We start from the raw sequence: 56,216 nt of genomic DNA on the forward strand, positions 1-56,216 counted from the left end.
GACCGCGCGGGATACGACATCCTCGTCGTCGAGGACGATCCGCGCGTTTTGGCGGCAACGATGGGGGCGCTGGAGGAACTCGGCCACCGCACGGTGTCGTGCAGCGATCCGCTTGCCGCCCCGGAACTGCTCGCGCGCAACCCCCACGTCGAGTTGGTGATCTCCGATGTCCTCATGCCGCGCCAGACCGGACCGGAAATGGTGGCAGGCTTCGCACAGGCGTTCCCGCACGTCGCGGTCCTGTTCGTCACTGGTTTCGCGGGAGAGGCCAATGCTGCCGAGTTCGGGGAGCATCACGTCCTGCGCAAGCCGTTCACGCTCGCCGGGCTGGAACGCGCCATCGCCGCGTCGATGCTGCGGAGCGCCCCGCCGCCGGAACAGATCGCCGCAGAGTGACCCGCTTCTAACCGAAGCCAGCCAGATACCCGGATTTTCCCCCTGACAGGCTGGCGCTGCTGCGCCTATACCCGCGCCATCTTGCTGACCGAGCCTCCCCTCCGATGAAATCGATCGATCGCTACATGGCGCGCCTGATCGCGGTGCCGCTGTTCGCGACGCTGACGATTGCGTCGATGCTGCTGGTCCTCGATCGCATCGGCCGGCTGTTCGACTTCGTCGCGACCCAGGGTGGGCCGATCGGCGTCGTCTGGCGGATGCTCGCGAACCTGCTGCCGGAGTATCTGGGCCTCGGCATTCCGATCGGCCTGATGCTCGGCATCCTGCTCGCGTTCCGGCGGCTGTCCTCCACGTCGGAGCTCGACGTGATGCGCGGTGTCGGGATGAGCTACACCCGGCTGCTGCGCGTGCCGTACATGTTCGCGATCCTGCTGGCCGCGATCAATCTGGCGATCGTCGGCTATGTCCAGCCGATCGCCCGCTATTATTACGAAGGATTGCGGTTCGAGCTGCGCACCGGCGCGCTGGGCGCGTCGATCAAGGTCGGCGAGTTCACCCACCTCGGCGATCGGATGACGATGCGGATCGAGGAAAGCCGCGACAAGGGGCGCGACCTGAGCGGCATCTTCGTCCATGTCCAGACGCCGAAGAACGACTGGATCGGCGTGACCGCGGAGCATGGCCGCTTCATGGCAACCGACGATCCGAACGTCATCATCTTCCGGCTGACCAACGGCACGCTCGTCCACAACCGGCCCGAGTTCAAGGTGCCGCGGGTGCTGACCTTCTCCGCCCACGATCTGCCGATCAACCTGCCAAAGTTCGAGAATTTCCGGCAGCGCGGCGGCCGCAACCTGGAATTCACGCTGCCCGAACTGGCCAAGCTGGGGAAGGCTACGACCAATCAGGGATTGCGCGCGTCGAGCCGGGCGGAATTCCACTTCCGACTGGTCGAGGTCGCGACGATGTTCCTGCTGCCGTTGCTCGCGTTGGCGCTGGCGATCCCGCCGAAACGGTCGTCGTCCTCGCTCGGGGTATTCCTGTCGATCGTGATGATCGTAACCTATCACAAGGTGAACCAATATGCGTCGGACATCGGCGCGCTGGGCCGGGTCGATCCGGTGATCGCCCTTTGGGGACCGTTCCTCGTGTTCGCGGGGCTGGTATTCTGGATGTACTACCAGATCGCCTATGTCCCCGGCGGGCAGCCGATCGGCGCACTGGAACGCGGTTTCGGCAAGCTCGGCAAGGCGATCCTGCGCCGACTGCCCGGTCGCCGGCGTGAGGAGATGCCGGCGTGAAGGCGATGAGTTTTTTCCCGTCACGCACCGTGTCCTGGTACATGGCGCGTCTGTTCCTCGTCCGCACCTTCGCGATCATGGCCGCCATCGTCCTGATCCTGCAAGCGCTCGACCTGCTGTCGGAAACCGGCAACATCTTGGAGGTGCCGGGCAACGGGCAGGCGCAGGTGTGGACCTATGTCTCGCTGCGCGCGCCGCAGATCATCGCCTTCGTCCTGCCGTTTTCGGTGCTGCTCGGTACGATCCTGACGCTGGCGACCATGAACCAGAACAGCGAGATCATCGCGCTGAAAGCCGCCGGTCTGTCCGCGCATCAGGTGCTGGCCCCGCTGCTGCTCGCCAGCTTCGGGGTCGCGATCATCTCGTTCGCCTTCAACGACCGTATCGCCAGCCGCGCCACCGCCACGCTCAACCAATGGCAGAAGGTCAATTACGGACCGATGCCAATCGATCGCGGCGACCGATCGAACGTGTGGGTGCGCGACGGCGACGACTTGATCGAGGTCGAGCAGACGCAGGGGCGCGGTGCGAATACCGTATTGCGCAACGTCACGCTGTACGATCGCGCCGGCGGCAATCTGGCGGCGATCGTCCGCGCGCCGATCGGGCGGTTCCAGCCCGGTGGCGGCTGGCGGATCGGCCCGGCGCTCCGCTTCGACGTGGCCTCGGGGCAGCAGGTCCGTATCCCTTCGATCGTCGTCGGTCGCGACGCCCGCCCGGATCAGTTCACGCTGGCAACGGTCGATCCCGATGGGCTGTCGCTGGGGGCGTTGAAGGCCGCGATCGAGGATTTGTCCGGCGCCGGTAGACCTACCAAGGCGCTGGAGGGATCGCTCTGGCATAAATTGTCGGGGCCGTTGTCGGCGGTGCTGATGCCGCTGCTCGGCGGCGTCGCGGCGTTCGGCGTAGCGCGATCGGGCAAGCTGTTCGTGCGCGCCGTCATCGGCATGGCGCTGGGCTTCACCTATTTCATCGCCGACAAGTTCGCGCTGGCGATGGGCAACCTCGGTGCCTATCCGCCGTTCCTGGCGGCCTGGGCACCTTTCCTCCTGTTCCTGCTGATCGGCGAAGCGGTCTTGTTCCGCACCGAGGAATAGGTGTTAACCACGACGTCCTAGATCGATGGCTCCCGTCCGTCTGCCGGAGCCCGCACCATGCGCCTGTCGTCGATCTCCAGCCTGTCAATCGTTGCGCCGTCCCCGTCGCTGCCGAGTTCCGCCGGAGCTTTCGCGCTACCGCACGATAAGCCTGCGGCGTCTGGTACAAAGGCGTCCGCACCTCGGACCGTCGATGCCTCGGCACCGCCGATGCCGTCCGACAAACTGCGCGACGCGCTCACGGCGTTCGAGAAGGAAGCGAGGATGACGCCCGCCGAGCGCGCGCGCCGGGACGTCCTGGAGGACATGGAACTCACCGAGGACGCCTTGAAAGCCATGCCGGCCGAGAAGCGGAATGTGATCGAAGACGCTATCGCGAAGGAAGTCGCCAAGCGGCTGGCGTTGGCCAGAACCTTGGCGACAAGCCACGCGGGCTAGCAGCCGGTCAGCGACGCCCCATCGTCGATCGCCCGATCTTCCACACCAGTCCCGGCAAGCCCGGATAGCTGGCCTTGTGGTAAGGCGATTCCGCTTCCAGAATCGCCGTCAGCCGGCGGTGCGCCTCGCCCAGCGCGTGGTAGGGCACGCTCGGCAGGAGGTGATGCAGCGCGTGATAGCGGAGGCCGACCGGTGCCCAGAGGGCCGGCAGCAGCGACGGCGGCGGCACGTTGACGGTGTCGAGATACTGGGCGGTAACGCTCATCGGCTCGCCCTCATTCTCCCACAGATGCGCGACCAGGGTACGCACCTGATTGATCACAGCGACCGCCGAGGCGATCAGCATTGCGATGCCGAACGCGCGCAGCGGGATGACGCCCGTCGCGACCATCGCCACCAGCGCGATCGCCCAAATGCTCGCCGCCGCCTCGATCCGGTTCCAGTAGATAGCGGCGGCACCTTCCGGCGCGCGACGGCGGAACTGCGGATTGATCGCCAACGCCGAATAACGCTCGACGATCGCCCGACGCAGCGACGGGACCACCACCGACAGCGGCGACAGGATCGCATAACGGAACAGCAGCGCGACCGGCGCCAGCGCCGACACAACGATGAACAGCGGCAGCGTCCACGGTTTCATCAAAGCCAGCGGCAGATACTCCGGGTCCTCGACCGTGCCATAGCGGGTCTTGGCGTGGTGCAGATTGTGCACGCCTTCATACATGAAGGACGGGATCAGCATCGGGATGCCGACCAGCAGGTTCCAGCCCAGCCGGAAATGCGGCACACTACCATGCTTCATGTGGCTGACTTCGTGGATGAAGCTCATCGCCCGGTACAGGCCCAGCATGGCGACGATCCCCGCCACCACGACAACGGACGCCGACAACGTGGTCACCGCCACGGCAAGCGCTCCGTAACCCACCACCGCGGACGCGATCAGGTCCGCCCAGTAAATGGCGGGCTTCGGCTGCGACAATTCACGCGTCAGGTCCGCCGCAGCGCGCAGCATCGCCTTGTCGTCGGCGATCCTCCTCGTGCCCGCGACAGGCGCCGTTGCGGTGCGATCCAGGGTCATGCTCGTCATCAGGGTATCCATCACACCGAAATAGTGGCGACAGGATGACCTTTACAGGTCGCGCACACCGAAAGCCCTGACGGAAACTTCACTCGCCATGATCGGATGCGCCGGTTAAACGATCGAACATGAGTGATACCGTCATCCGCCCGATCGACAGCAAGCGGGATCGCAAGGCATTCGTGGACCTGCCGTTCCGCCTCTACGCGAACGATCCGCACTGGGTGCCGCCGCTGAAGAACGAGGCGCTTGGCCTCATCACACCGGCGAACAACGGATGGTTCAGCCACGCCAAGGCGCAGCTTTTCCTCGCCGAACGCAGTGGCCAGATCGTCGGCCGCATCTCCGCGCACATCGACACGCTGGCGCTGACGATGGACCCTGCTCAGGGGTTCGGCCCCGGCGTCGGACAATGGGGGCTGATGGAGGCGGAGGATGATAGCGTGTTCCGGGCGCTGCTCGCCAGTGCGGAACAATGGCTGCGCGATCAGGGTATGACGCGGGCGCTGGGCCCGATCTCGATGTCGATCTGGGAAGAGCCGGGTCTGTTGATCGAGGGCTATGATCACGATCCGACGATCATGATGGGCCATGCCAAGCCCGAATATCGCGGCTGGATCGAGGCGGCGGGCTATGCACCCGTCAAGCAGTTGCTGACCTACGACCTCGACATCACGAAAGAATTTCCGCCGATCGTCCAGCGGATCATCAAGTCGGGCGAGAAGAACGAGCGCATCCGCATCCGTGAGGTCGACAAGGCGAAGTTCGACGAGGAAGCCGCGACGATCCTGGCGATCCTGAACGACGCATGGTCCGACAATTGGGGTTTCGTGCCGTTGACGCCGCCCGAGATCAAGGATGTCGGCGTCAAATTAAAGCCGATCGTGTTCAACGACCTGATCCGCATCGCCGAACTCGACGGACGACCAGTCGCGTTCATGATCACGCTTCCCGACCTGAACGAGGCGATCAAGCCGCTCAACGGATCGCTGCTGCCGTTCGGCTGGGCCAAGCTGCTGCTGTGGTTGCGCAAGCCGCAGGTCCGCACGATGCGCGTGCCGTTGATGGGTGTGGTGAAGGAGCTGCAGGCGTCACGGATGGCGAGCCAGCTCGCTTTCATGATGATCGAGTACATCCGCCGCGCCTCGATCAAGCATTACGGCGCAAGCCGGGGCGAGATCGGCTGGATCCTCGACGACAATCAGGGGATGCGGTCGATCGCGACGACGATCAACTGCGAGATCAACAAGGTGTATCAGGTCTACGAACGGACGCTGTAGCGGCCGCCCCGCGTCCGGGGTTGCCGCCACTGCGTTTCAGCAGGACGATCAGATCGCGGGGTCGAGGCCCAGGCGGTTCCAGGCCTGACGGCTGCGGCAGACCTTCCGCACGGAGCCGCGGGCGGTGACATCGTCGAGGAAGCAATAGGTCGTTCCCTTCGTCACGGGACGCTCGGGAGCGCGCAGTGCCGTGTGCAGCATCTGCTGGTTCATCGTGGCACCCCAGGCCGATGCGGCGGGGAAGGGCTGTGCGGTCATCGTGGCGGCGGCGGAAGCGAGAATGGCGATCAGCATGGCGGTGTTTCCCTCTTGCGAGCCGGTCCATTCCGGCTTCATGAGGTCCACTGCATTAGCCGTGCCAAACACGAATCCACGCAATTCAGCCGTTGTTGCGTGCTGCGGACTTCCAGGCGCCGCCGATCTGCGATGTTTCTCACCAACTGTTGGCGCAGAACGTCTGTAGACCTAAAAGAGTGCGGCGATCCCCGCGTATAACCGGACGTCAGGCGCGGCGTGGTTCAACCCACCGACCGCTTCCGCAAAGAAGGCCCGGCGCGGGGCGACCGTCCACAAGCAACCCAATCCGGCCACCGCCTGCGTCGTCGCGCCGGAGGGATCGTCGTCACGCATCACCTGCGCCTCGATCGTCGTGGAGAAGGCGTCGCTGATCTCGATCGCCACTGCGGCGACCATGCTGCCCTGAAAATGTCGGCCATGACCATCCTCGTCGACGGCCGCGTCGAGTTCACCGGTCGTGCCGATGTTGATTGTGTCCGTCAGGTCGTAGGTGACGGGTAGAACCACGCCCGCGGCCCAGTCCCCCGCCCCGACCGGCGAACGACCGACCGGAAGCGTAACCGAAGGCTGGATGCCGAAGGACAGGCCCTTGCCGTCGGGATTGCGCAGGTTCTGGCGAACGCCCAACGTTACGTCGCCGACCCTCGCCTGCTTCTCGACCAAGCCCGTCGCCCGGTCGCGAGTGCGGACATGACCATAAGGCGTCCATTCGAGCTGCACCTCGGTCGACGGGCCGACGCCGGCGCGGACGAGTACGTCGCCCGCCAACACCGTGTCGATCCGCTGATCCGCGTTGCGCTCCAGTTGCCAGTCGCCCAGCGTCGCCTCGACATGGACGCGACCCGGCTCCGTCGTGCAGGCCGAACTTTCGAGCGAGGGACTGTTCGGGCAAAAGCGCGGCTCGTCCTGTGCCCAAGCCACCGCGGGAGCCATCATCAGCGCGGCAGCGGCCAGCCGCTTCATCGCAACGTCACGAAGGTCGGCGCGTGATCGCTCGCCTTTTCCCGCCCACGATACGCCTTGTCGACGCCAGCCCCGACCAATCGATCCGCGGCCTGCGGACTCAGCAGCAGATGGTCGATCCGGAACCCCGCATCGCGTTGCCACGCACCCGCCTGATAATCCCAGAATGTCCACACGCCACCCTTGGGCTCGCGCGTGCGCAGCGCATCGGTCCAGCCCTGCGCCAATAAACGGCGATAGGCGGCGCGGCTCTCCGGCTGCATCAACGCATCCTCCTGCATCGCGCGCACCGAATAGGTATCGTCGTCGTTGGGGATGACGTTGTAATCGCCCGCCAGCACCGCCGGGCGCTCCTCCGCAAGGATCGCCGCCGCGCGCTGGGCGAGTCGCTCCATCCAGCGCAGCTTGTAATCGAACTTCGGACCGGGCCGGGGATTGCCGTTAGGAAGATACAGCGACGCGACGATCAGGTCGTGAACCTCGCACTCCAGATAGCGGCTATGCTCGTCCTCCGGCTCGCCCTCCAGCCCGCGCTGCCGCTCGACCGGTGTCGTCCCCTTGGCAAGCACGGCGACGCCGTTCCACGCCTTTTGGCCGTGCCAAAGCGCACCGTAGCCGGCGTCCTCGATCTCCTTCAGCGGGAACGTCTCGTCGCTCGATTTGAGTTCCTGAAGGCAAACGATGTCGGGCTGGTCTTCGGTCAGATACTCGACGACGCGGGGCAGCCGAGCCTTGATGCCGTTGACGTTGTAGGTGACGATCTTCAAGTGCGTCAGATCGCGAAACTGGTGCCGCAGCCGCAGCCCGATGCCGCCTGCGGGTTCTCGACCCGGAACGCCGCACCGCCAAGCGATTCCACGTAATCGACCGAGCAACCGCGCACGAGGTCGAGGCTGATATCGTCCACGACCAAGCGGACGCCGTCGGTTTCCGCGACGGTGTCGCTCTCTTCCGGTGCATCGGCGAGGCCGAACTTGTACTGGAACCCCGAACAGCCGCCGCCATCGACGGACAGGCGCAGCACCGCCGGCTTATTCTGACGTTGTGCGATCGCCGCCACCCGCGCCGCGGCTGCGGGGGTCAGCGCGATATCGACGGGAGCAACGTCGACAGTAGAGGGGTCGGAAGCGAGAGTGGCCATGCGCGACAGATAGGCTTCGGTCGACGCTGCGGCAACCGGTCAGTCTTGAGCGGCAGGTCCGTCGACCGACACCGGAATCTGATGAACGCTGCGATCCTGCGACGCGAGCAGATAGTCGGCGGTGGTCAGGAAGGGGATCGGGTTCACGGCGTGGCCGTCGATGCGAACCTCGTAATGGAGGTGCGGGCCGGTCGAACGGCCGGTCGAGCCCATCAGCGCGATCAGCTGGCCGCGCTGGACGCGGGTACCATCGCTGACGAGGATCTTCGACAAATGGCCGTAGCGGGTCGCGATGCCCTTGCCGTGATTGATTTCGACCATGTTGCCGTAGCCGCCGAGTCGCTCGGCATGGGCAATGATGCCATCGGCGGTGGCGTAGATCGGCGTGCCGACCGGACCGGGAATGTCGACGCCGGCATGCATCGCCGCCGAGCCGCGGAACGGGTCCGAGCGGATACCGAAATTGCTGGTGAACTGAAGCTTCGTGACGGGCTGCACCGAGGGGATCGCAATCGCGCCCTGTCCGCCGGTCGTCGCTGTATCGAGCTTCTTCCAGGTCTGGAACAGCGTGCGGAACTGCTGGTCGGCCTTCAGGTCGGCGGTCGTCTCCGCGCTGTTGGCGGGGATATACTCGCCACCAACGGCGGGTGCCTGCGCGACCGTCTTGGTCTGGGCGGCGATCGGAGAAGCCAGGATCATCGCGGCGGCAGCGGCAGCGACAGAGAAGCGAATGTTGGTCATCAAGCCCCAAAAATCAGCGCCGTCCCGCATCGCCGCGGGCGGCTCGTCCATCTCAATCCTGATCCGCAGCCCCACCGCGCTTCAGTCTTGAGCGTGTGTGGCCGGATTGGTCAGACAGATGCAAGAGGCGCGTAGAAGTCCCGCGTCAGACCGGCAGAGGCGCGCGCCGAGTCGTTGAACGGCGGCTTAAGCGGGCCGCGGAAATGCCGCCGGACCAGCATTTGCCACTGTGGCGCGGGCTGAATTCCAGCATTCGCGCAGATATAGCCGAACCATTTTGCGCCGAATCCGACGTGCCTGATCTCGTCGGTGTAGATGCGATGCAGGATGCGGCCGCTCTTCGCATCGCCCGCCGCGTCGAACCGCGCGACCGTCTCCGGCGTGACGTCCAGCCCGCGCGCCTCCAACACCATCGGCACCACCGCCAGCCGGGCCGCGGCATCGTGCGCCGTCTCCGCCGCCGCTTCCCACAGCCCGGCATGCGCCGGCAGATCGCCGTAGAACGAGCCCAGCTGCTTCAGCCGCCGGTCGAGCATCGCGAAATGCATCGCCTCGTCCGCCCCCACCGAAAGCCAATCGTCGACGAAGCTGCGCGGGAACTGACCGCCGAACCGTCCCGCGACGTCGAATGCCAGATCGATCGCCGAGAACTCGATATGCGCCAGAGCGTGGAGCAGTGCGAGCCGGCCCCGCTCCGATCCTCCCCGCCCCCGCTTGGGCATGCGATGGGGTGGCAACAGCTCGGGCAGTGCAGGCCGCGCCGGGGCCTCGGGCATCGCCGTGTCGAACCGATGATCGAGCGCCCCGCGCCGCCATGCGCGCGCCACCGACCGCGCCGTACGAACTTTCTCGAGCGGCTCCGCGGCGAGGAGCACATCGCGGCAGGCGTCGGCAACGCTGTTCATTACAGCGCGCGGGCGGCCTCCAAGACCGCCTCGACATGACCGGGTACGCGCACCTTGCGCCAGTCGCGCACCAGCGAGCCATCGGCGGCGAACAGGAACGTCGCCCGCTCGATGCCCATATACGTCTTGCCGTATAGCTTCTTCTCACCCCACACGCCGAATGCCTCGCAGACGCTGCCGTCCTCGTCGCTGGCGAGTTCGACCGCCAGCGCGTGCTTGGCGCTAAACTTCACGTGGCTGGCGGTGCTATCCTTCGACACACCGATGACGCGCACTCCTGCCGCCGCGAAGTCGGGTGCGACGGCGGTGAAATCCTGCGCCTCGCGCGTGCATCCGGACGTGTCGTCCTTGGGGTAGAAGTACACGACCAGCGGCGTGCCGACCGCCGCGAGATCGATCGGGCCAGCCGGTCCGGTGACGGTCACCGCAGGTATCCTGTCCATCATGCCACTCCGTTCCACAATCGCCCGACCTCCTGCCGGGCATGATCGAGGCTGGCAACCACCGCCTCCCAACCGGGCAGCCGCAACGCCGCTGCGACCAGCGCTCGCGTCGCCTCTGCCGGGGGCTCGGCATCGGGCGCGACGAGGCGCATCGTCACCAGCAGGCGCGCGAGCAGGTCGTAGGATGCGCGCGTCTCCGGCGGCACCAGCCCTGCCGCCGCGAGTGCGTCGATCGCCCGACCCAGATGCGGGTCGAACGCGGTGCGGTGCGTAAGCTGCAGAACGTGGACGGCGAACTCCAGATCGACCAGCCCCCCGGGCAGCAGCTTGGCGTCGAGGGGGCCCTTGGCGGGTTTATGCTTCGCCATTTCGGCCCGCATCGATCGCGCCTCGTCGGCCACATCGCGAACCGGTCGATCACCCGCAAGAACGTTGGCAACGATCGCGGACACCCCCGCGCGTGCCTCCGATGAACCGAACACGACCCGCGCCCGCGCAAGCGCCATATGCTCCCACGTCCACGCCTCCTCGCGCTGGTAGCGTGCGAAGCTGTCGACGGTCACGACCAACGGCCCCTGCGCGCCCGATGGCCGCAGGCGCGTATCGACCTCGTAGAGTGGCCCCGCCGCCGTCGCGACCGACAACGCTGCCGTCACGCGGCTAGCCAGCCGCGTGTAATAGAGCGTCGCGCCCAGCGGCTTGGCACCGTCGGACTCGGCTGCGAAATCGCCGGTGAACAGATAGACGAGGTCGAGGTCCGACGCATGCGTCAGCGCCTGGCCACCGAGCCGGCCCAATGCGAGGATCACGAACTCGCTATCCGGGACGCAGCCGTGCGCGTGACGGAACTCCGCCAGCGCAGCCTCTGCCAGCACCGCCACCGCCGCCTCCGCCACCCGCGCATAGCCGGCGGCGACGGCGAGCGGATCGGACGCGCCGAGCACGATCTGCGCGCCCAGTGCGAACCGCGCCTCTCCCACGACGCGGCGGACATGATCCAGCCGCGCCTGATAGTCCGCGACATCCCCGCCGCGCATCCGATCTGCCAACTGGTCGACGGTGCCGACCTCTTCCAGCGCGGAGGCGTCGATCAGGCCGTCGATCAGCGCCGGTTGCCGCGCGAGCTCGTCGGCCAGCGGGGCGGCATGCGCGAGGATCGTCGCGAGTTGTTCCGCCAGCCCGGGCCGCGCCTCCAGCAGACGGAAGACGTTGATTGCGCTCGGCATCCTCTCCAGCACGCCATCGAGCCGGGTCAGCGCGCGCATCGGCTCGGGCGCGCGGCCCAACGCCTCGACCAGCACCGGCAGCACCGCCTCCAGCGCGTCGCGCGCCGCCGCGCTGCGCAATGCCGCATAGGTGCCGGCGCGCCATGTACCGATTCGCTGTGCCGCCGTGTCCGGCTCGGCGAACCCCGCCGCCGCCAGTTCGTCGGCAAGCATCACGGGGTCGCGCGACACGCCTGCCCGCTTGTCGTCATCGAGCGCGTCGTAGACACGCCCGACCCGTTCGGTCGGCTCGCGCAGCAACGCGATCAGCGCCTCGCCGTTTTCCAGCCCGTGCAGTCCCGCCACCGCGTCCAGCGCGGCACCGGTCGGCAGCGCATGAGTCTGGCGATCGTCGATCATCTGCACGCGGTGCTCGATCGTCCGCAGCAGCGTGTACGCGTTCGCCAACCCCCTGGCGTCGTCCACGTCGATCCACCCCGCGATGGCGAGTTCCTCCAGCGCGTTGCGGGTAGCGGGCGCCCGCAACGCGCGATCGCGGCCGCCGTGGATCAGTTGGTGGATCTGGGCATAGAATTCGACCTCCCGAATGCCGCCGCGCCCGCGCTTGAGGTCGTAGCCGGGTCCGAGCCGCTGACCCTGCGCGTGGTGGTCGCGAATGCGGCGCGAGAGGTCGCGGATTTCGCCGACCGCCCCGAAATCGAGCGTCCGCCGCCACACGAACGGCCGCACCGCATCAAGGAAGCGCTGCCCCAAGGCGAGGTCCCCGGCCGCCGCGCGTGCACGGATGAAGGCGGCGCGCTCCCACGCCAGCGCCTGACTTTCGTAATAGGCGATGGCTCCGTTCACCGGCAGCGCGATCGGCGTCGCTTCCGGCGAGGGCCGCAGGCGCAGGTCGACGCGCAGGACATAGCCGTCGCCGTCGCGCGCCTGCAGCAGTTCGACCGCCCGCTTGGCGATGCGGACCGCGGCCTCTTCCGGCTCCTCGCGGACGCGGCGCGGCAGGGTTTGCGGGTCGAAGATCAGGATCGGATCGATATCCGACGAATAGTTGAGCTCACGCGAGCCTTGTTTGCCGAGCGCGATCGCCGCGAAGCCGCGCGGCTCTTCGCCGGGATAGCGTTCGGCGATCGCCGCGCGGATCGCCTCGTCCAGCGCGCGATCGGCGAAGTCGGTCAGCGCGGAGGTGACCTGCGTCAGGTCGAGCCAACCGGCGAGGTCACCCAGCGCCACGCTCAGCGCAATGGCTCGCCGCTCCAGCCGCAACCGGCGCGCCACCGGCATGTCTTCATCGGATTGCGCCGGAAGGGACAGCGTGCCCGCCGCGGCCGCTGCGACGATCACAGGCTCGCGTCGCATCAACAGAGATAGAAAAGGGGAGAAGCGCTCTGCCCGCGCCATCGCGTCGATCAGCGCGCTGGGATCGCCCGAGGGCGTCATGTGCTTGAACCGCAACGAAACACGATCTGTCTCGTTGAGCAATTCATGACCTGGGCATCCATCCTGACGATCGACGACGGCGACGGCCAGATCGTCCGGGCCCCGCGCGCGACGGATGCCATCGGCATGGCGATGCGCGATGCGTATGGCAATCTGGGCAGCCTACCGGACGACATGCGGCGCCTTCTCCAGCGGCTCGATCAATCCAGCGCTAAAACCGCCTGACACCGGAGCCAGAAGCGGTTCAGCGCCCCCGGCTGAGATGTTCGACATCACCCATGATCGAATCCAGCGCCGTGATGCTGGTGTCGGTCTCGTGCTCGCTCCGAGCGGGCAGCGATCCATCACTCAACAACGTCTCCAGCGCGACCCGACCACGTGCGACGCGGCTCTTGATCGTACCGACGGCAACCTGGCAGATCTCCGCTGCTTCCTCGTAGGCAAACCCGCCGGCACCGACCAGAATCAACGCCTCGCGCTGCGGCTGCGGCAGGTGCATCAGCGCGCGCTGCATATCGCCGAGCTCGACGTGTCGTTCCTGACTGGCAGGTGCCGCCAGAATGCGGTCGGCGACCAGATCGTCCCACTCACCCTTGAACCGGGCGCGACGCATCTGCGACAGATACAGGTTACGCAGGATGATGAAGGTCCACGCACGCATATTGGTGCCGGCCTGAAACCGCTTGCGCGCCGCCCACGCCTTCAGGAGCGTTTCCTGCACGAGGTCGTCCGCCAGATCGCGACTGCCGGACAGGGACCGGCCGAACGCACGCAGATGCGGGATTACCTGACCCAGCTGCTGCTTGAACTCGGGATCTGAGAGCGAGACATGTTCTACGACGGGAGCTTCCTGCTCCTCATCATCCTCGTCACGCAGCATCGGCTGGGTCATTCATGTCCGATCGCAATAGCCGGCGCAGCCTGCGCCCTTTCCCGAAGATAGGCGACGACCCGGTCCTTTGCCAGTCGCGCCATCCGAAAACCACCAGTTCCTAGTCGGTTCGTCTAGCGGAAGACGATCACCGCGAAGATCACGATGACCAGGACCAACGAGATCGGGAGGATGTACCGGGTCATGTGCGGGGTCGCCCCCGCGCGCGCTTCCTCGGTCGTGACGTGGATGGGTTCGTTCGGGTCAGCCATGACGCGTCAATGCTCCAAAGTCGTTTTGGGTCCGTAATGCCCGCGAGATTGCTGACGCAAATCCCGCGGGCGACGGCGTCATTCGGACGGGACGGTCGTCTGGTCGAAGAACAGCGCCTGGCTGATCGCCGCCTTCACGGTCGACCGCTGGAACGGCTTGGTGATGAGGAACGTCGGCTCAGGCCGCTCGCCGGTCAGCAGACGCTCCGGGAAAGCGGTAATGAAGATCACGGGCACCTCGAACTCGGCCAGGATGTCCTTGACCGCGTCGATGCCCGAACTGTCGTCGGCAAGCTGGATGTCGGCGAGGACGAGGCCCGGACGATCCTCCATGGCCAGTCCGACCGCCTCGTCGCGAGTCACGGCGATGCCGGTGACTTCATGCCCGAGGTCGCGCACGATCGTCTCGATATCCATCGCGATGATCGGCTCGTCCTCGATGATCAGCACGCGGGCGCGGGTCTGCTGTTCGATCTCGGCCAACGCCTCGGCGACCAAGGACTCGACCTCTTCCGGCTCGACGTCGATCAGATAGGCAGCGTCTTCGGGCGTAAAGCCTTCCATCGCCGTCAGCAGCAGCGCCTGACGCGACAGCGGCGTCATACGGGCCAGCCGCGCACGCGTCACCGCTTCCGCACCGTCCGCCTCGCCCGTTGCGTCCATGTCGTCGTAGTTGGCCGACGCCCAGATGCCCTGGAACATGCGGTACAGGCCCAGGCGCGGCTCGACGTCCTTGGGAAACTGATCCGGCGCGGCGACGATCGCTTCCAGCGTCGCACGGACATACTTGTCTCCGTGATTCTGGCTGCCCGTCAGGGCGCGGCCATAGCGGCGGAGGAAGGGTAGATGCGGTGCGAGTTGCTGTCCGAGCGACATGAGGCGAAGTGACTCCCTGGCGTTATTTGGCGACCGCGCACGCCTTTCGTGGCGCAAAGGCTGGCCGCAGAGGCTGATCCACGTACAAATGCAATTCGACATGCCCCGGTTGCACGGAAATCGCACCCCCGGAATTTTCGTGCTCGCTGGGAACAAACGAAATGCTGTTTGGTTTCCTCGCGCAATCGGGTCGCCGTCAAATCGTGGCTACAGTCACATCGGCAGGCCCGGGTTCGCTATTGTCGGCACGTCGGCGAATATGGGTAAAGCACCCGCTCGGCGTTGCCTCAGGGGGATACGGTCGGTTGGGTCAGGACAGTACATCGAAGATGCCGGCACGCAAGCGAACCTATCCGCCGTCCAAAACACAAGGGTCCGACGCGGCTCTCGACCAGCCCGTGGGTTCGGCCTTGCGGTCGGTATATCAGAGGACGGTCGAGGAGCAGGTTCCCGACGACCTGCTCGATCTGCTCGGCAAGCTGAACTGACGGATCCGCTCAATGGCTGATGACGCCGCTATCCGGGCAGATGTCCGGACCGGCGCGGGCGCCGACGGATCGGCGCAGACGGAGCCCTCTCCCACGCTGCCGCGCCTGTCGCTGTCGCGCTTGCCGACCGGCGCGAAGCTGTTGCTGGTCCTTAGTGCCGCACTTCTGCCGCTCGCCCTGATCGCGATCTTCGCGACGCTCCAGACGACGCGGCTGACCGACTCCGAAGCCCGCTCTCGCCTTCGCATCGCCGCCACCGAAAGCGCGCGTTCGATCGCGATCGAGTTGGTCGGGGACATGACGGCGCTGCGGGTGGCCGTAAACGCCCTCGACATCGACCCCGCCGACGCACCGAGTTGCGCGCGCGCGCAGGGGGTGTTCGCCCAGCAGGCTTCCGTGGGTGCGCGGTTCGAGATCGCCGACCGTATGGGTCATGTCCTCTGCGGCGAGCGGCTGCCCCGCTCTACTGCCGTCGCGACTGACGCCGGCCCGACCGCGAGCATCGTGCCCAACCGCGGCCTCGTCCTTGCCATCAGCGCGCCCCGCAAGGACGTCGTCGCCCGCGCCTTCTTCCCGCAGGATTTCCTGCGCGAGCTCGGCCAGCCTACCAGCCGCGCCACGACCTTCGCCAGCGCCCTGATCCTCGACGACGACGCACTCGATCTGGAGCCGCTGCCGGACGGTGGGCCGCTCCAGCGAATGGAGACGATGCGGACCGAACTCGGCATTGCCGGCCTTGCGCTGCGTACCAGCGTCCGCAGCGCGCCGCTGACCTCGTCGATGGTCGTTGCAATGCTGTTGCCGTTGCTGATGTGGGCCGCCGCCGCCTGGATCGGCTGGTTCGTGGTCGACCGCCTGTTGCTACGGCCTTTGCGCGACCTCCGCCGCGAGATCGCATCGTTCAAGCCCGGTGAGGAAGTGCCGGTACCGCCACCCAGCCGGTTGCCGGCGCAGGAGATCCGCGAACTCGGCGAAACCTTCCGCACGATCAGCCGAACGGTGGCCGAGCACGAAGCCGGACTGGAGGAGGGTCTGCGCCGACAGACCAAGCTGACGCGCGAAGTCCATCACCGCGTAAAGAACAACCTTCAGGTCATCGCCAGCCTGATTGCGTTCCACGCGCGGGGAGCCGCCAGCGCCGATGCGACCGCAGCCTATGCGGCGATCCAGCGCCGCGTCGATGCGCTGGCCGTGGTGCACCGTCACCACTTCGCCGAGCTGGAAGAGCATCGCGGGCTGAATCTTCGCACGATGATCGGCGAGCTGGCCTCCAACCTGCGTGCTACGTCGGAGGCGGGTTCGGGCGTCGCGATCAAGCTCGACGTCGATCCGTACCTCGTCAACCAGGACGTCGCCGTGGCGGTCGCGTTCCTCTTCACCGAGATCGTCGAGCTTGCATTCGCCTGCGACACGGCGGCCCAGATCCGGGTTTCCGTCAAGGTCTCCGAACAGGAGGACCGAGCGACCCTGCGCGTCGTGTCGCGAGCGCTGCTCGACGGCGATACGCTGCGTGAACTGGCCCGCAGCCGTTACGGTCGTATTCTCGAAGGCCTTTCCCGGCAGCTTCGCTCGCCCCTGCATCACGATCCGCTGGTTGGCGCGTACGAAATCGCAATCGCGGTTATCGGGCGCGAATAAAAAATCGAGGGCAGCGCGCGGCGGCAAGGAACCTCACGATCAAGTGAGTGTTATCTAATTCGGATCGCGACCTTATGCCCCCCCGCTACCGCGATCCACGACATAGGCCCGAAGGCGCTCACCCTCCCCCCCCCCGGTGACGTCTTCGGGCCTTTAACTTTTTAGCCGCCTCGCATTTTGTCTACCGCATGTCCTTGCGACAGTGGAACGATATCTGCCGCGACGCATTGCCCTCACGGCATTCAAGCCCTTTGGGAGGTACATCATGCGTAAACTGGTCGGTCTGGCTTTGATCGCCGGCAGCCTGCTCGTCTCGGCGTGCAACACGGTCGAGGGTATGGGCAAGGACGTCGGCTCGGCCGGCGACACGGTCGCCAAGACGGCGAGCGACGCCAAGTAAGCCAAGCGCTTGAAGGCGGGCCGCGTGACATTCGTCACGTGGCCCGTTTTCGTATCTGCGAATAATGGACGGTCGCTCGACGACCTGCAGCTTCGTTGCGGACGCCCGACGAGCAACGGAAGACGAGAAGCCGAACGCCCCTACCTACGTCTTATTCGGTAATCGCCTCGGCCTCACGCGCTCGGCGGCGTTCGGTGAACCAGATGCCGATCAGCGCCATCTCGTACAGGATGCACAGCGGGATCGCGAGCAACAGCTGCGATCCAACGTCGGGCGGCGTCAGCACCGCGGCGATGGCGAACGCGCCGACGATCGCATAACGGCGCGCCGACACCAGTTGCTGCCGCGTGACGATCCCGGCGCGCTCCAGCAGCATCAGCAATACCGGCAACAGGAATGCGATGCCGAAGCCGAACAGGAACTGCATGACGAAGGACAGGTAGTTGCCGATACCCGGCAACGCCTCCTGATTGACGCCCCCGACATTGCCCTGAAAGCTCAGCAGGAAGTGCAATGCCATCGGAATTGCGATGTAATAGGCCATTGCGGCGCCGCCGAGGAACAGCACCGGCGTCGCCAGCAGGAATGGCAGCAGCGCGCGCTTTTCCTTGCGATACAGCCCCGGCGCGACGAACTGCCACAGCTGGTTCGCGATCACCGGGAACGAGATCATCATCGCCGCGAAAAACGCGACCTTCACCTTGACGAAGAACGCTTCGAAGATTTCGGTGTAGATCACCGTCTTCTGCCCGGCCGATAGCAAGGGCTGGACGAGGAACCCGAAGATCGCCTCCGCGAAATAATAGCTGACGCCGAACGCCACCAGTACGGCCGCGATGCAGTAGAGCAGGCGACGGCGCAGTTCGATCAGGTGATCGAGCAGCGGCGCGCGGCTTTCGTCGATCTCGCTCGTGGCGTCACTCACCGTGTCGCTCACGACGGCGCTCCTTCGGCACGCGGCGGCGTCCCCGGCTCAGCCGGCATCACATGCGGCTTTTCGACCATGACAGGCTCCGTGGTCTTGTCCTGCGTAGGTGCGCCCGGTTCGGGCATCGGCTCAGACGCATCGTGTACCGACTTCGAGACGTCGGGTTCAGTCGGCGTCACGGGATGCTCCCGCATGATTCGCTCGTTCTCCGCCGCCCATTTCTTCTCCATCTCCTCCAGCTCCGCCTCGCGGACCATGGAGTCGAAGCCGGAGCGGAACTGACGCGCGACGCCGCGCGCCTTCCCGACCCAATAACCCAGCACGCGCAGGGCCTTGGGCAGATCCTTCGGACCGATGACGACCAGCGCCACGAAGGCGACCAGCATCAGCTCGGTCGGCGCGATATCGAACATGCTGTTCCGGGTTCAGCGAGCGGTGAGCGTCAACGCAGGATCAACGATCGTCGCGCAGCGTGTCGCGGGTGGCATTGCCGTCACGGTCGAACGCCGGCTCCGCCTGCTTCTGCGATTCGATGCGCTTGGCCGGCTTGGCGTCGTCGTCCTGCTCGGCCATGCCCTTCTTGAAGTTCTTCACGCCCTTGGCGACATCGCCCATCAGGCTGGAGAAACGCCCGCCGCCGAGCAGCAGGATGGCGACGACGGCAAGGACGAGCAGGTGGATCGGGCTGAAGCTGCCCATGATGCTTACTCCTGATAATGCAGTCCCATCTAGTCGGAGTCGGTGGCCTTTTCCAGCCGCTGCGTGTCCTCTCCGAACGCGACTTCGAACGCCGTTTCGACGGGGTCCAGCAAACCTGCCGCGCGCAGGTCCTCAATACCCGGCAAGTCGCGACGACTCGCCAGCCCGAAATGCGCGAGGAAGCCCGGCGTGGTCGCATAGGTCAGTGGCCGGCCCGGCACCTCGCGCCGACCGGCGGGGCGGATCCAGCCTGCCTCCATCAGCACGTCGAGCGTCCCCCTGGCGATCTGGACGCCGCGGATCGCCTCGATCTCGGCGCGGCTGACGGGTTCGTGATAGGCGATGATCGCCAGCGTCTCGACCGCGGCGCGCGACAGCCGCCGCGTCTCCTCCCGCGTGCGCCGAAGCAGCGGGGCGAGATCGGCCGCGGTCTGGAAATGCCACCGCTCGCCGCGCTGGACCAGCTCCACCCCGCGACCGGCATAATCCTGCGCCAACGTCGCGAGCGCTGCACGGGGATCGCCGCCGACATGCGCTGCGAGGGCGTCAACCGTCAGCGGCTCCGCGGCGGCGAACAGCACCGCCTCCACCGCGCGCACCAGATCATCGGGCGGCGTCAAGACCGCGCGCGCCGCAGCATCAACGGCTCGAACGGTTCGCGTTGATAAAGTTCGACACGCCCCTGCCGCGCCAGCTCCAGCGCCGCGAGAAAGCTCGACGCCAGTGCCGATCGCCGCAAGCGGCCCGCGGAGGGCGGGAGGAACCGCTCGATCGCCGTCCAGTCCACCCGCGTCGCCAACATCGCCGCGACACGCTCCAGCGCCGCTTCCAGCGTCATCACGTCTCGCGACGCCACCACGTGCAGCGCCGGCCGCGTCCGCGCGCTGACCCGGCCATAGGCGGCGATCACGTCGAAGATTTCCGCCTGCCAGCCGGTGCGGCGAATCGTCGTCAGCCCCTCCCCCGCCGCGCCGCGCAGGAACACGTCGCGGCCCAGCCGGTCGCGCGCCATCAGTCGAGCACCCGCCTCGCGCATCGCGTCCAGCCGCTCCAGCCGCAATTGCAGGCGTAGCGCGAGTTCGTCGGGATCGGGGTCCTGCTCCGGCTCGCGCGGCAGCAGGAGCGCGGACTTCAGGTACGCCAGCCACGCCGCCATCACGAGGTAATCGGCGGCCAGCTCCAGTCGCTCCGCCTGGTCCTCGATAAAGGCGAGATACTGCTCGACCAGCGACAGGATGGAGATCGCACGCAAGTCGACCTTCTGCGACCGCGCGAGCGCCAGCAACAGGTCCAGCGGCCCCTCCCACCCGTCGAGGTCCAGTGTCAGCGCATCGTCGGTCACGGGGCCGGGATATCAGAAGGCGGCAGCGTTGCCACGCTGGTGTGAAAACCGTTGCACACCAATCCGTTCGTGCCGAGCCAAGTCGAAGCACCTCGCACGCGGCATGGCATCCGGCGGCGCTCAGGCCCAACCGGAGGGATTCGGGCGTCACACCAACGCCAGCAGCGCATCCCGTTTCGCGATCAGCCCCGCCATATCGCCCGACCCCGGCCGCACGCTCGCCATCGCCCGGTCCAGACGTTCCCGCGAGCGTGGTGCGATTTCGCCGAGCAGGCCGGCGATCTCGACCATCTCATCCATCCGGGCCCAGCAGTCGAGCGCGAGGTCGCATCCCGCGGCGATCGCCCCGGCGGCCTTTTGTCCCGCCGTGCCAGACAGCGCCTTCATGTCGATATCGTCGGTCATCAACAGGCCGTCGAAGCCGATGCGTCGGCGGATGATGTCCTCAATCACGACGGGTGACAGCGTCGCCGGACGTTCCGCATCCCACGCCTCGAACACGATGTGGCTGGTCATGCCCATGGGTGCGGCCGCAAGTGTCCGGAACGGCGCCAGATCAACGTCCAGTTCGGCGTCGCTGGCGGTGACGGTCGGCAGCAGATGGTGCGAATCGACCAGCGCGCGACCGTGGCCGGGCATGTGCTTGACCACCCCGACGATCCCCGCCGCCGCCAACCCCTCCAGCATCGCGCGACCCAGCGCCGCGACCCGCATCGGCTCGCGACCATAGGCGCGGCAGGCGATCGCTTCGGTGGTGTCCGGCTGCGCGACGTCGAGCAGCGGCGCGCAGTCGACGGTGATGCCGACCTCCGCCAGCATCAGGCCCAGCGCCTGGCCATTGGCACGCATCGCCTGAATCGCAGACATCGGCGCGACCTCGTACAGCGCATCGAATGCCGGTCCGGCGGGAAACACCGGCCATTCCGGCGGTTGCATGCGGGCGACGCGACCGCCCTCCTGATCGATCAGGATCGCCAGATCGTCCCGTCCAGCCAGATCGCGCAACGAGTCCGTCAGCGCGCGCAGTTGTTCGCGATCGACGATATTGCGTTTGAACAGGATGTAACCGGCAGGCTCGACCGCGGCGAAGAACGCGCGTTCGTCGGGGGTCAGGACGGGGCCGGACAGGCCGAAGATAACGGGCTTCATGCGCCGCGGTTTAGGGCGTCGGCGGGGCCGCGGCTAGTCGGTGTGGCGGCGGTTGCGATCGGCTTTCAGGCACGTCATTCCCGCGAACGCTGGGATTTCCGGGGTCGCGCGCGCGCGCGCCATCACCAAGCGATCCCAGCTTCCGCTGGGGTGACGACTGGAACTGGGGGAACAGAAGAAAGCGCGCAGAAACAGGTCGCCCCTCAACTCGCGACGAAGCAGCTTTCCCCGGCCACGCGCAGACGGCCGCAGATGTCCGCCGCCTGGTTCGCGCTGCCCGCGTTCACGCGCAGGCGGTACAGCGTCTTGCCGCCCGTCGCGACCGGCTGCACCGACTTGCCCAAAGGTGCGATGTACGCGAACCGCTTGGAGAAGCGATCCCACGCGCCGTTCGCCGCCGCCTCGGACGGGAACGCGCCGAGCTGCACCAGCGAGCCGCCGCCGCCATTTCCCTGCGCCACCGGCCGCGATCCGGTCAGCGGTGCCGCGGCCTTGAGCGGGCCTGCGGTCTGCGTCGGCACCTTGGCGACCGTGCTGCGGCCCGGCGTCGCGCTGGGCTTCGGCTTGGGCGTGGCGGCGGGGACGAGCTGCGCCGCCACCGGGGCCTCCGGCACGGCCTTCAGGTCGATCGCGCCGGTGCCCGCAGCTTTGCCGGCGCTGGTCGCGATCGCGCTGTCGCCTTCGCCCTCGACCTTCAGGCCGCCGGGTTCGGTCGGGCGGACCTTGTAGTCGCCTTCCTGCGCGGCGATCAACTGGCCGTCGCCGCTCTTGCGACTATGCGTCAGGTGCCAGATGCCGAACCCGATCGCCGCGACGACGATCAATCCCGCCAGCGCCAGCGCGATGACGCGCCCCAGCCCCGAACCCTCCGGCTCGTCCGGCTCGACCGTCTCCAGCCAGGGGAGGCGATCCTCGTCGCGGATGTCGAGATTGTCGGCCATCAATTCATCTCCGTCACGGCCTCGACACCCATGACGCGCAAGCCGTTGCGGACGATCTGCCCGATTCCCGACGCCAGGAAAAGCCGCGCGCGCGTGGCCTCCGCATCGTCTGCGATCAGGAAACGGCGGTCCGGATGATCGTTGCCGACATTCCACGCGGCGTGAAAGGCAGCGGCCAAGTCATACAGATAAAACGCGATCCTGTGCGGTTCACGGGTCGCAGCCGCCGTCTCGATCGTACGCGGGAACTGCGCCGCCAGCTTCACCAGTGCCAGCTCATCCGTATCAAGACGGGACAGATCGGCCTCACCGCCAGCGATTCCCGCCTCCGCCGCCCGCCGGTGGAGCGATGCGATCCGGGCATGTGCATATTGGACGTAGAACACCGGATTGTCCTTCGATGCTTCCACGACCTTGGCGAAGTCGAAATCCATCTGCGCATCGGCGCGCCTCGTCAGCATCGTGAAGCGGACGACATCCTTGCCGACCTCCCGCACCACGTCAGCCAGCGTCACGAAGTTACCGGCCCGCTTCGACATCTTCACCGGCTCACCGCCGCGAAGCAGCCGCACCATCTGGATCAGCTTGACGTCGAAACGCGTCTTGCCGCCGGTCAGGGCAGCAACCGCGGCGACGATGCGCTTGACGGTGCCGGCATGATCCGCCCCCCAGATGTCGATCAGCTGATCGGCCGACTGCGCCTTCTGATAATGATAGGCGAGGTCGGCACCGAAGTAGGTCCATTGCCCGTTCGACTTCCGGATCGGTCGATCCTGATCGTCGCCGAACGCGGTCGAGCGGAACAGCGGCAGCACCACCGGCTCCCAATCGTCCGGCGTCTCGCCCTTGGGCGCTTCCAGCACGCCGTCATAGACGAGGTCGCGCGCGCGCAGGTCGGCCTCCGCCGCCTTCGGCTTGCCCGCCGCCTGAAGCTCCGCCTCCGACGAGAACAGGTCGTGATGGATGCCGAGCAGCGCCAGATCGTCCTTGATGAGGACCAGCATTTCCGCGACCGCGCGGGTACGGAACGGCTCCAGCCACTCTGCCTCGGGCGCGTCGCGGTACCGGTCGCCGAACTCGGCGGCGAGTGCCTGCCCAACGGGCACCAGATAGTCGCCGGGATACAACCCCTCCGGGATCGTCACGTCCTCACCCAGCGCCTCGCGGTAGCGGAGGTGGACGGAGCGGGCGAGCACGTCGACCTGCCCGCCGGCATCATTGACGTAATATTCGCGGATCACTGTCGACCCGGCGAACTCGAGCAGGCTGGCCAGCGCATCGCCGACCACCGCGCCCCGGCAATGCCCCATATGCATCGGCCCGGTCGGGTTGGCGGAGACATATTCGATATTGACGGTGACGCCCTGCCCACTGGTCGAGCGGCCGTAATCGTCGCCGCCTGCGTGGATCGCTGCCAGCTCCTCGCGCCAGCTGTCGTCGGTCAGCACCATGTTGATGAAGCCGGGCCCGGCGACGTCGACGCGCGACACCTCGGGCAGCTTCTCCAGTTCGCCCGCCAGCGCTTCGGCCAGCACGCGCGGCTTCGCGCCCGCCGGCTTGGCGAGGACCATCGCGGCATTGGTCGCCAGATCGCCATGCGTGGCATCGCGCGGCGGCTCGACCGTCACGTTGCGGCGGTCGAGCCCGCCGGGCAGCGTGCCGTTCGCGATCAGGGCATCGAGCGCCGCGTCGATATGCGCGGCGAACCGGGTGTAGAGCGTCATGTCAGTCCGTTTCGCGAAAGCGTCGGCGTGTACCCGCAAAGCCGCGGCGGCTCAAACGCGATTGCATCGACGACAATCGCATGCTCCGGGCTTTGCAGTTGCAGCCATGCTGCACCGCAATATGATCGGTGTCGGAAGTGGAAAGGACCTGATCCGGCGCGACGCTATTTTCATGCGGAGTCCACGATCATGCGCAAGACCATCATCCTCGCCGCCCTCGCCGCCGCACTGACCAGCACCATCGGTATGGCCCAGGGTCCTGATACCGCCGAGCAGCGGACGTTCGTCCATGACGGTCATACCTATACCTACACGACCTCCGCGTTCGGCAAGTCGACCGTGCTGAAGGGCCGTCGCCTCCCGGGCGGCGAGACCTTCCGCCTACAGGTCCGCGACGGCCGCGTGACGGGCCGCTCGGGCGAAACCCCGGTCGCCTTCTCCGTCCGCGACGCCAAGGGTGCGGCCGGCGGCGTTTCCACCCACGCGCTGTAAGCGGCTGCGACGGCGCGGTGGCACCGGCCACCGCGCCGTTCAGAATCCCTCGGGCAAGTCGATCGGCCCGATCAACTCGCGGTAGCGGGTGATCGCATACCGGTCGGTCATGCCGGCGATGAAGTCGGCGATGTGCCGGCTTCGCGCCGGCTCCTCCGCCGGCAAATCGTCGCGCCACCCCGGGGGCAACAGATCGCCGTCGGCACGGTAGGCCGCGATCAGGCCGCTGACCACGCCGTGCGCTGCGGACGCCGCCTCCAGCTGACGGGGATGGTGGTACAGGTTCGCGTACATGAAGCGCTTCAGGTCGCGCTCCTCCTCGCGCATCGTTGCAGAGAACCCGACCAGCGCCGCCCCCGCCGCGCGGACATCGTCCACCGACCCCACGCCGCTGGCCGCAATCCGCGACCGCGTCTCCGCGATCAGGTCGGTCACCATCGTCCCGATCTGGCTGCGCACCAGTTCACGCGCCAGCCGCGTCGGCGAGACGCCGGGGTAACGCGCGGTCACCGCCGCCCAGCCCCGCGCCACCAGCGGCACCGCCATCAACTGCTCGATCGTCAACAACCCGGCCCGCAGCCCGTCGTCGATGTCGTGATTGTCGTACGCGATGTCGTCCGCGATCGCCGCGACCTGCGCCTCCAGAGAGGCATGACTGGTCAGGTCCAGCGGGAACGCCGCGTCCGCCGCCGCCAGCGCCCAACCCGGATGACGCACCGGACCGTTATGCTTCGCCAGCCCTTCCAGCGTCTCCCAGGTCAGGTTCAGCCCGTTCCACAGCGGATAGGGCCGTTCGATCTCCGTCAGCACGCGCAGCGTGTGGCCGTTGTGATCGAACCCCCCGACATCGTGGGTCGCGGCCTTCAGCGCATCCTCGCCGGCATGGCCGAAGGGCGGGTGGCCGATGTCATGCGCCAGGCACAACGCCTCGGTCAGGTCCTCATTCAGCCCCAGCGCGCGCGCCACCGCGCGCCCGATCTGCGCGACCTCGATACTGTGCGTCAGGCGAACGCGGAAATGGTCGCCGTCCGGCGCCATGAACACCTGCGTCTTGTGCCGCAGCCGGCGGAAGCTGATCGAGTGGATCACGCGGTCCCGGTCGCGCTGGAACGCGTCGCGCGGCCCACGCGTGGTCCCGCTATGTTCCTCGTGAAGGCGACCCCGGCTGCTCCCCGGGTTCGAAGCCCAGGGAGCATGCGCGCTCACTTGCCGCCGAGCCTCGTCACCGGCTGGCCGGCATCGCTGGTGAAGGGGAAGGCGGACACGCCCTGCTTGGAGAGCTGGTTCACGAACGCACGCGCCTCCGAATCGGTCTTGAACGGCCCGGTCAGAACGCGGTTGGTGGCGCGCAGCGGGGTCGAGTAACCGGCACGGGCGGCGAGCGCCGGCGACTTCGCCTTCACGCCGCTCCACGCCTTCGTCAGATCGCTCTCGTTCGCCCCGCCGGCAACCTGCACCCAGATGCGCGAGGGATTGGAGCGCGACGCCTTCTTGTCGGCCGCCGCCTTGTCGGCGAGCTCCTTCTTCTCCGCATCGGCCTTCTTGTCAGCCAGCGCCTTGCGGGCCGCAGCTCGCTTTTCCGCGGGCGTCAGCGCCTTGTCGGCCTCCGCTGCGGCCTTGCGCGCGGCGGCACGCCGCTGTGTGGGCGTCAACTTCGCGTCGGCGACCTCCACCGGCTCCGCTGCCGCGTCCGCCGCGGCCTTGCGCGCCGCGGCACGCCGCTGGGCTGGCGTCATCTTCGCCAAAGCTCGGGCGGCTTCCCGCTCTTCGGCCGCGGCCTGGCGATCGGCCGCGCGCTTCTGTGCCGGGGTCAGCTTCACGTCGGCGACCTCGGTCTCTTCCGCCTCGGCTGCGGCCTTGCGCTTGGCGGCGCGGCGCTGCGCCGGCGTCATCTTCGCCAGCGCCAGTTCCTCGGCGCGCTTGTCGGCCGCGGCCTGACGCGCAGCAGCGCGCTTCTGCGCGGGCGTCAGCGGCTTGGCGTCGTCGGCATCCGCATCGCCGGTGAGCTTCGCAGCGACGGTCCGGCGAACCGCGGTATCACGCGCTTCCTTCGCCGCGGCCTCGGCGACGACGCGGCGACCGTCGGTGGAACGCGGCGCGCTGGCGACCGACGCCGGCACCATCGGACGCACCGGCGCGGTCGTGGCGGGGATCGCCTGCGTCACGCCCAGCTCCGTTGCCGGGATCGACAGGCTGGCGACGATGCGCGCCAACACCGAATCGGCGCGCTGCGTCGCCGCCGCCGTCTGCACCGGCGCGACCGGCTCCGTCGACGGCGGCGGAACGGCGGCGGTCCGGACCGGCTGCGGCAACGATTGCGGGGCAACCTGCGCGACTTGCACCGGCGTCGTCCGGGTCGCTGGCTGTGAAACAACCGGCTGGGCCGTGGCCGGCCGCGCCGGCGTGAAGGTCGCTACTGCCGGGCGAACCGTCGTCGCGGCGACTCGCACGTCGCTCTCGCGCATCGCGGTTGCGGCGGGCTGCACCGTCGAAGGCGATGGGACAGGAGTAGCCGGCCGCGCGACGCTCACGCGTGGCTGCGCGGCGAAGCCGGGGCGGGCGCTGCCGGTATTGGCCGCCAAGACCACCGGCGCCGTCGAGGTCGCAGAGGCGGTCGTGGCGGATAGCGGCTGACGGCCCGGCCGCTCGCGCCGGGTCGAGCGGCGATCCGAAGACTGCGGCGTCACCGCTGCCACCTGCACCGGCGTGACTGTTTCGGGCGGCAAGGCAGCAAGCGCGGGCGTCAGTCGGGCATCGGCGATCCGCTCCGGGGTCGCGGCGATCTCGCCGAAATGCACCGCGAACGCACGGTCGGCGGCCGGCAGCGTCGGCAAACGCTGGAAGAACAGCCCCAGCCCCTGCGCAACCCCGGCCGGCATCATCGTCGTCGCGATCTTCTCCGCGCCCGGCGTGTCGCCGCCCATCGCCAGCACGAACGCCCGTGCCCGCCACGCCGCGCGATCCTGCTTGCGCACCAACGGATCGAGTTGCGCCAGCGCCTCCGCCTGCTTGCCCGCGATACCCAGCGACAGGGCGTAGCGGCGGATCGTCTCGTCATCCGACGCGGTCGCCAGCGCCACGCGGTAATCCGCCTGCGCCCGCCGCTGCTCGCCGATCAGGTCATAGGCCAACCCACGATCGGCGGCGAAGCGGCTCGCGCTCCATCCGCTCGCCTCGGCCTGCTGGTAGAACCGCAAGGCCTCGCCCGGCCGCTCGGAGCGTACGAGGATAGACCCCATGCCCGCCTTGACCCGTCCGTTGCGGGGATCGATGCGGTCCGCGCGCGCGAACAACGCCGCCGCACCGCTGAGATCGCCGAGCTTGATCGACAATTCCCCTGCGGTCGCAAGGGCATTCAGGTCGCGGGGATTGGCGGCCAGCGCACGCATCTGGGTCGCGAGCAGGTCGGCGTCGCCGGGCGCCAGCGATTGCACCACCGCCTGGGCGGAGGCGATGGCGGGAACACTCGCGGCGGCAAACGCCCCGGCGAGGAGAACGGATCGGAATGTGCGGGCCATGATATGGAATTACCCTGAACCCGAGTGCGGGTGAACCGGCAATGTCTGATTTCCCCCCGCGCGCCGAAACGGGGCCGGGAAACGGCGAGTGGGCGAAAGGTCGGACGGTCGAGGCCCTCACCGACGCCCGCGCGGGCCTGTGTGTCCAGCGAACGCACCCGGAACCGAAGCAACGCCGCGATCAGGCAGCCGCCCCTCCCATAAACCTGTCGCAGGTGATGTCAGCGTCCGCCGGGATGACCTTGGTCGGCGCAACAGAAACAGCCGATGGTCGCAACCTAGTGCGAGATCATAAGCGTATGCGGCTCTCGGCGGCCCCGAAAGCGAGATGCCGACGCGCTCAATCCGAGAAAATGCAGCGCGCTTATCGTAGAATGCTGGCGCACCGCCATTGCTTCCAGATTGAACGAACGATCGTCAGCGACGACCAAGCCGCAGACCGAACGAACCCTCGACCACGGAAAACCGCGGGCCAAAGCCCGCGGTGCCTATCCTACTGGTTGTTCTGCCGATGCAGGAACCGAGGGATGTCCAGCGCTTCCGGGTCGGCCGCGGCACCACCCTTGTCGTCGTCGCGCGCCGCACCGCGCGCGGCGTTCGACATGCGCTCGAACAGCGTGCCTCCCAGCTTCACCCGCGGGGCAGCGGCGGCCGGAGCCGGAGCGGCTTCGCTGCCGGGTGCGAGCCACTGGCGACGCTGCCCACCCTCGTCCGCAGCCGGGGTCGGCGTAGCGGGCTTCGGTGCTGCGGGAGCAGCAGCCTGCACCGGTGCCGCCGCGGGAGCCGGAGCGGGCGTCGGTGCCGGCGGGGTCATCATCGTGTCGGCGCCCAGCACCAGTTCGTCGTCCGCGGTGCCGTCCGACGCCGCCGGGGCGAGCGTCGACAACTCCATCGGCTCTTCCGCCTTCGGGGCCGCAGGCGCTGCGGCAGGCTCGGCAGCGGTGGTCGGACGGAACGACGGCGTCTCGTCGGGCTTGCGCGTCATGCCGAAGCTAAACGAGCGGGTCGGCTCCGGCGCGGACGCCGCGGCCGAGGCGGGACGTGCCTCCGCCTCGATGCCCGTCGCGACGACGGACACGCGGATGCGGCCTTCCAGATCGGGGTTGAACGCCGATCCCCAGATGATGTTGGCGTCGGGATCGACCAGATCGCGGATGTGGTTCGCGGCCTCGTCGACCTCCAGCAGGCGCATGTCGTCGCCGCCGGTGATCGAGATGATGACACCCTTCGCGCCCTGCATCGACACGCCGTCGAGCAGCGGGTTGGCGATCGCCTTCTGCGCCGCCTCCAGCGCGCGGTTGTCGCCGGCCGCTTCGCCGGTGCCCATCATCGCCTTGCCCATCTCCTGCATCACCGAACGCACGTCGGCGAAGTCGAGGTTGATGAGGCCGGGCATGACCATCAGGTCGGTGATGCCGCGCACGCCCTGCTGCAGCACCTCGTCCGCCATGCTGAACGCCTCCTTGAAGGTGGTGTTCGCGTTGGCGATCAGGAACAGGTTCTGGTTGGGGATGACGATCAGCGTATCGACGTACTTCTGCAACTCCTCGATACCGCCGTCGGCGGCCTTGGAGCGGCGGCTGCCCTCGAACGCGAACGGCTTGGTCACGACGCCGACGGTCAGGATGCCCATGTCGCGCGCCGCCTTGGCGATGACCGGGGCCGCACCGGTGCCGGTGCCGCCGCCCATCCCGGCGGCGATGAACACCATGTGGCAACCCTCGAGCTGCTTGGCGAGCGTGTCGATTGTCTCCTCGGCCGCCGCACGACCGATCTCCGGCCGGGCGCCCGCGCCCAGCCCCTGCGTGATCTTCGTGCCGAGCTGCACCCGGTTCGGCGCAGTCGATTGCTTCAGCGCCTGCGCGTCGGTGTTGGCGACCAGGAAGTCCACGCCCTGCACGTCGGCGCGCATCATGTTCGCGATCGCGTTACCGCCCGCGCCGCCGACGCCGATCACCGCGATGCGGGGCGTCAGTTCGTCCACTTCCGGTGCCAGGAATTCGATGCTCATCGCCAATACTCTCCGCGTCCCCGACCCCAAACCCTGGCCGGACCCCTGAATTAACCCTTTTACCCACCCGCTCGCGCGCCGCCACCTTAAAAGCGCCGCCAAACCATTGTCGGTTCAATAATTCGCGCGCGCCGCCTGGATGAGTTTCCGGAAGATGTTCATGCCCGCCGGTCGGTGCACCGTCTGGCCGCTCGGCGCGACGCTGCGCAGGTCGATCGGATCGGTCGCCGCATAGAAGGCCAGCCCCGCTAGCGTCGCAAACGCCGGCCCGCCATGCGCCTCCGGCAAGCCGGTCAGCCCACGCGGTCGACCGAGGCGTACCGACCGGCCCAGCGCCTGCTGCGCGTAGTCGGCGATTCCCTTCAGCTCCGCGCCGCCGCCGGTCAGCACGACCTGACGGCCGACCGGCCCTTCGAACTTCAGTTGCGCCAGCGCCTTGCGAACCTCAGCCATCTGATGCTCCAGCCGCTGCCGGATGACGCCGATCAGCTGCGCCTTGGTGATCTGCGTCCCCTCCGCGCCGTCGCCCAGCCCGTCCTCGGCCGCGATCGGCACGATCGGGATCATGTCGTGATTGTCGCGCGGGGACGCATTGGCGCTGCCGTGGAAGCACTTCATCCGCTCCGCCTGCGCGCGGCGAGTGCCGAACGCGCTGGCGATGTCGTCGGTGATGTCCGCCGCCCCCATCGGGATCGAGCACAGCCCGACCAGCATCCCCCCGGCGAACAGCGACACGTTGGTGATGCCCGCGCCCATCTCAACCAGCGCGACGCCCAACTCGCGCTCCTCCTCGGACAGGCACGCCAGCCCGGTCGCGACCGGCGATGCTATGATCGACTTCACCTCCAGATGCGCGGACCGCACGCACAGGTCGAGATTACGGACCGGCGAGCCGTCCGCGGCGACGACGTGGATGTGCACGCCGAGCCGGTCGGCATGCAGCCCCAGCGGCTTCTTCACGCCGGTCAGCCCGTCCAGCGTGTAGAGGGCGGGCTGCGCGTGCAGCACCATCCGCCCCTGCGGGTCGATCGACTGACGCCCCGCGGCCAGCAGCGCGTCGATATCGCCCTGCTCCACCCGGTGCCCGCCCAATTCGAACTCGACTTCGGCGACATCGCTGACGAGGCCGCCGGCGGAGAAGCCGATCCACACGTTCTCGATGTTCAGTCCGGCGATCCGTTCCGCCTGCTCCACCGCCTCGCGCACGGCGACTTCGGTGGCGGCCATGTCGGCGATGTAGCCGCGCTTGACGCCGCGGCTCTCGCGCTGGCCGGTGCCCAGCACGATCAGTTCGCCGCCATCGCCCTTCTTGGCGATCATCGCCGAGACCTTGGACGATCCGATATCGAGTGCGGTGATGAGACCGTCCGGTGCTGCTTTCGCCATATTACCCCTCGACCGCCCCCGCGGTGATTGCCTGCGTGTCCGCGCCGTCCGTGATGGCCGGTTCGGGCCCGCCCTGAACCGCGGGTTCCGCTAAAGCATGATTCTGATTCAAACCGGGCTTTCGTGCAACCAACTTCGCAGGATCGCGCATATCGAACCGTAGCCAGCCCCGTCCGAGCAGCGGCCGCCCGCCGTCCAGTTCCGCGAACCGGATCAACGCGCGCCCCGCGTCATCCTCCGGCAGCGCCAGCGTTTCGCCGCTCTCGAACGTCAGGTCCCAGCGTCGATTGCCGATCCACGTTGCAGCCTTGATCCGCGGTTTCAGCGCGGGCGCGGCGGCGAGGAGCGTCTGGTACCCCGTCATCTGCCGATCCGCGCCCGGCCCGATCACCAACGGCAGGTCGGGGATCGCGTCCGGCCGCACCGGCTCCAGCAGCACGCCGTCCTTGTCGATCAGCGTCAGGTCGCCGCGGTCCTGCCACACCGCTGCCGGCGCACGCTCGACGATATCGACCAGCAGCGTGTCGGGCAGCCGCCGCGACACATGCGCGTCCGCGATCCAGCCATAGCGCAACAGGTTCTGCCGCACCGATTCCAGGTCGACGAGCGGCATCGCCCGGCTCTGCTGGTCCAGCGCGACAGCATAGACCGACATCCGGTCCATCCGCTTCAGGCCGGTAATCTCGATCTGCTCGACGCGAAAGCCGGCCTGCCCCGCCGTCTCCGCCAGCGCCGCACCGACCATGCCGGGCACGCCGATATACGTCGCCGCGACAACCGCGGCGATGCCCGCGGCGCCGGTGATCGTCCACGTCACCGCCTTCTTCAGCGTCGCCTCGCTGATCGGCAGCTTTTGAACGAGCCGTGCGAACAATGGCGTCTTCTTGACCGGCTGGCGCTTGCGCGGGGCCGGCCGCTTCGGCGGCGCGCCGCGCTTGATCGTGCGGCTCATTGCGGCCCGTCCCTGACGGACCAGTCCTTCAGCGCCTCGTCGACGATCGCCTGCACCAGATCGGCGTAGTCCATGCCGACGTGCCGGCCCTGTTCCGGCACCAGGCTGAGCGGCGTCATACCGGGCTGCGTATTCACCTCCAGCAGGAACAGCCCGTCGACGCCGCGCTCGTCGTCCCAGCGGAAGTCGGATCGGCTCGCGCCCTTGCACCCTAGCAGGCGATGCGCCTCCAGTGCGAGCGACTTGCAGGCATCGGCGATCTCGTCCGGAATCTGCGCCGGGCAGACATGCTCGGTCAAACCATCGGTGTATTTCGCGTCGAAGTCGTACCAGCCGTTCTTCGGCTTCAACTCGGTCACGCCCAGCGCCCGGTCGCCCAGCACCGCCGTCGTCAGCTCGCGCCCGCGAATGTACGGCTCGGCCAGCAGTTCGTCGAACGCCTGCCACGGGCCGGTCGCGTGCGGGGAGATCGGATCGCCGTAATTCCCGTCAGCGGTGACGATCGCGACGCCGACTGATGATCCCTCGTTAACCGGCTTCAGGACATAGGGACGCGGCAACGGATCGCGCTCGTACAGGTCGGCGGACTTGACGATACGACCGCCGGGCATCGGCACGCCGTGCTGAACCAACGCCTGCTTCGTCAGCACCTTGTCGATCGCGATGACGGACGTGGCGAGGCCGCTATGCGTATAGCGCAGCCCCATCAGGTCCATCATGCCCTGCACTGTCCCGTCCTCGCCCGGCGAGCCGTGGAGCGCGTTGAACACCAGATCGGGCTTCGCCTCCGCCAGTCGCGCGGCGACGTCGCGATCCATGTCGATCCGCGTCACCCGGTGCCCACGCGATTCCAGAGCATCGGCCACGCCGGCACCGGATTGCAGCGACACCGGCCGCTCCGCGGACCAGCCGCCCATCAGGACTGCGATGTGCATTACAGAAATCCTCCCCGGCACGGGGAGGTGGCAGCCGCAGGCTGACGGAGGGGTAGCCGCAGGCCGTCCCGCTCGTGGCTGCCCCTCCACCGCTGCGCGGTCCCCTTCCCCGTTCCGAGGAGAATTTGAAGAAGATCAGTCATCCCGCCACTCCCACGCGCTGGATTTCCCATTCCAGCGTCACGCCGGACTGCGCCTTCACCCGCTCGCGCACCTCGTCGCCCAGTGCCTCGATCTGCGCACTCGACGCAGAACCGAGGTTCAGCAGGAAATTACAGTGCTTCTCCGATACCTGCGCATCGCCGCGCGTCAGCCCACGACAGCCCGCCGCATCGATCAGCGCCCAGGCCTTGTGCCCCGCCGGGTTCTTGAACGTCGATCCCCCGGTCCGCGATCGCAGCGGCTGCGACGCCTCGCGCTCGACCGCGATCCGGTCCATCTCCGCGCCGATCGCCGCGGGGTCGGCCGGGTGCCCACGCAATGTCGCGCTCACCACCACCGCACCCTCAGGCAGGTCGCTGTGCCGATAGGTGTAGCCAAGCTCCGCCGCCGCCAGCGTCCGCCGCTCGCCGGAGCGCAGCACGACCTCGCACTGGACCAGCACGTCCGCGACCTCGCGCCCGTACGCACCACCGTTCATCCGCACGAAGCCACCGACCGTGCCGGGGATCGATCGCAGGAACTCGATCCCGCCGATCCCTGCATCCCGCGCGGTCGAGGACGCCAGGATACCGCTCGTCCCGCCACCGCAGCGCAACGTCGTCGCATCCAGCCGCTCGACCTTCGCGAACGGCTTGCCCAGCCGCACCGTCACGCCTGGCATGCCTCCGTCGCGCACGATCAGGTTCGATCCCAGCCCCAGCGGCCAGACCGGCACCGCCGGATCGAGCGCTGCCAGGAAGTCCGACAGGTCGTCGGCGTCGGCCGGCTCGAACAGCCACTCCGCCGCGCCGCCGGTCTTGAACCACACCAGCGGTGCCAGCGCCGCGTCGCGCGTCAGGCGACCGCGCACCGCGGACATCGCCTGCTGGAGCGAGTCCTCCGTCACCACGGACCGACGCCCCAGATGCGCGTCCACGCCTGCCACGCCGCCAGATTGGCCTCGATCGCGCGCTTCGACGCCTCCTGCGCCTGCGCCAACGCTTCGCCGGTGCCGACCGCATTCTTGCCGATGGTCAGCGCCTGCTGCTGCGCGTCGAGCATCTGCTTCTGCGCGTCGAGCGATGCCTTGATCCAGTCGTTCATCCCGCAACCCCATTACGGGCCTCGATCGCATCGGCCAGACCGGCGGCCCATTTGGTGATGTCGCCGGCACCCAGGCACACGATCATGTCGTCCGGCCGCAACGTCGCGGCGAGTTCGTCCGCCAGCGCGTCGGCGTCGGCCACCGTCGCGGCATGACGATGCCCGCGCCGCTTCAGCCCCTCGACCAGCGCATCGGCGTCGACACCGGGGATCGGCTGCTCGCCCGCGGCATAGACCGGCGTGACCAGCACCCGGTCGGCATCGTTGAACGCCGTCTGGAAGTCTTCCATCAAATTGCCAAGCCGCGAAAAACGATGCGGCTGCACCACCGCGATCACCCGCCCCTGTGCACCCTCGCGCGCCGCCGCCAGCACGGCGCGAATTTCGACCGGATGATGGCCGTAATCGTCTATGATCGTCGATCCGCGCACCTCGCCGACTTTGGTGAAGCGCCGCTTGACCCCGCCGAACGCGGCAAACCCCTGCTGGATCACCGCATCGGGAATGCCCATTTCCAGCGCAACGCCGATCGCGGCCAGCGCATTCTGCACGTTGTGGCGACCGGGCATCGGCATCTCGATACCCTCGATTGAACGGGTCTTGCCGTCACGCTCGCGCACGATGCACTCGAACCGGTTGCCGCCCGGGACCGGCGTCACGTTGACGCCGCGCACGTCCGCTTGCGCCGAAAAGCCGTACGTCACCACCCGCCGGTCGCGCACGCGCGGCAAAATATTCTGCACCTCCGGGTGGTCGAGGCACAGCAGCGCCGCGCCGTAGAAGGGCACGTTCTCCACGAACTCGACGAAAGCATCCTTCACGGCGTCGAACGATCCGTAGTGATCCAGATGTTCGGGATCGATGTTGGTGACGACCGCGATCGTGCCGTCCAGCCGCAGGAAGCTGCCGTCGCTCTCGTCGGCCTCCACGACCATCCAGTCGCTCGCGCCCAGTCGCGCGTTCGATCCGTAGCTGTTGATGATGCCGCCGTTGATGACGGTCGGATCGATCCCGCCCGCATCCAGCAGCGCCGCGACCATGCTGGTCGTCGTGGTCTTCCCATGCGTTCCCGCCACCGCGACGGTCGACTTTAGCCGCATGAGTTCGGCAAGCATCTCGGCGCGGCGCACCACCGGCACGCGTCGTTCCAGCGCCGCCTCGACCTCCGGATTCGACCGCACGATCGCGGTCGACACGACGACGACCGCCGCATTGCCGATATTCTCGGCGGCATGGCCGATCGCGACCGGGATGCCCTTGTCACGCAGACCCTGCACGACATAGCCCTCCGCCACGTCGCTGCCCTGCACGGCATAGCCGAGGTTCTTCATCACCTCCGCGATGCCCGACATGCCGATCCCGCCGATCCCGACGAAATGGATCGTGCCGATATCGGTGGCGACGCCCCGCATCAAATCCTCCCCGGTACGGGGAGGTGGCGCGCCAAAGGCGGGACGGAGGGGCAGCCCCAAGCGGCACAGCGTGTGGCTGCCCCTCCACCAGCTACGCTGGTTCCCCTCCCCGTGCCGGGGAGGAATGGTACGATCTGTTTCACGCGAACGCCTCCTTGCGCTGCGGCTTGCCGACCGGCAGCCGCGATACCGGCGCATCCAAGCTCTCGACCAGATCGGCGAGATCGCTCACCGCATTCGGCCGGCCGACGCTCTTCGCGCGCCCTGCCGCATTTTCCATGCCCGCCGGGTCCAGCCCCAGCTTCTGCATCTGCTTCGCCAGCTCCACCGCGGTGAAATCCGACTGCACGATCGTCCGCGCACCGCCGGCCTGCGACATCTCGCGCGCATTCGCGGTCTGGTGATCGTCGGTCGCCGACGGCAGCGGCACCAGGATCGCCGGCCGCCCCGCCGCGGTCAATTCCGCGATCGTCGACGCGCCCGCGCGCCCGATGACCAGATGCGCCCATGCCAGTTGCTCGGGCATGTCGGGCAGGTACGTCGCCAGTTCGGCCGGGATGTGATGCTCGGCATATTGCGCGCGCGCGGCGTCGATGTCCTCGATCCGCGCCTGATGCGTCACCTGCAATCGCCGCCGGAACGCCGCCGGCAACATCGCCAGCCCGTCCGGCACCACCTTCGACAGGATGCTCGCGCCCTGACTGCCGCCGGTCACCAGCACGCGGAAGATGCCGTCATCCTCCAGCAGCGGATAGGGTTTGGCCCGCAGCGCCAGCACCGCCTCCCGCACCGGATTGCCGACGAGGTGGACCTTGCCCGCGAGTTTCTCCGACAGCCGCTCGGTCGTCGCATAGCTGGTGGCGATCGCATCAACGCGGCGCGCCACCAGCCGGTTGACGCGGCCCAGGACCGCATTCTGCTCGTGGACCGCGGTCGGGATACCGCTCGCGAATGCCGCCAGCAGCGCGGGCATCGCGGGATATCCGCCGAAACCGACCACCGCCGCGGGCTTGAACGTCCGGTACAATTCACGCGCCATCGCCCGCCCGCGCCACATCTCGCGCGCCGCCGATGCCCAGCCCAGCGGCCGCTTCACCTGAAACCGCCCCGCCGGCAGGACGTGCGTCTGCACGCCGTCGAACAGCCCCGGGAAGCGCACCCCACGCTGATCGCTGACCAGCGCCACGCGGTGGCCGCGCTTCATCAATTCCGCCGCCAGCGCCGCGGCCGGGACCATGTGGCCGCCCGTCCCGCCCGCTGCCAGCACGTAATGCTTGTTCATTCCCCGCTCCAGCGGACCACGTAAGGCGACCGCGTCAGGAACGGATTGCGCCGGGTAAACGCCAGGAGCAAGCCCATGCCGATCGACAGCGCGATCATCGACGACCCGCCATAACTGATGAACGGCAGCGTCATGCCCTTCGACGGAGCGAGGCCGGTATTGACCGCCATGCTGACCAACGCCTGCGCGCCGAACTGCACCGCCAGCCCCGATGCGGCGAGCAGCTTGAACTCGTCCTGTTCGTCCAGCAGCTTGACGAACACGCGCACGACGATCGCCAGGAACACGATCGCGACGACGGCACAGGCAATCAGTCCGAACTCCTCGCCGATGACGGAGAAGATATAGTCGGTATGCGCTTCCGGCAGCCCGAACTTCGCCGATCCGCCGCCGGGGCCGGTGCCGGTCCAGCCGCCCGCGGTCAGCGTGCGGTGCGCCGCATCGACCTGGAAATGGTCGGCCGCGCCCTCACCCTCGACGTTCGGGAACAGGAACGCGTCGATCCGCTGCCGAGCGGTGCCGTAGAACATGTACGCGGCAGCGAGCCCGACCGGCACCATCGCCACCAGCCCCGCCAGATACCGCATCGGCGTACCCGCGATCATTAGCAGCGCCATCCACACCGTGCAGAAGATCACCGTCTGACCGAAATCCGGCTGCAACATCAGCAGGAACGCAACCAATGCCGTCATCCCGCCGGTGATGAGTACGGTCGGCAGCTCGTCGTCCTTCGCCTTCAGCGACAACAGCCACGCGACGGTCACGATGAACATCGGCTTCAGGAACTCGGACGGCTGGAACTCGGCGATGCCGACCCCGATCCAGCGCCGCGCGCCGTTATGCTCCGCCCCGATCAGCGGCGCGAGCGCCAGCAGCAGCCCGAACACGCCCGCGCCCGCCACCGCCAACCTTCGCGCCAGCACGGCGGGCAGCATCGACACGAAGAACAGCACCGGCAGCGACACGCCGACCCACATCAACTGCCGCCAGAAATAATAGAGCGGCGCGAACTTCTTGTGCTCGCCCGAATAGCGCACCGCCGAGGCCGGGCTAGCCGCCGCCACCGCCACCAGCCCGATCGCAATCAGCAGCAGCGTCAGCAGCAGCAGCATGCGATCGATATCCCAGAACCACGTGCCGAGCGGCGACCGGTCGCCACGCCCGCCGCGCTTCTTCACCTGCGCCATCAGGCGCGCGCCCTTGGTCGGGTTGGCGCGGATATCGGTCATGCCAAGTCTCCCACCGCCGCGCGGAACGCCCGCCCCCGCGCCTCGTAATCGCTGAACTGGTCGAAGCTGGCGCAGGCCGGCGACAACAACACCGTATCACCCGGCTGCGCGGCGGCGGCGGCGTGGCGAACGGCGGCATCCAGCGTGCCCGCCTGCTCCACCACCGGAACGCGACCCTTCAGCACTTCCGCGAACCGCGGCCCAGCCTCGCCGATCGTATAAGCGGTGACGACCCTGTCGAAATATGGCGCGCATGCGTCGAGGTCGTCGCCCTTCGGCCGTCCCCCGACGATCCAGTGCACCCGCCCGAACGCGCCCAGCGCCGGCGCGGTACTCTCCGGGTTGGTCGCCTTGCTGTCGTCGACATAGGCGACCCCGTTCACCGTCGCGACCAGCTCCATCCGGTGCGGCAGCCCCGCGAAGCTCGCCAGCCCGCTATGGATATCGGCCTCGGCAATCCCCAACGCCTTGGCCACCGCGATCGCCGCCAGCGCGTTCTGCGCATTGTGCGGCCCCTGCAACGACGGCCAGCTACGCTGATCCATGCACACGCCCGGTGCGATCTTGGTCAGATGCTCGCCGCGCGCCGACAGCCCGCGCGCGATGTGCGCCGACGCCGCATCGCCGATGCCGATCACCGCCTCATGCTCCGGCGACTGCATCGCGAACAATCGTGCCTTCGACGCCGCATACGCCTCGAACCCGTCATAGCGGTCGAGGTGATCGGGCGTCACGTTCAGCAGCACCGCCACCTCGCAATCGAGGCTCCGCGTCAGGTCGATCTGGTAGCTCGACAGCTCCAGCACATACACGCCACCCGCCGCCAACGGCTCCTGCGCGAGGATCGGCAGGCCGATATTACCACCCATCAGGCTCGGGATACCGGCCGTCTGGCAAAGATGATGGATCAGCGCCGTCGTCGTGGACTTGCCGTTCGTGCCGGTGATCCCGACAACCTTGTGAGGCGGCAGTTCGGAACGCGCCTGTGCGAACAGTTCGATATCGCCGATAACCGGCACCTCCGCCGCTTTCGCCTGCGCTGCGAGCGGATGCGTGTTCAGCGGCACCCCCGGGGACACGACCACCGCGTCGAACCCGGTCAGGTCGTCGAGCGGGGCAATCGAAAGCCCCTCCCCTTCAGGGGAGGGGTTGGGGTGGGGCCTCTCCATAAGCGGCGCTGCCTGAGGCACGGCCCCACTCTCTCCCCTGAAGGGGAGGGGCTTCAGAGCCGCCCGACGCGCCTCATCCGCATCCCACGCGACCACGCTCGCCCCACCGGCCAGCAGCGCCCGCACCGTCGCCGCGCCGGAGCGCGCCAGCCCCAGCACTGCGTACCGCTTCCCTGCCCAGGCGCGCGCGACGATCACCGCAGCTTCAACGTCGACAGACCGGCGAGCGCCAGCACGAAGGCGATGATCCAGAACCGGATCACCACCGTCGGCTCGCTCCAGCCGAGTTGTTCGAAATGATGGTGGATCGGCGCCATCCGGAACACGCGCTTGCCGGTGCGCTTGTAGAAGAACACCTGGATGATGACGCTCATCGCCTCGACCACGAACAGCCCACCGATGATCCCCAGCACCAGTTCGTGATGCGCGACGACCGCGATCGTGCCCAGCGCGCCGCCCAGCGCCAGCGAACCCGTGTCGCCCATGAACACCGCCGCCGGTGGCGCATTGAACCACAGGAACGCCAGCCCCGCACCCACCACCGCGCCGCAGAAGATCGCGAGTTCGCCTGCGCGCGGAACGTGCTGGATACCCAGATAATCGGCGAACTTGGCGTTGCCCGCCAGGTACACGATGACCATGAACGCGACAGACGCGATGATAACTGGCATCGTCGCCAGCCCGTCCAGCCCGTCGGTCAGGTTCACGGCATTGCCGAACGCGACGATCGTGAACGCCGCGAACAGCGGGTAGAAGTACCATAGTTCGATGTACATGCGGTTCGTGAACGGCAGGTACAGCCCGGTCCCGTTCTGCCCCATGATGATCCACGACGCGATGCCCGCGATCCCGAATTCCAGCAGCAGCCGCACGCGGCCGGGCACGCCTGCCGTCGTTGCCTTTCGCACCTTGTCGTAATCGTCGAGGAACCCGATCGCGCCGAACCCCAGCGTCACGAACAGGCAAGCCCAGACGAACGGGTTGGACAGATCCATCCAGATCAGGATCGACAGCGCCATGCTGGTCAGGATCATCAGCCCGCCCATCGTCGGCGTACCACGCTTGGCGAGGTGGGTCTGCGGACCGTCGGCGCGGATCGGCTGCCCCTTGCCCTGCCGCACGCGTAGCCAGCCGATGAAGCGCGGCCCGATGATCAAGCCGATGAACAATGCCGTCGCTACCGCCGCCCCGGTCCGGAACGACTGATAGCGAATGAGGTTGAGGAGCCCCGAGAAACCCAGATGCTCCGCGATCCAGTACAACATTACGCGCCCTTCAGCCCCGCGATGACGCGGGCGAGGCCCACCCCGTTCGATCCCTTGACCAGCACCGCGTCGCCCGGCGCGATCATCTCGCGTGCGGCAGCCAGCGCTGCGCCCGCGTTGGCGCAATGGACGATAGCAATTCGGCCCTCAAGCGTTTCCGCGAGCGGGCGCATCGCTTCGCCGACCAGAACGGCCGCTTCGACGCGCGCCGCCAGCAGCGGCTCCGCCAGCCCGGCGTGGTAATCGGCTGACGCGTGGCCGAGTTCGCGCATCTCGCCCAATACCGCGACATGCCGCCCGGCTTCCTCGCCCAGCACCGCGAGCGTCGCGCGCATCGATGCCGGGTTGGCGTTGTAGGCCTCGTCAATCACCAGCGCCTCGCCTCCGCCGGGCAGCGTCGCCGTAAACCGCGCGCCCCGCCCGGCCAGCCCGCCCAGCTCCGCCAGCGCCAGCCCGGCCAGCCCCAGATCGCCACCGACCGCATCGACCGCCGCCAGCACCGCCAGCGCATTCGACACCCAGTGCGCGCCCGGCTGCAACAGCGTGAAGCTCAATTCCTTGTCGCCGATGCGCGCGGTCACGAAGCTGCCGCCGGTCGGTAACCGCATCGCCTCGACCGCGCGGACATCGGCGGCCTTGTCCGTCCCGAACGTCACGATGCGCGCTGCATGAGGCTGGGCCGCCGCGATCAGCCGGTCGCGGTGCGGGCTGTCATAGGGGACGATCGCCGCCCCGCCCGGCTCCAGCCCGGCGAAGATCTCGCCTTTCGCATCCGCGATCGCGCTCTCGTCGCGGAAGAATTCGGTGTGCGCCGGCGCGATAGCGGTGACGATCGCGACATGCGGCCGGACGAGCGTGGTCAAATGCGCCAGCTCGCCGGCGTGGTTCATGCCCATCTCCAGCACCGCCGCGCGAGTCGCCGCAGGCATCCGCGACAGGCTGAGCGGAACACCCGTGTGGTTGTTGTAGCTGAGCACGGACCGGTGTGCCTGACCCCGCCAGATGCGGTTCAGGCATGCATACAGCGCCTCCTTCGCGCTGGTCTTGCCGACCGATCCCGTGACCCCGATAATCCGCGCCTCGGTCCGCGCGCGGCTGGCGCGGGCGAGGTCTTCCAGCGCGGCGAAGCTGTCCGCGACACGGACGTGCGGATAGCTGCAATCGTCACTGACGATCGCCCCCGCCGCACCCTGCGCGAACGCCTGATCGAGGAAGCGATGACCGTCCGTCGCCTCGCCCTTCAACGCGACGAACAGATCGCCCGGCCCAACCTCGCGGCTGTCGAACGCGACCCCGGACACCGCGAAGTCGACGGAGGCAGCACCTCGCGTAGCCGTGGCGATGTCGCCAGACGTCCATAGCGCCGTCACCGCCCTGCCCCGTAACGAAGACCGAGCTTCGGCCGAGCCTGCCCCAAGACATTCCCCACGTTAGCATCAACGCGGGGGCCCGTTTCTATGTCGCGCGCCGCGGCAACAGTTCGTTGCACAGCTAGCAGCGCAACCGGCTTGCCACCACTCGACACACTAGCATCGTTCACCCGGCACACTCCCGCGCCACGGCGACATCGTCGAACGGCAGCACCAGATCGCCGACGATCTGTCCCTGCTCATGCCCCTTGCCCGCGATCAGCACGATATCCTCCGCCCCGGCTTCGCGAATTGCGGCGGCGATGGCGGCGCGGCGGTCGCCGATCTCGATCGCGCCGCGCGCACCCGCCAACACTTCGCGCCGGATCGCCGCCGGATCTTCAGTTCGGGGATTGTCGTCGGTCACGATCACTCGGTCCGCCTGCTGCACGGCGACCTGCCCCATTGTCTCGCGCTTACCCGGATCGCGGTCGCCGCCCGCGCCGAACACCACGATCAGGCGTCCGCCGGCATGCGGCTTCAGCGCGGCGATGGCCGCCTCGATCGCGTCTGGCGTGTGCGCGTAATCGACATAGATCGGCGCGCCGCTCTTCGCGATCGCCGCCCGCTCCAGCCGTCCGCGCACCGGCTGCAGCCGCGCCAGATCGGACAGCGTCCGTGCCACGTCGCCGCCGGTTGCGATCACCAGCCCGGCCGCGACCAGCGCGTTCGCCGCCTGATACGCGCCGATCAGCGGTAGCCGCACCTGAAAGGTCGAACCGTCCGCCTCGATCGTCAGCCCCTGCCCGAGCAACGTCGGATCGCGCCCCACCAGCCGCAACGTCGTGCCGCGCGTGCCGACCGTGACGAGCCGGTTGCCTCGCTCCCGCGCCAGATCGACGACGCGCGCCGCCTCGGCATCGTCGGCCCACACCACCGCCGTTCCCTCCGGGGCGAGCACCTCGGAGAACAACCGCATCTTCGCGGTCAGATAGGCAGCCATGTCGCCATGATAGTCGAGATGATCGCGGCTCAGGTTCGTGAACGCCGCCGCCGTCACCGACAACCCCTCGGTCCGATACTGCGTCAGCCCGTGGCTCGACGCCTCGAACGCCAGATGCGTCACGCCCTCTCGTGCCAGCCCCGCGACGTTCGACAGGAACGTCACCACGTCCGGCGTCGTCAGTCCGGTCGTCACCCGCTCGTCCGCAGTCGTCACGCCAAGCGTACCGATCGAGGCAGCATGATGCCCCGCCATTCGCCACAACTGCCGCGTCATCTCGACGGTGGAGGTCTTGCCGTTGGTCCCCGTGACCGCCACTGCGCACGAGGGAAACGGCCCGAAGAACCGTGCCGCCGCCCGCGCGAACGCCGCACGCGGCTCATCGTCGGCGATGTGCACCGCGCCCTCGACCACCGCCTCCGGTTTCGCGATGACCGCGATCGCCCCGGCGCGCACCGCATCGGCGATATAATCTTCGCCGTTCACCCGCGCGCCGCGGAATGCCCCGAACACCGTGCCCGGCGCGACCTTGCGGTGGTCGATCGCGAAGCCGGTGACGACCGCGTCCTCGTTGCCGCCTTCGCCGATCAGGCTGCCCAGCTTCATCGCGCGCTCACCCGCATCGCACTCACTGCCCGGTCGGCATGCGGCGGCTGGGGTCGTCCCACAGCGTCGGCACGATGTCGGACACGTCGATGTCGCGGTTCTCGTCGGGCATCACGCCCAGGATCGCACCCACGCGGCTGATCGTGCGGCCAACGGCCGGTGCGGCGTTGTAGGCAGCGGTCTTCCACCCGCCAGTCTCCTTCGTCCCCAGCGGCGAATCGAGCATCGCCAGCACGACATAGCGCGGGGCATCCATCGGGAAAGCCGTCGCGAAGGTGGCGACGTTGCGCGACCGGTCGTAACCGCCTGCCACGGCCGCTTCCGCCGTACCGGTCTTGCCGCCGACGCGGTAGCCCGGCGCTTCGCCCCGGCGACCGGTGCCGCGCTGCACGATCAGGCGCAGCATCTGGCGCATCCGTGCGCTCGTCTGCTCGCTGATGACGCGGCGGCCGACCGGTGCGTGGCTGGGGTCGATCTTCAACAGCGTCGCCGGTCGCCAGATGCCGCCATTGACCAGCGCGGCATAGGCGCTGGCGAGGTGAAGCGGCGTCACCGCGATGCCATGACCATAGGCCGTCGTCATCGTCGTCGTCCGCGCCCAGTATTTCGGCCAGAGCGGGCGCCCCTTCTCGCGCAGTTCGATATCGGGCTTGGTGTCGAAGCCCAGCTTGCGGAACATCGTCTGCATCCGCTCCGGCCCCACCTCGTCGGCGACACGCGCGGTAGCGATGTTGGACGAATAGATCAGCGTCTCGGCCATGTTCAGCCAGCGCTTGGGATCGCCGCGCTCGTCATGGATCGTGTAGCGGCCGACCTTCAGCGGATGCGTCGCGTCGAAGCGGCGCTGGAACGACGTGACCACGCCCGTGTCCATCGCGGTCGCCATCGTGATCGGCTTGAACGTCGATCCCAGCTCGAACACGCTTTGCGTCGTGATGTTGCGCAGCTGCTCGCTGCCCGCCATGCCGACGCGGTTCGGGTTGAACGTCGGCAACGACACCATCGCGATGACCTCGCCGGTCGCCACATCGAGGACGATCCCGCCCGCTCCGCGCGCGGAGAAGGTCGTCATCGATCGGCCGAGTTCGCTCTCCATCGCCGCCTGCACGCGCGTGTCGATCGACAGCGCGACCGGCTTGCCCGCGGTGGCGGGATTGGTCAGCCGCTCATCCAGCACGCGCTCCATGCCGCTCATGCCGTGGCCGTCCGTCGACAGGAAGCCGAGCGCGTGCGCCGCCATCGTCGACTGCGGGTAGAGGCGCTGGGTCTCGCGCGCGAACACGATTGCGGGCTCGCCCAGCGCATTCACCTGCTCCACCAGCGCCGGGGAAGCCCGCTGCTGGAGATAGGTGAAATTCACATCCTTGGTCAGCTGCCCATAGAACCACGCCTGATCCCCGCGATCCGGCATCAGCGCGGCGAGGCGCGACGCGAGTTCCATTTTGTCGCCCATCAGCTTGCGCGGGTGGACGCCGATCGTCCAAGCGTCGATCGTCCGCGCCAGCGGCGACCCGTTGCGGTCGACGATATCGCCCCGCGCCGCCAGCGTCGCCACGGCCGTGCGCGCTTCGCTGCCCGCGAACGCCGCCAGCATGCTCAGCCGCCCGATCACGACCAGCACCGCCACGCCGAACAACAGCAGCAGCATCATCAGCCGCGTGTGCGACGTCGCGACCAGCGCGTGGCGCTGCTTCGGCGTGTTACGCTGTTGCACGGGACGGGCGACCAACGTGGTCACCGCTTGCGCGCTTCCGCCCGGGCGGAGGAGAGGATGTCGCTGAACGTGCTGTCGGACAGCAGCTTGCGATCGAGCATCGCCACGGCCTGCGGCCGAACCTTCGCGACAGCCGCGGCGGCGCGGACGACACTGGCTTCGACGGCGCGGGCCGGTGCAGCCTGCGGCGTGGCGACGACGGCAGCAACGCGGACGGCGGCGGGCGTGCGGATCGCGGGGGCGTTGGCGGCGACCAGCGTCATCGCAGCCTGCGGCTGCGTCACCTGCACCGGCTGTGGCTGGTTCAGCGGCTGCTGAACGCCCGACGGCACGAGCAGCGCAGCGGTCTGCATGCGGCCGTCCTTCATCGCCGGCATCATCGGCTGCGTCACGTCGAGCGCGGCGAGTGCACCCTCATCGCTGACGAACTGGCGGGCGACCGGCGCGGACAGCGCGAGCGTGTCGCCGTTCCACTTCTCCAGCTGCGCGAGGTTCGCGCGCGTGTCGAACTCCGTCTCCAGCGCGCGAATGTCGCGCTGCGCGGACAGGATGCGACCGTTCAGCTGCTCCAGCTTCTTGCGCTCGGTGGCGACCTGCAGCGACACGAGATAGAAGCCGAGCACGACCACGACGGCCCCGCCGAACCAGCCGATCCCCTTCAGTCGATACGCCGCCGTCATATTGTCGCCTCCTGTCGCCCGTTCGCGGCATTTGTGGCGGATGCCCCCCACGCCGGGGCCTCCGTCCGCGTCGCCATCCGCAATGTCGCGGAGCGTGCACGCGGATTGCGCGCCAGCTCCGCCTCGCCGGCGCGCACCGCGCGACCGACCTTCTGAAAACTCGGGGCCGCCGCGGCACTGGCCTGCGGCAGATGACGCGAACCTGAAGGCGCACCGCCCGACCGGTCGCGCAGGAAGCGCTTGACCATCCGGTCCTCCAGACTGTGGAACGTCACGATCGCCAGCCGCCCGCCCGGCTTCAGCACGCGCTCCGCCGCCGCCAGCCCTTCGGCCAGTTCGTCCAGCTCGCGGTTGATGTGGATGCGGATCGCCTGAAAGGTCCGCGTCGCCGGGTCCTTCTTGTCATGCGGCCGGTATCCCAGCGCCTTGCGCACCACCGTCGCCAGCTCGCCCGTCCGGGTCAGCGGCCGTGCCGCGACGATCGCGCGCGCGACCCGGCGCGACTTGGGCTCGTCGCCATATTGGTACAGCACGTCGGCGATCGCCTCTTCGTCCGCCTCGTTGACGAAGTCCGCCGCGCTCATCCCCGCCTGTGCCATCCGCATGTCGAGCGGCCCGTCCGACTGGAACGAGAAGCCCCGCTCCGCCTGATCCAGCTGCATCGACGACACGCCGATATCCAGCGTCACGCCGTCGACCGGCGACTCGATCGCCGATTCCATCGCGGAGAAATCGGCCTGCACCAGCGTCAGCCCCTCGATCGCCCCCTCGACCACCGCCGCCTGTCCCGCCAGGATCGCATCCGGGTCGCGATCGAACGCGATCACCCGCACGCCCTTCGCCAGCAGCGCGCGCGTATAGCCGCCCGCTCCGAAAGTCCCGTCGATCATCGTCTCGCCCGGAGCCGGAGCGAGAGCGGCGACGACCTCGTCGAGCAGCACGGGAACATGGGGCGCCGAGTCGCTCACAGCGTCAGCCCCTTCTGCATCATATGGAAACGCGCCGCCGCCTTGACGTTGTCGGCGATGTCCGGTTCCGCGATCAGCGTCGCCGGGTCCCAGATCTCGATATAGTCGAGCACGCCGTAGAAGAACGCATGCTCGCCGATCGACGCGTAGAAGCGTGGAAACGCCGGCATGATGAAGCGGCCGGAACCGTCGAACGGCACCGCTTCGCCCGCTGCCGCGCGACGCTTGATATTGTAATCGAACTCGCCGCCCGGCCCGGTATGCTCCGCCTCGCGCCGGTCCAGCTGCTCGGCAAGAATGTCGAGATATCCCTGATCGTAGGCGACCAGGCATTTGCTCTTCTGGTGCGGACCAACGATTACCGTGCCGCCGGTCTTACCGTCCGCCTTGGGCGCATTCGCCGCCAGCGTGGTCCGAAGTGAGGAAGGTATGGCGACCCGGCCCTTGTCATCGACAAGTCCGATCCCTTCGCCCTGATACCGACCCCTGACCAACACGCCGCTCCGCACCTGGCGCGCACGCTTCACCGCCCCGGAACCCGACCTTCGCCGTGTCCCGGCCGCACATTGCGACCGATGAAACCATGCCCCTGTGTGGAACGGGGTGTATCAAGGGTTAACCCGGTCGGCAACGGGATTTTCGGGGAAATCAGGGGAAACGATGCCGGGTTCGGGTGTAACTTTCAGCCATACTGGGGACGCACCGCGGGAAAGCGTTGCTTGCGGGCGAGATGACATGCGTCCGCGCAATGGCTTCACCCGCCAGAGGTCACCCCGCGGCAGCTTCGCCGTGGATCCGCGCGGGACGTGAAGCGGAGTCGAGCGTGCTCGTGACGGGTCGGCCGCACGGTGCTCCGCAATGATCGTCATGATGCCGGAACCCCGGCGTCGGTCGGCGCTAGCCCCGAAATGCAAAAGCCCGGCGTGTCTCCACGCCGGGCCGTGTCGCAATGGGTATGCCGCAGTCCGGCGGACTGTTCGTCACTGGATCGGCGACCCGTTATATTCGCTGTTGAGTTCTGCCGCCGCCGTGTTCTCATCGCTCGCCCGGCGCGCAACCGTGTTCGCGCACATCGCCTTGGTTTCGGCGTCCGGTATCTCGATCGCCGCGCCCGTCTTGTCGTAATCTGGGTTCTTGCCGAGATAGCCGATGCAGAACATCAGCACCTCGTTGATCGACGGGCGGGTGACGATCTTGACGATGGCCTGCGCCACGTCGCGCACGGCCTCGTCCGATGGCACGCTGCCGCCGCCACCCGGGACGACCACGCCCGGTTCGGTCGCTGCGCCGGTCGACGCCGCCCCCTGACTACCGCCAAGCGCCAGCGTCTGACCCAGACGGGCATCCAGCTTGTCCAGCGTCGCCTGTCTGGTCGCCAGAACCGACTTTGCGCGTTGGCATGCGGTCCACGCATCGAGCGGCGGCTTTGCATCATTGTCTGCGGGTGCGACGGTGATCTTTTCGCAATCCCCTTTCTCCAGCGCGATTGCGTAGCTGATGGATGATTCTCCCACCGCATCGGCGGCCTCTTGCCGGTCCTTGCGGCTGGCGACGACCAGATCAATCAGGGCTGTGTTGGGTACCGCCGCACTCGTACCGCCCGCCGAGATCACCGTGGACGGCGGCCGGATCGTGCGCGTCAGTTGCTCGATGGCCAGCACCGTGACCATCGTCTGCTGGTCCCTGGCCGCCTGCACGACAAGGGTCGCCTTGCTGATCCCGTTGGACAGATAGCGTTCGCACGTCCGGTACAGCGACTCGCGCAGCAGGTTGATCGTCTGGGTGCGCTCGATCGTCGCCCCGCTTAGCGACAGCCCCGCCGCCAATTGCCCCGACTGCGTCTTGACGTCCGCCTCGCCCGCGATGGACGCGCTGATCGCGGCGAAAGTATCGGGTGCGGCTTCGGCACACATCCGCAAGTCGCCTCCGCCGCGCGGCACGAAGAAGGAACTGCGCTGATAGGCATCGACCGTCAGGACGTGCGGCTTCGACGAGTCGATCGGTCGGCTATGATAGATGGTGCCAAGCTCCGCGCACCCTCCGGTCATCGACAACAACGCTACGGCATAGATTCTCTTCATCATACCATCCCCCCGTTCGACGTCGAACGGCGCGATGATCGTCCAAATTGCGACGGGTTCACTCGGGGATCGGTCGGATACGGATGTTCCGGTGGGACGACGACCGACCCTCATCCTTTCGGATCAGGTACTTGCTTCAAACCGCAGACGAAATAATCCGGAGGTCACATCCGATCCGGCGCAACCGCTCCGGTATCAGCGACTCACGTCTGCCCCATCCTGCACGTTCGCGCCCGGCGCCGCGCCCATTTGCGCCAGCGGTTCGCCTTCGACGGGGATCGGTGCGGCATCGTTGCCCGCGGCCATCGACGCGACGAGGTTCGCCTGCGCCGTGCCGGCCACGGGGCGTTCGCGAGTCGCGGAGCCGATGATCGCGCTGGCCAGCGCGATCAACAGCACCACCGCGGCCAGGCCGATCACACCGACCTTCACACGCTGCACCGTCTGGGATGGTTCGGAAACGCCATTCATCGGTATACCCGACTTAGGCGATTTGCGACGAATTCTCAAGCTACCGCTCGATCCAGCCCCTTTTCGGCACGCCACGCCGGGTCGTGCAAGGTCGAAAGATAGCGAAACCCGGTGTCGCACAGGATCGTCGCGACGCGTTTTCCCGGTCCCAGATCGCGACCCAGCCGCACCGCACCCGCGACGTTGATCCCGCTCGACAGGCCCAGGCACAAGCCCTCCTCGTCGAGCAGCCGCCGGACCCACGCATATCCTTCCGCATCCGAAACCCGGTACTGCGTGTCGATCGGCGCGCCTTCCAGATTGGCGGTGATCCGCCCCTGCCCGATGCCCTCCGCGACCGACGAACCTTCGGACTTCAGTTCGCCATGCGCATAATAATCGTACAGCGCTGCACCATATGGGTCGGTCAGCGCGATCGTCACGCCTTCGTCATGCGCCTTCAGGCCCAATCCGACGCCCGCCAGCGTGCCCCCCGTCCCGACCGCGCAAGTGAAGCCGTCTACCCGCCCCTCCAGCTGCGTCCAGATCTCCTCAGCGGTGCCGACGATGTGCGCCCGCCTGTTGGCGATGTTGTCGAACTGGTTCGCCCACACCGCACCCGGCGTCTCCTCGGCGATCCGACGCGACGTGTGGACGAAATGACAGGGCGACGAATAGGGCGCGGCCGGCACCAGCACCAGCTCCGCGCCCAGCGCGCGCAGCGTGTCCATCTTCTCCCGGCTCTGCGTCTCCGGCATGACGATGATCGTCCGGTACCCTTTGGCGTTGGCCACCAGCGCCAGGCCGATCCCGGTGTTGCCCGCCGTGCCCTCCACGATCGTCCCGCCGGGTTGCAGTGCACCACGCTGTTCCGCATCCTCGACGATGAACAGGGCGGCACGGTCCTTTACCGACGCACCCGGATTGGTGAACTCGCATTTTCCGAAGATATCGCACCCACTCGCCTCGCTTGGCCCCTTCAGACGGACGAGCGGGGTATTGCCGATGAGAGACAGGGTGTCGGGAACGATGGCGGTGGGAAAGGTCATGACCGACCACATAGGCGCTGCACCCCCGCGACCCAAGCGACCGCCGCTTCGTTGCAGCCAAGCTGCACTGATGGTAGAAGGTGAGTGGCGGAGGTAGATAGCAGGATTATGGGTGTTCAGCTCAACATCAAGGATCCCGGCACCGTCCGGTTGGCACGCGAGTTGGCCGACCGTACCGGCCGATCCGTGACTGAGACTATCCGCGGCGCGTTGGAGCGCGAACATGTGGCGCGGGAAGAGGAACTCGCCGGCCGACTGGCGCAGATCAAGGATCTTTCCACCCGCATCGCGCACAAGCTGCCACCGGAACTCCTCAACATGACGTCGAAGGACGCGATGGACTCCCTCTACGATGAAGGTCTGCCTGCGTGATTGTCGACACGTCGGCGGTCATGGCGATCCTCCTGAGTGAAGAGGAAGCCGACAGGTTTGCCGCCGCGATCACCCGGTCTGCCCATCCTCGTTGGTCAGCCGCCTCTGCGGTGGAGTTGCAGGCTGTCCTGACCCGCCGCTTCCGAAACCTTCTCGATGCGGAGGCCGATGCGGTGATCGCGGCACTGAGGCTGGAGGTGGTGCCGGTCACCGTCGAACAGTCGAATATAGCCAGCGAAGCGTACCGCCGGTTCGGGATCGGGTCACACCACCCTGCCCGCCTCAACTTCGGCGATTGCTTCGCCTACGCTCTCAGCAAGGCGTCGGGCGAACCGCTGCTGTTCAAGGGCGACGACTTCGCCGCTACGGACATCGTCGCCGCCGCTTGAATCGCGCGGCACCCGCTGTCCAACCTCCGATCGTTCTGGTATTGTTCTACAATGCCCGGCGACTCGCCCCTGTCCCTGCAATCGCCAGCCTCCGCCACGGCCATTCCGGGCAAAGTGGAGGACACACCCGCCGACGCCTCCACTTCCTCCAGTTCGGTTGGCGTCACCGGCGCGCCGAACCTCCCGCCCCGCCCGCTGCGCTGGCTGTTCCTCGACCTCAATTCCTACTTCGCCAGCGTCGAACAACAATTGCAGCCGTCGCTCCGCGGCCGCCCCGTCATCGTCGCGCCGGTCGGCACCGACACCACCGTCGCCATCGCTGCTTCGATCGAGGCCAAGCGCTACGGCATCGCGACCGGCACGCCGGTATGGCGCGCGCGCGAACTGTGTCCGGATGTCGTCGTCACGCCTGCCCGGCACGAACGCTATGTGGAATTCCACGACGCGATCATCGCGGAGGTCGGTCGGCACATCCCGGTCACCAAGGTGTGTTCGATCGACGAAGTTGCCTGCCGCCTGCTCGATAACGAAAACGCCCGCGCCGATGCGGAGGCGCTGGCCGCGCGGATCAAGGCCGGCATCCGCACGGCCGTCGGTGAGCGCATGACGTCGTCGATCGGCATCGCCCCCAATCGCCTGCTCGCGAAACTGGCGTCGGACCTGATGAAGCCGGACGGGCTCGTCGTCTTCGAACAACAGGACCTACCGCACGCGCTCTACCGGCTGCGGTTGCGCGACATCAGCGGCATCGGGGAGAAGATGGAACGGCGGCTGGCCCGCGATGGGGTCAACGATATTCGCCAGCTCTGCGAGCGGCGTCCGCGCGACGCCGGCCACGCCTGGGGTGGCACGGACGGCGACCGGCTCTGGTACCTGCTCCACGGCGTTGACCTGCCGGAAAAGCCGTCGCAGCCGCGCACCGTCGGTCACAGCCACGTGCTCTCTCCCCGCCACCGCGACATCGAGGGTGCTCGGCTGACTGCCCGCCGTCTGGCGTTGAAGGCTGCCAGTCGCCTTCGCCGCAAGGGCTATCGCGCCCGCGAGCTCGTGCTGCATGGCCGCTTCGAGGATCTGCGCGCGGACGGGAAGCGCGACAAATGGGCGGGGCACACCCGGCTTCCTGCGACGCAGGATAGCTTCGTGGTACTCGATCACCTCGACCGGCTGCTGATGCCGCGCCTTCTCGCCGCCGGCCGTGCCCGCCCAGGCGGGTTCCGGCTGCGGATGATCGGCGTGACGCTGTCGGGGATCGAACCGATCGCGGTGGAGCAGGGATCGCTGTGGGCGCATCTCGATGCCGACGATCCGCTCGCGCGGGAGACGCGGACGCTGGCGCTCAGTTGCGCGATGGACCGCATCAATCAGCGCTGGGGCCGCAATGCCGTCAGTGTCGGGCCGCTGGGCGGCGGACGGCTCGACCGGGTCGGCACGAAGATCGCGTTCGGGCGCATCCCGGAAATTGCCGAGTTCCACGAATGAGTCGGATTGTCTGACATATCTTGACGGTTGCGTTACCATCGGCAAAGCGGGCCGGGCTATGAAGAACCCCATCCTTCTCGCCGCCCCCCTCCTCGTTCTCGCCGCCTGCAATTCGCAGCCGAAGCAGCCCGAGGTGCTGGATTCCAATCCCGATCCGATGGCAAACCGCCTCGCCAACGCCGCCCCCGTGGAACTGCCGCCCGCGATCCGTGCCGACAAGACGCTGCGCTGCGGCGACGGTTCGCTCGTCGGTGTCACCTTCTTCCAGGGTGACAAGCTGGTGAGCGTCCGCGTCCCCTCCACCGCCACTCCCGTGCGCCTCACCGCACCCGAGGCGGGGCAGCCCTATACCGCCGAAGGCGGCTGGAAGCTGACCGGCGACGAGAAGTCCGTCAATGTCACGCCGGCCGGCAAGGCCGCACTGACCTGCCACGACTGATCGACCGATCCTGTAGAACATCTGGGGCCGGCGGCGCGATCCGCCGGCCCTTTTTCATACCAGCCGCGCCGACCTATCCCGCCCGAAAGCAAGCCGTTATGATGCGACCCGAACAAGGATACGCATCATGCTCGACACTTCCGCCGCCCAGGTCCCGACGCTCAGCCTCGCCGACCAGGCCTCCGATCCCGACGCCTTTGCGCAGGCGTTCGGCACGTCCTTCCAGCGGTTCGGCTTCGCGATCGTTGCCGATCACGGCATCCCGCAGGACCTGATCGCCCGCGCCTGGGCCGAGACGGAGGCGCTGTTCGCCCTGCCCGACGCGGAAAAGCGCCAGTACCACGTCACCGGCGGAGGCGGCGCGCGCGGCTACACGCCCTTCAAGACGGAAATCGCCAAGGACGCCAAGCACGTCGATCTGAAGGAATTCTGGCACGTTGGCCGCGAACTGCCAGCCGGTCACCGCTTCGCCGACACGATGTCGCCGAACATCTGGCCCAGCCGGCCGGAAGGATTCCGCGACACGTTCGTCGAACTGTTCGCAGCGTTCGATGCCGCCGGCGATCGGCTCCTGTCGGCGATCGCCCGCTATCTGAAGCTCGCGCCCGACTGGTTCGACCCGGCGGTGAAGGACGGCAACTCCGTCCTGCGCCTGCTCCACTATCCACCGATTCCCGCCGATGCGGAGGGCGTCCGTGCCGGCGCGCACGAGGACATCAACCTCATCACGCTGCTGCTCGGTGCGGAGGAAGCCGGCCTCGAACTGCTCGACCGCAGCCAGGGAGATGAGGGGGGCCGCTGGCTGTCGATCAAGCCGCCTGAGGGGGCGATGGTCGTCAACGTCGGCGACATGCTGCAACGCCTGACCAACCACGTCCTGCCGTCGACCACTCACCGGGTCGTCAATCCGCCGCCCGAGCGCCGCGGCCACTCACGCTACTCGATGCCCTTCTTCTTGCACCCGGCGCCCGATTTCCTGATCGAGACACTGCCCGGCACGATCACGCCCGAGAACCCGAACCGCTATCCGGAGCCAATCACCGCGCACGACTACCTGTATCAACGGCTGGTGGAGATCGGCCTTATCAAACCCTAGTCGCGAACCGATCACCCCGGCTACCGTCGGGGTAATCGACGTCGTCAGCCAGCCACGAAACCCCGTTCCAGGAACCGCGTCGCCACGGCGCAATGCAGAGCGACGCCCTTGGCCATCACCGCCTCGTCGATGGTCATGCGCGTGTTGTGCAGCGGTGGGTTCGTCGCCGGATCGCTCCCGACCGGCGCCGCGCCGATGAACGCGAAAGCACCCGGAACGGCTTGCAGCACATAGGAGAAATCCTCCGCGCCCATGATCGGTTGGATCATCGGTTCGAATCCATCCTCGCCGAGTTGCTCGACCGCAGACTCTCGCATCAGCACCGCCGCGCGGGGATCGTTGACCGTCACAGGATAGCCCGTGTCGATCCACGCCTCGCCCACAGCACCGTGCGCCGCCGCGATGTTCTCGACGATCCGCACGAACGCCGCATGACACTGCACCCGCGTCGCCTCCGAAAGAGTGCGCAGCGTGCCGAGCAGCGTCGCGTCACCGGGTATGACGTTGTGCGCCGTCCCTGCCGTGATCTTCGTGATTGACAGCACCGCGGGATCGCTGACCGACACTTGCCGCCCGATATAGACCTGCAACGCCGTCACGATCTCGCATGCCACCGGAATCGGGTCGAGCCCACCCTGCGGCATCGCCGCGTGGCCGCCGCGACCGACGATCCGTGCGTGCAGCGTGTCGGCCGACGCCATCACCGTTCCCGTCCGGGTCGTGACGACGCCCGACGCGTGGTTGGGCGAGATGTGCAGCGCGAATGCCGCGTCCGGCGCAGGGTCCGCGAGCAGCCCATCCTCGATCATGAACCTCGCGCCGTGGTGCCCCTCCTCGCCCGGCTGGAACATGAACACGACCGTACCCGGCAGCACATCGCGTCGCGCGCACAAAGCCTTCGCCGCACCGACCAGCATCGCGGTATGCGAATCATGCCCGCACGCATGCATCGCCCCCGGCACGCCACTTGCGAAGTCGAGCCCGGTCTCCTCCTGCATCGGCAGCGCATCCATGTCGCCGCGCAGCAGCACGGTCCGGCCGTTGCCACCCGTCTGGTCGATACCGCCGCCCCGCAGGATTGCCACGAACCCGGTCGTGGATGTTCCCTCACGAAGCTCCAGCGGCAGGCCCGCCAGCGCCGCCTTGATCCGCGCGCTGGTCCGCGGACACTGGAGCCCGATCTCGGGATCGGCGTGAATTGCGCGCCGCAACGTTACGACCTCGTCGAACACGCTGTCCGCTGCACCGCGCCAGTCGGCGGCCATCTCGTCCAGGCTCATCACGCTTTCCTCATCCACGGAACAGTCCGCCCAATACGCCACGCAGCAGCCCGCCGACGATGCCGCCCGACGATGCCGACGACCGCCGCTTGGTCGTGCCGAACACCTGCTTGCCGATCTCGTTCGCAACCTGTCGCCCGATCGACGAGCTTGCCGCCCGCGTCGCACTGGTCGCCATCTTCGACCACGGGCTGTTCGCCGATTCCCGCGCCGCGTCCCGTTCCTGGCGGTCGGCTTCACGCTGGGCTGCGATCCGCGCGCGCTCTGCGTCCTTCGCCGCCCTGGCATCGTCCT

The 56,216-nt window shown here is 67.6% G+C and carries 59 protein-coding genes (2 of these 59 running past the window's edge); 15 read left to right on the top strand and 44 right to left on the bottom strand.

Annotated elements, in window-relative coordinates; translation table 11 throughout:
• From AC0CH8_RS05535 to AC0CH8_RS05550, 4 genes are all read left to right on the top strand, one after another.
• Positions 1-396: the end of an ATP-binding protein gene (locus AC0CH8_RS05535; RefSeq protein ID WP_465239033.1), read on the top strand. The gene continues 1,560 nt to the left of window position 1, outside the view; only the last 396 of its 1,956 coding nucleotides appear in the window; the start codon falls outside the window, past its left edge; its stop codon occupies positions 394-396.
• 104 nt (positions 397-500) lie between these two features.
• The gene (gene lptF / locus AC0CH8_RS05540; RefSeq protein ID WP_204195084.1) at positions 501-1,697 is read left to right on the top strand and encodes an LPS export ABC transporter permease LptF; all 1,197 of its coding nucleotides are present in this window, start codon (positions 501-503) and stop codon (positions 1,695-1,697) included.
• Between the two features lie 5 nt (positions 1,698-1,702).
• On the top strand, positions 1,703-2,794 hold the full coding sequence (gene lptG / locus AC0CH8_RS05545) for an LPS export ABC transporter permease LptG (protein ID WP_465239159.1): 1,092 nt from the start codon (positions 1,703-1,705) through the stop codon (positions 2,792-2,794).
• Positions 2,795-2,851: 57 nt separating this feature from the next.
• Positions 2,852-3,232: a hypothetical protein gene (locus AC0CH8_RS05550; RefSeq protein WP_465239034.1), complete on the top strand. Its 381-nt coding sequence runs from the start codon at positions 2,852-2,854 to the stop codon at positions 3,230-3,232.
• A gap of 7 nt (positions 3,233-3,239) precedes the next feature.
• Here AC0CH8_RS05550 and AC0CH8_RS05555 read toward each other — a convergent pair whose 3' ends face one another.
• On the bottom strand, positions 3,240-4,310 hold the full coding sequence (locus tag AC0CH8_RS05555) for a fatty acid desaturase family protein (protein WP_465239160.1): 1,071 nt from the start codon (positions 4,308-4,310) through the stop codon (positions 3,240-3,242).
• A gap of 128 nt (positions 4,311-4,438) precedes the next feature.
• On the opposite strand from AC0CH8_RS05555, the gene AC0CH8_RS05560 reads away from it, so the two are divergent.
• Entirely contained in the window at positions 4,439-5,590 is a 1,152-nt protein-coding gene (locus tag AC0CH8_RS05560; protein WP_465239035.1) for an N-acetyltransferase, read from the top strand.
• A 48-nt stretch (positions 5,591-5,638) separates the two neighbouring features.
• On the opposite strand, the gene AC0CH8_RS05565 is transcribed toward AC0CH8_RS05560, so the two are convergent.
• The 8 genes from AC0CH8_RS05565 to AC0CH8_RS05600 form a co-directional block, all read right to left on the bottom strand.
• Entirely contained in the window at positions 5,639-5,884 is a 246-nt protein-coding gene (locus AC0CH8_RS05565) for a hypothetical protein (protein WP_465239036.1), read from the bottom strand.
• A gap of 171 nt (positions 5,885-6,055) precedes the next feature.
• Entirely contained in the window at positions 6,056-6,850 is a 795-nt protein-coding gene (locus tag AC0CH8_RS05570) for a transporter (RefSeq protein ID WP_465239037.1), read from the bottom strand.
• Positions 6,847-7,617, bottom strand: a complete 771-nt coding sequence (gene xth, locus AC0CH8_RS05575; protein WP_465239038.1) for an exodeoxyribonuclease III — start codon at positions 7,615-7,617, stop codon at positions 6,847-6,849. The genes AC0CH8_RS05570 and xth overlap by 4 nt, the downstream gene beginning before the upstream one ends.
• A gap of 5 nt (positions 7,618-7,622) precedes the next feature.
• Positions 7,623-7,991 (bottom strand): HesB/IscA family protein, encoded by a 369-nt coding sequence (locus tag AC0CH8_RS05580; protein ID WP_465239039.1) that lies wholly within the window; start codon positions 7,989-7,991, stop codon positions 7,623-7,625.
• Positions 7,992-8,030: 39 nt separating this feature from the next.
• A complete protein-coding gene (locus tag AC0CH8_RS05585) occupies positions 8,031-8,783 on the bottom strand; it encodes a M23 family metallopeptidase (RefSeq protein WP_465239040.1) in 753 nt (250 codons plus the stop codon).
• 59 nt (positions 8,784-8,842) lie between these two features.
• Entirely contained in the window at positions 8,843-9,637 is a 795-nt protein-coding gene (locus AC0CH8_RS05590; RefSeq protein WP_465239041.1) for a ferritin-like domain-containing protein, read from the bottom strand.
• On the bottom strand, positions 9,637-10,083 hold the full coding sequence (locus AC0CH8_RS05595; RefSeq protein WP_465239042.1) for a peroxiredoxin: 447 nt from the start codon (positions 10,081-10,083) through the stop codon (positions 9,637-9,639). Before AC0CH8_RS05595 ends, AC0CH8_RS05590 begins: the two co-directional genes overlap by 1 nt.
• Positions 10,080-12,743, bottom strand: a complete 2,664-nt coding sequence (locus AC0CH8_RS05600) for a bifunctional [glutamine synthetase] adenylyltransferase/[glutamine synthetase]-adenylyl-L-tyrosine phosphorylase (protein ID WP_465239161.1) — start codon at positions 12,741-12,743, stop codon at positions 10,080-10,082. Before AC0CH8_RS05600 ends, AC0CH8_RS05595 begins: the two co-directional genes overlap by 4 nt.
• Positions 12,744-12,788: 45 nt before the next feature.
• Here AC0CH8_RS05600 and AC0CH8_RS05605 point away from each other — a divergent pair, with 45 nt between their 5' ends.
• Positions 12,789-12,968: a hypothetical protein gene (locus AC0CH8_RS05605; RefSeq protein WP_465239043.1), complete on the top strand. Its 180-nt coding sequence runs from the start codon at positions 12,789-12,791 to the stop codon at positions 12,966-12,968.
• Between the two features lie 19 nt (positions 12,969-12,987).
• Here AC0CH8_RS05605 and AC0CH8_RS05610 read toward each other — a convergent pair whose 3' ends face one another.
• From AC0CH8_RS05610 to AC0CH8_RS05620, 3 genes are all read right to left on the bottom strand, one after another.
• On the bottom strand, positions 12,988-13,635 hold the full coding sequence (locus AC0CH8_RS05610) for a sigma-70 family RNA polymerase sigma factor (RefSeq protein WP_055842020.1): 648 nt from the start codon (positions 13,633-13,635) through the stop codon (positions 12,988-12,990).
• 113 nt (positions 13,636-13,748) lie between these two features.
• Entirely contained in the window at positions 13,749-13,886 is a 138-nt protein-coding gene (locus AC0CH8_RS05615; protein ID WP_204195130.1) for a hypothetical protein, read from the bottom strand.
• Positions 13,887-13,964: 78 nt separating this feature from the next.
• Positions 13,965-14,762, bottom strand: coding sequence for a response regulator (locus tag AC0CH8_RS05620; protein ID WP_204195132.1), 798 nt, complete (start codon positions 14,760-14,762; stop codon positions 13,965-13,967).
• 329 nt (positions 14,763-15,091) lie between these two features.
• Between AC0CH8_RS05620 and AC0CH8_RS05625 the strand changes: the two genes are divergently transcribed.
• From AC0CH8_RS05625 to AC0CH8_RS05635, 3 genes are all read left to right on the top strand, one after another.
• The gene (locus AC0CH8_RS05625; protein ID WP_465239044.1) at positions 15,092-15,250 is read left to right on the top strand and encodes a NepR family anti-sigma factor; all 159 of its coding nucleotides are present in this window, start codon (positions 15,092-15,094) and stop codon (positions 15,248-15,250) included.
• Between the two features lie 12 nt (positions 15,251-15,262).
• Positions 15,263-16,888, top strand: a complete 1,626-nt coding sequence (locus AC0CH8_RS05630; RefSeq protein ID WP_465239045.1) for a sensor histidine kinase — start codon at positions 15,263-15,265, stop codon at positions 16,886-16,888.
• Between the two features lie 265 nt (positions 16,889-17,153).
• A complete protein-coding gene (locus AC0CH8_RS05635; RefSeq protein ID WP_055842009.1) occupies positions 17,154-17,288 on the top strand; it encodes an entericidin A/B family lipoprotein in 135 nt (44 codons plus the stop codon).
• Positions 17,289-17,439: 151 nt separating this feature from the next.
• Here the strand turns inward: AC0CH8_RS05635 and tatC are convergent, their stop codons facing one another.
• From tatC to argS, 8 genes are all read right to left on the bottom strand, one after another.
• On the bottom strand, positions 17,440-18,225 hold the full coding sequence (gene tatC, locus AC0CH8_RS05640) for a twin-arginine translocase subunit TatC (protein WP_465239046.1): 786 nt from the start codon (positions 18,223-18,225) through the stop codon (positions 17,440-17,442).
• Positions 18,222-18,629: a Sec-independent protein translocase protein TatB gene (tatB, locus tag AC0CH8_RS05645; RefSeq protein ID WP_465239047.1), complete on the bottom strand. Its 408-nt coding sequence runs from the start codon at positions 18,627-18,629 to the stop codon at positions 18,222-18,224. Before tatB ends, tatC begins: the two co-directional genes overlap by 4 nt.
• A 40-nt stretch (positions 18,630-18,669) precedes the next feature.
• On the bottom strand, positions 18,670-18,915 hold the full coding sequence (locus tag AC0CH8_RS05650) for a Sec-independent protein translocase subunit TatA (RefSeq protein ID WP_465239048.1): 246 nt from the start codon (positions 18,913-18,915) through the stop codon (positions 18,670-18,672).
• Between the two features lie 29 nt (positions 18,916-18,944).
• Entirely contained in the window at positions 18,945-19,535 is a 591-nt protein-coding gene (scpB, locus tag AC0CH8_RS05655; RefSeq protein WP_465239049.1) for an SMC-Scp complex subunit ScpB, read from the bottom strand.
• Positions 19,532-20,257 carry a segregation and condensation protein A gene (locus tag AC0CH8_RS05660; RefSeq protein ID WP_465239050.1) on the bottom strand — a complete coding sequence of 242 codons (726 nt, stop codon included), beginning with the start codon at positions 20,255-20,257 and terminating at the stop codon, positions 19,532-19,534. Before AC0CH8_RS05660 ends, scpB begins: the two co-directional genes overlap by 4 nt.
• 147 nt (positions 20,258-20,404) lie before the next feature.
• A complete protein-coding gene (locus tag AC0CH8_RS05665; protein WP_465239051.1) occupies positions 20,405-21,406 on the bottom strand; it encodes a glycoside hydrolase family 3 N-terminal domain-containing protein in 1,002 nt (333 codons plus the stop codon).
• Between the two features lie 203 nt (positions 21,407-21,609).
• Entirely contained in the window at positions 21,610-22,347 is a 738-nt protein-coding gene (locus AC0CH8_RS05670) for an SPOR domain-containing protein (RefSeq protein ID WP_465239052.1), read from the bottom strand.
• Positions 22,347-24,071 (bottom strand): arginine--tRNA ligase, encoded by a 1,725-nt coding sequence (argS, locus tag AC0CH8_RS05675; protein WP_465239053.1) that lies wholly within the window; start codon positions 24,069-24,071, stop codon positions 22,347-22,349. Before argS ends, AC0CH8_RS05670 begins: the two co-directional genes overlap by 1 nt.
• A gap of 189 nt (positions 24,072-24,260) precedes the next feature.
• Between argS and AC0CH8_RS05680 the strand changes: the two genes are divergently transcribed.
• Positions 24,261-24,563: a hypothetical protein gene (locus tag AC0CH8_RS05680; RefSeq protein WP_465239054.1), complete on the top strand. Its 303-nt coding sequence runs from the start codon at positions 24,261-24,263 to the stop codon at positions 24,561-24,563.
• Between the two features lie 39 nt (positions 24,564-24,602).
• Here the strand turns inward: AC0CH8_RS05680 and AC0CH8_RS05685 are convergent, their stop codons facing one another.
• The 22 genes from AC0CH8_RS05685 to AC0CH8_RS05790 form a co-directional block, all read right to left on the bottom strand.
• A complete protein-coding gene (locus tag AC0CH8_RS05685) occupies positions 24,603-25,769 on the bottom strand; it encodes a deoxyguanosinetriphosphate triphosphohydrolase (protein WP_204195172.1) in 1,167 nt (388 codons plus the stop codon).
• Positions 25,766-28,081 (bottom strand): SPOR domain-containing protein, encoded by a 2,316-nt coding sequence (locus AC0CH8_RS05690; RefSeq protein ID WP_465239055.1) that lies wholly within the window; start codon positions 28,079-28,081, stop codon positions 25,766-25,768. The genes AC0CH8_RS05685 and AC0CH8_RS05690 overlap by 4 nt, the downstream gene beginning before the upstream one ends.
• A gap of 493 nt (positions 28,082-28,574) precedes the next feature.
• On the bottom strand, positions 28,575-30,092 hold the full coding sequence (gene ftsZ, locus AC0CH8_RS05695) for a cell division protein FtsZ (RefSeq protein WP_204195180.1): 1,518 nt from the start codon (positions 30,090-30,092) through the stop codon (positions 28,575-28,577).
• A gap of 114 nt (positions 30,093-30,206) precedes the next feature.
• On the bottom strand, positions 30,207-31,478 hold the full coding sequence (gene ftsA, locus AC0CH8_RS05700) for a cell division protein FtsA (protein WP_204195185.1): 1,272 nt from the start codon (positions 31,476-31,478) through the stop codon (positions 30,207-30,209).
• Position 31,479: 1 nt separating this feature from the next.
• A complete protein-coding gene (locus AC0CH8_RS05705) occupies positions 31,480-32,430 on the bottom strand; it encodes a cell division protein FtsQ/DivIB (protein WP_465239056.1) in 951 nt (316 codons plus the stop codon).
• A complete protein-coding gene (locus AC0CH8_RS05710) occupies positions 32,427-33,365 on the bottom strand; it encodes a D-alanine--D-alanine ligase (RefSeq protein WP_465239057.1) in 939 nt (312 codons plus the stop codon). The genes AC0CH8_RS05705 and AC0CH8_RS05710 overlap by 4 nt, the downstream gene beginning before the upstream one ends.
• Before the next feature lie 139 nt (positions 33,366-33,504).
• The gene (murB, locus tag AC0CH8_RS05715; RefSeq protein WP_465239162.1) at positions 33,505-34,413 is read right to left on the bottom strand and encodes a UDP-N-acetylmuramate dehydrogenase; all 909 of its coding nucleotides are present in this window, start codon (positions 34,411-34,413) and stop codon (positions 33,505-33,507) included.
• Complete coding sequence (locus tag AC0CH8_RS05720) at positions 34,410-34,610, bottom strand: hypothetical protein (RefSeq protein ID WP_465239058.1); 201 nt, start codon at positions 34,608-34,610, stop codon at positions 34,410-34,412. The genes murB and AC0CH8_RS05720 overlap by 4 nt, the downstream gene beginning before the upstream one ends.
• Positions 34,607-36,022, bottom strand: coding sequence for a UDP-N-acetylmuramate--L-alanine ligase (murC, locus tag AC0CH8_RS05725; RefSeq protein WP_465239059.1), 1,416 nt, complete (start codon positions 36,020-36,022; stop codon positions 34,607-34,609). The genes AC0CH8_RS05720 and murC overlap by 4 nt, the downstream gene beginning before the upstream one ends.
• 139 nt (positions 36,023-36,161) lie before the next feature.
• A complete protein-coding gene (murG, locus tag AC0CH8_RS05730) occupies positions 36,162-37,304 on the bottom strand; it encodes an undecaprenyldiphospho-muramoylpentapeptide beta-N-acetylglucosaminyltransferase (RefSeq protein WP_465239060.1) in 1,143 nt (380 codons plus the stop codon).
• Positions 37,301-38,533, bottom strand: coding sequence for a peptidoglycan glycosyltransferase FtsW (locus AC0CH8_RS05735; RefSeq protein WP_465239061.1), 1,233 nt, complete (start codon positions 38,531-38,533; stop codon positions 37,301-37,303). The genes murG and AC0CH8_RS05735 overlap by 4 nt, the downstream gene beginning before the upstream one ends.
• A complete protein-coding gene (gene murD / locus AC0CH8_RS05740; protein WP_465239062.1) occupies positions 38,530-39,900 on the bottom strand; it encodes a UDP-N-acetylmuramoyl-L-alanine--D-glutamate ligase in 1,371 nt (456 codons plus the stop codon). The genes AC0CH8_RS05735 and murD overlap by 4 nt, the downstream gene beginning before the upstream one ends.
• Entirely contained in the window at positions 39,897-40,967 is a 1,071-nt protein-coding gene (gene mraY / locus AC0CH8_RS05745; RefSeq protein ID WP_204195246.1) for a phospho-N-acetylmuramoyl-pentapeptide-transferase, read from the bottom strand. Before mraY ends, murD begins: the two co-directional genes overlap by 4 nt.
• The gene (locus AC0CH8_RS05750; protein WP_465239063.1) at positions 40,967-42,337 is read right to left on the bottom strand and encodes a UDP-N-acetylmuramoyl-tripeptide--D-alanyl-D-alanine ligase; all 1,371 of its coding nucleotides are present in this window, start codon (positions 42,335-42,337) and stop codon (positions 40,967-40,969) included. Before AC0CH8_RS05750 ends, mraY begins: the two co-directional genes overlap by 1 nt.
• A gap of 166 nt (positions 42,338-42,503) precedes the next feature.
• Positions 42,504-43,925 (bottom strand): UDP-N-acetylmuramoyl-L-alanyl-D-glutamate--2,6-diaminopimelate ligase, encoded by a 1,422-nt coding sequence (locus AC0CH8_RS05755; RefSeq protein WP_465239064.1) that lies wholly within the window; start codon positions 43,923-43,925, stop codon positions 42,504-42,506.
• A gap of 22 nt (positions 43,926-43,947) precedes the next feature.
• Positions 43,948-45,663, bottom strand: coding sequence for a penicillin-binding transpeptidase domain-containing protein (locus tag AC0CH8_RS05760; protein WP_204195255.1), 1,716 nt, complete (start codon positions 45,661-45,663; stop codon positions 43,948-43,950).
• Entirely contained in the window at positions 45,660-46,319 is a 660-nt protein-coding gene (locus tag AC0CH8_RS05765; protein ID WP_465239065.1) for a hypothetical protein, read from the bottom strand. Before AC0CH8_RS05765 ends, AC0CH8_RS05760 begins: the two co-directional genes overlap by 4 nt.
• Positions 46,316-47,287: a 16S rRNA (cytosine(1402)-N(4))-methyltransferase RsmH gene (gene rsmH / locus AC0CH8_RS05770; protein ID WP_465239066.1), complete on the bottom strand. Its 972-nt coding sequence runs from the start codon at positions 47,285-47,287 to the stop codon at positions 46,316-46,318. Before rsmH ends, AC0CH8_RS05765 begins: the two co-directional genes overlap by 4 nt.
• The gene (locus AC0CH8_RS05775) at positions 47,284-47,814 is read right to left on the bottom strand and encodes a hypothetical protein (RefSeq protein ID WP_204195274.1); all 531 of its coding nucleotides are present in this window, start codon (positions 47,812-47,814) and stop codon (positions 47,284-47,286) included. Before AC0CH8_RS05775 ends, rsmH begins: the two co-directional genes overlap by 4 nt.
• Positions 47,815-48,267: 453 nt before the next feature.
• A complete protein-coding gene (locus AC0CH8_RS05780; RefSeq protein ID WP_465239067.1) occupies positions 48,268-49,371 on the bottom strand; it encodes a hypothetical protein in 1,104 nt (367 codons plus the stop codon).
• 192 nt (positions 49,372-49,563) lie between these two features.
• Positions 49,564-49,839: a hypothetical protein gene (locus tag AC0CH8_RS05785; RefSeq protein ID WP_204195295.1), complete on the bottom strand. Its 276-nt coding sequence runs from the start codon at positions 49,837-49,839 to the stop codon at positions 49,564-49,566.
• 35 nt (positions 49,840-49,874) lie between these two features.
• Positions 49,875-50,867 carry a cysteine synthase A gene (locus tag AC0CH8_RS05790; protein WP_465239068.1) on the bottom strand — a complete coding sequence of 331 codons (993 nt, stop codon included), beginning with the start codon at positions 50,865-50,867 and terminating at the stop codon, positions 49,875-49,877.
• Positions 50,868-50,975: 108 nt separating this feature from the next.
• Here AC0CH8_RS05790 and AC0CH8_RS05795 point away from each other — a divergent pair, with 108 nt between their 5' ends.
• The 5 genes from AC0CH8_RS05795 (at position 50,976) to AC0CH8_RS05815 (ending at position 54,642) form a co-directional block, all read left to right on the top strand.
• Entirely contained in the window at positions 50,976-51,239 is a 264-nt protein-coding gene (locus AC0CH8_RS05795) for a type II toxin-antitoxin system VapB family antitoxin (RefSeq protein ID WP_465239069.1), read from the top strand.
• Positions 51,240-51,259: 20 nt separating this feature from the next.
• Positions 51,260-51,628 (top strand): type II toxin-antitoxin system VapC family toxin, encoded by a 369-nt coding sequence (locus AC0CH8_RS05800; RefSeq protein ID WP_465239070.1) that lies wholly within the window; start codon positions 51,260-51,262, stop codon positions 51,626-51,628.
• Between the two features lie 51 nt (positions 51,629-51,679).
• Positions 51,680-53,107 (top strand): Y-family DNA polymerase, encoded by a 1,428-nt coding sequence (locus AC0CH8_RS05805; RefSeq protein ID WP_465239071.1) that lies wholly within the window; start codon positions 51,680-51,682, stop codon positions 53,105-53,107.
• A 58-nt stretch (positions 53,108-53,165) separates the two neighbouring features.
• A complete protein-coding gene (locus AC0CH8_RS05810; protein WP_465239072.1) occupies positions 53,166-53,546 on the top strand; it encodes a hypothetical protein in 381 nt (126 codons plus the stop codon).
• A 127-nt stretch (positions 53,547-53,673) separates the two neighbouring features.
• Positions 53,674-54,642: an isopenicillin N synthase family dioxygenase gene (locus tag AC0CH8_RS05815; RefSeq protein WP_465239073.1), complete on the top strand. Its 969-nt coding sequence runs from the start codon at positions 53,674-53,676 to the stop codon at positions 54,640-54,642.
• Between the two features lie 44 nt (positions 54,643-54,686).
• On the opposite strand, the gene AC0CH8_RS05820 is transcribed toward AC0CH8_RS05815, so the two are convergent.
• Together AC0CH8_RS05820 and AC0CH8_RS05825 are read right to left on the bottom strand one after the other, a co-directional pair.
• Positions 54,687-55,922, bottom strand: a complete 1,236-nt coding sequence (locus AC0CH8_RS05820; RefSeq protein ID WP_465239074.1) for a M20 metallopeptidase family protein — start codon at positions 55,920-55,922, stop codon at positions 54,687-54,689.
• 10 nt (positions 55,923-55,932) lie between these two features.
• Positions 55,933-56,216, bottom strand: the final stretch of a protein-coding gene (locus AC0CH8_RS05825) for a helicase HerA-like domain-containing protein (protein ID WP_465239075.1). It continues 1,375 nt past the right edge of the window; the window shows 284 of its 1,659 coding nt (coding positions 1,376-1,659); the start codon falls outside the window, past its right edge; the stop codon is at positions 55,933-55,935.

It is taken from the genome of Sphingomonas sp. AC435 (assembly GCF_979253005.1).

Coding starts and splice junctions, on each gene's coding strand:
- ftsZ (WP_204195180.1), bottom strand. CDS start 30,092: ATGAGCATCGAATTCCTGGCACCGGAAGTGGACGAACTGACGCCCCGC.
- ftsA (WP_204195185.1), bottom strand. CDS start 31,478: ATGGCGAAAGCAGCACCGGACGGTCTCATCACCGCACTCGATATCGGA.
- AC0CH8_RS05815 (WP_465239073.1), top strand. CDS start 53,674: ATGCTCGACACTTCCGCCGCCCAGGTCCCGACGCTCAGCCTCGCCGAC.
- AC0CH8_RS05605 (WP_465239043.1), top strand. CDS start 12,789: ATGACCTGGGCATCCATCCTGACGATCGACGACGGCGACGGCCAGATC.
- AC0CH8_RS05565 (WP_465239036.1), bottom strand. CDS start 5,884: ATGCTGATCGCCATTCTCGCTTCCGCCGCCGCCACGATGACCGCACAG.
- AC0CH8_RS05585 (WP_465239040.1), bottom strand. CDS start 8,783: ATGGACGAGCCGCCCGCGGCGATGCGGGACGGCGCTGATTTTTGGGGC.
- AC0CH8_RS05735 (WP_465239061.1), bottom strand. CDS start 38,533: ATGACCGATATCCGCGCCAACCCGACCAAGGGCGCGCGCCTGATGGCG.
- AC0CH8_RS05705 (WP_465239056.1), bottom strand. CDS start 32,430: ATGAGCCGCACGATCAAGCGCGGCGCGCCGCCGAAGCGGCCGGCCCCG.
- AC0CH8_RS05625 (WP_465239044.1), top strand. CDS start 15,092: ATGCCGGCACGCAAGCGAACCTATCCGCCGTCCAAAACACAAGGGTCC.
- AC0CH8_RS05595 (WP_465239042.1), bottom strand. CDS start 10,083: ATGATGGACAGGATACCTGCGGTGACCGTCACCGGACCGGCTGGCCCG.
- AC0CH8_RS05665 (WP_465239051.1), bottom strand. CDS start 21,406: ATGAAGCCCGTTATCTTCGGCCTGTCCGGCCCCGTCCTGACCCCCGAC.
- AC0CH8_RS05550 (WP_465239034.1), top strand. CDS start 2,852: ATGCGCCTGTCGTCGATCTCCAGCCTGTCAATCGTTGCGCCGTCCCCG.
- AC0CH8_RS05570 (WP_465239037.1), bottom strand. CDS start 6,850: ATGAAGCGGCTGGCCGCTGCCGCGCTGATGATGGCTCCCGCGGTGGCT.
- AC0CH8_RS05615 (WP_204195130.1), bottom strand. CDS start 13,886: ATGGCTGACCCGAACGAACCCATCCACGTCACGACCGAGGAAGCGCGC.
- AC0CH8_RS05650 (WP_465239048.1), bottom strand. CDS start 18,915: ATGGGCAGCTTCAGCCCGATCCACCTGCTCGTCCTTGCCGTCGTCGCC.
- AC0CH8_RS05755 (WP_465239064.1), bottom strand. CDS start 43,925: ATGAAGCTGGGCAGCCTGATCGGCGAAGGCGGCAACGAGGACGCGGTC.
- AC0CH8_RS05630 (WP_465239045.1), top strand. CDS start 15,263: ATGGCTGATGACGCCGCTATCCGGGCAGATGTCCGGACCGGCGCGGGC.
- AC0CH8_RS05780 (WP_465239067.1), bottom strand. CDS start 49,371: ATGATGAAGAGAATCTATGCCGTAGCGTTGTTGTCGATGACCGGAGGG.
- argS (WP_465239053.1), bottom strand. CDS start 24,071: ATGACGCTCTACACCCGGTTCGCCGCGCATATCGACGCGGCGCTCGAT.
- AC0CH8_RS05680 (WP_465239054.1), top strand. CDS start 24,261: ATGCGCAAGACCATCATCCTCGCCGCCCTCGCCGCCGCACTGACCAGC.
- AC0CH8_RS05765 (WP_465239065.1), bottom strand. CDS start 46,319: ATGACGGCGGCGTATCGACTGAAGGGGATCGGCTGGTTCGGCGGGGCC.
- lptG (WP_465239159.1), top strand. CDS start 1,703: ATGAGTTTTTTCCCGTCACGCACCGTGTCCTGGTACATGGCGCGTCTG.
- AC0CH8_RS05690 (WP_465239055.1), bottom strand. CDS start 28,081: ATGGCCCGCACATTCCGATCCGTTCTCCTCGCCGGGGCGTTTGCCGCC.
- AC0CH8_RS05590 (WP_465239041.1), bottom strand. CDS start 9,637: ATGAACAGCGTTGCCGACGCCTGCCGCGATGTGCTCCTCGCCGCGGAG.
- tatB (WP_465239047.1), bottom strand. CDS start 18,629: ATGTTCGATATCGCGCCGACCGAGCTGATGCTGGTCGCCTTCGTGGCG.
- AC0CH8_RS05555 (WP_465239160.1), bottom strand. CDS start 4,310: ATGACCCTGGATCGCACCGCAACGGCGCCTGTCGCGGGCACGAGGAGG.
- lptF (WP_204195084.1), top strand. CDS start 501: ATGAAATCGATCGATCGCTACATGGCGCGCCTGATCGCGGTGCCGCTG.
- mraY (WP_204195246.1), bottom strand. CDS start 40,967: ATGTTGTACTGGATCGCGGAGCATCTGGGTTTCTCGGGGCTCCTCAAC.
- AC0CH8_RS05785 (WP_204195295.1), bottom strand. CDS start 49,839: ATGAATGGCGTTTCCGAACCATCCCAGACGGTGCAGCGTGTGAAGGTC.
- AC0CH8_RS05670 (WP_465239052.1), bottom strand. CDS start 22,347: ATGGCCGACAATCTCGACATCCGCGACGAGGATCGCCTCCCCTGGCTG.
- murC (WP_465239059.1), bottom strand. CDS start 36,022: ATGCGGGGCGTCGCCACCGATATCGGCACGATCCATTTCGTCGGGATC.
- AC0CH8_RS05800 (WP_465239070.1), top strand. CDS start 51,260: ATGGCGATCCTCCTGAGTGAAGAGGAAGCCGACAGGTTTGCCGCCGCG.
- AC0CH8_RS05790 (WP_465239068.1), bottom strand. CDS start 50,867: ATGACCTTTCCCACCGCCATCGTTCCCGACACCCTGTCTCTCATCGGC.
- AC0CH8_RS05580 (WP_465239039.1), bottom strand. CDS start 7,991: ATGGCCACTCTCGCTTCCGACCCCTCTACTGTCGACGTTGCTCCCGTC.
- AC0CH8_RS05635 (WP_055842009.1), top strand. CDS start 17,154: ATGCGTAAACTGGTCGGTCTGGCTTTGATCGCCGGCAGCCTGCTCGTC.
- AC0CH8_RS05720 (WP_465239058.1), bottom strand. CDS start 34,610: ATGAACGACTGGATCAAGGCATCGCTCGACGCGCAGAAGCAGATGCTC.
- AC0CH8_RS05810 (WP_465239072.1), top strand. CDS start 53,166: ATGAAGAACCCCATCCTTCTCGCCGCCCCCCTCCTCGTTCTCGCCGCC.
- murG (WP_465239060.1), bottom strand. CDS start 37,304: ATGAACAAGCATTACGTGCTGGCAGCGGGCGGGACGGGCGGCCACATG.
- AC0CH8_RS05710 (WP_465239057.1), bottom strand. CDS start 33,365: ATGCACATCGCAGTCCTGATGGGCGGCTGGTCCGCGGAGCGGCCGGTG.
- AC0CH8_RS05600 (WP_465239161.1), bottom strand. CDS start 12,743: ATGACGCCCTCGGGCGATCCCAGCGCGCTGATCGACGCGATGGCGCGG.
- AC0CH8_RS05620 (WP_204195132.1), bottom strand. CDS start 14,762: ATGTCGCTCGGACAGCAACTCGCACCGCATCTACCCTTCCTCCGCCGC.
- AC0CH8_RS05560 (WP_465239035.1), top strand. CDS start 4,439: ATGAGTGATACCGTCATCCGCCCGATCGACAGCAAGCGGGATCGCAAG.
- AC0CH8_RS05610 (WP_055842020.1), bottom strand. CDS start 13,635: ATGACCCAGCCGATGCTGCGTGACGAGGATGATGAGGAGCAGGAAGCT.
- AC0CH8_RS05795 (WP_465239069.1), top strand. CDS start 50,976: ATGGGTGTTCAGCTCAACATCAAGGATCCCGGCACCGTCCGGTTGGCA.
- AC0CH8_RS05820 (WP_465239074.1), bottom strand. CDS start 55,922: ATGAGCCTGGACGAGATGGCCGCCGACTGGCGCGGTGCAGCGGACAGC.
- AC0CH8_RS05805 (WP_465239071.1), top strand. CDS start 51,680: ATGCCCGGCGACTCGCCCCTGTCCCTGCAATCGCCAGCCTCCGCCACG.